This is a genomic window from Paraburkholderia sp. A1RI-2L, from assembly GCF_048957375.1.
Classification (GTDB): Bacteria; Pseudomonadota; Gammaproteobacteria; order Burkholderiales; family Burkholderiaceae; genus Paraburkholderia.
Genome location: NZ_JARBTA010000001.1, coordinates 1,237,085 through 1,294,031 on the forward strand (window position 1 = coordinate 1,237,085; position 56,947 = coordinate 1,294,031).

The 56,947-nt window shown below is 65.3% G+C and carries 50 protein-coding genes and 1 pseudogene (2 of these 51 cut by a window edge); 17 read left to right on the forward strand and 34 right to left on the reverse strand.

Translation table 11 applies throughout. The features are described 5' to 3' along the window. The 11 genes and pseudogenes from PWP93_RS05860 to PWP93_RS05910 form a co-directional block, all read right to left on the reverse strand. Positions 1 to 676: the 5' portion of a YeaH/YhbH family protein gene (locus PWP93_RS05860; protein ID WP_421043794.1), read on the reverse strand. 593 nt of this gene lie to the left of the window's left edge; 676 of the gene's 1,269 nt are visible here — the first part of the coding sequence; the start codon lies at positions 674 to 676; its stop codon lies beyond the left edge, outside the window. Positions 677 to 834: 158 nt separating this feature from the next. Next, on the reverse strand, positions 835 to 2,757 hold the full coding sequence (locus PWP93_RS05865; protein WP_421023958.1) for a PrkA family serine protein kinase: 1,923 nt from the start codon (positions 2,755 to 2,757) through the stop codon (positions 835 to 837). 621 nt (positions 2,758 to 3,378) lie between these two features. Then, positions 3,379 to 4,140: a 2-keto-4-pentenoate hydratase gene (locus tag PWP93_RS05870; protein WP_421023957.1), complete on the reverse strand. Its 762-nt coding sequence runs from the start codon at positions 4,138 to 4,140 to the stop codon at positions 3,379 to 3,381. Positions 4,141 to 4,471: 331 nt separating this feature from the next. Continuing rightward, a pseudogene (locus PWP93_RS05875) lies at positions 4,472 to 5,121 on the reverse strand (methyl-accepting chemotaxis protein); the annotation flags it as partial. Positions 5,122 to 5,229: 108 nt separating this feature from the next. Beyond that, positions 5,230 to 6,162: a ribokinase gene (gene rbsK / locus PWP93_RS05880; RefSeq protein WP_421045016.1), complete on the reverse strand. Its 933-nt coding sequence runs from the start codon at positions 6,160 to 6,162 to the stop codon at positions 5,230 to 5,232. A 132-nt stretch (positions 6,163 to 6,294) separates the two neighbouring features. Then, positions 6,295 to 7,332, reverse strand: coding sequence for a LacI family DNA-binding transcriptional regulator (locus PWP93_RS05885; RefSeq protein WP_421043795.1), 1,038 nt, complete (start codon positions 7,330 to 7,332; stop codon positions 6,295 to 6,297). 104 nt (positions 7,333 to 7,436) lie between these two features. After that, entirely contained in the window at positions 7,437 to 8,474 is a 1,038-nt protein-coding gene (locus tag PWP93_RS05890) for an ABC transporter permease (RefSeq protein ID WP_421043796.1), read from the reverse strand. Continuing rightward, a complete protein-coding gene (locus PWP93_RS05895) occupies positions 8,471 to 10,207 on the reverse strand; it encodes a sugar ABC transporter ATP-binding protein (RefSeq protein ID WP_421043797.1) in 1,737 nt (578 codons plus the stop codon). The genes PWP93_RS05890 and PWP93_RS05895 overlap by 4 nt, the downstream gene beginning before the upstream one ends. A 285-nt stretch (positions 10,208 to 10,492) precedes the next feature. Further along, entirely contained in the window at positions 10,493 to 11,473 is a 981-nt protein-coding gene (locus PWP93_RS05900) for a sugar ABC transporter substrate-binding protein (RefSeq protein ID WP_421043798.1), read from the reverse strand. A 169-nt stretch (positions 11,474 to 11,642) separates the two neighbouring features. Beyond that, positions 11,643 to 12,620 (reverse strand): magnesium/cobalt transporter CorA, encoded by a 978-nt coding sequence (gene corA, locus PWP93_RS05905; RefSeq protein WP_421023952.1) that lies wholly within the window; start codon positions 12,618 to 12,620, stop codon positions 11,643 to 11,645. A 128-nt stretch (positions 12,621 to 12,748) separates the two neighbouring features. Further along, positions 12,749 to 13,195: a hypothetical protein gene (locus tag PWP93_RS05910; RefSeq protein ID WP_421043799.1), complete on the reverse strand. Its 447-nt coding sequence runs from the start codon at positions 13,193 to 13,195 to the stop codon at positions 12,749 to 12,751. A gap of 317 nt (positions 13,196 to 13,512) precedes the next feature. On the opposite strand from PWP93_RS05910, the gene PWP93_RS05915 reads away from it, so the two are divergent. After that, the gene (locus PWP93_RS05915) at positions 13,513 to 14,103 is read left to right on the forward strand and encodes an AAA family ATPase (RefSeq protein WP_421043800.1); all 591 of its coding nucleotides are present in this window, start codon (positions 13,513 to 13,515) and stop codon (positions 14,101 to 14,103) included. A gap of 66 nt (positions 14,104 to 14,169) precedes the next feature. Here PWP93_RS05915 and PWP93_RS05920 read toward each other — a convergent pair whose 3' ends face one another. Together PWP93_RS05920 and PWP93_RS05925 are read right to left on the reverse strand one after the other, a co-directional pair. After that, positions 14,170 to 15,276, reverse strand: a complete 1,107-nt coding sequence (locus PWP93_RS05920) for a saccharopine dehydrogenase C-terminal domain-containing protein (RefSeq protein WP_421043801.1) — start codon at positions 15,274 to 15,276, stop codon at positions 14,170 to 14,172. 191 nt (positions 15,277 to 15,467) lie between these two features. Further along, positions 15,468 to 15,932, reverse strand: a complete 465-nt coding sequence (locus tag PWP93_RS05925) for an Lrp/AsnC family transcriptional regulator (RefSeq protein WP_421023948.1) — start codon at positions 15,930 to 15,932, stop codon at positions 15,468 to 15,470. A gap of 289 nt (positions 15,933 to 16,221) precedes the next feature. Between PWP93_RS05925 and PWP93_RS05930 the strand changes: the two genes are divergently transcribed. Then, positions 16,222 to 16,758 (forward strand): Spy/CpxP family protein refolding chaperone, encoded by a 537-nt coding sequence (locus tag PWP93_RS05930; protein ID WP_421043802.1) that lies wholly within the window; start codon positions 16,222 to 16,224, stop codon positions 16,756 to 16,758. 130 nt (positions 16,759 to 16,888) lie between these two features. Beyond that, entirely contained in the window at positions 16,889 to 17,323 is a 435-nt protein-coding gene (locus tag PWP93_RS05935; RefSeq protein ID WP_421043803.1) for a PGDYG domain-containing protein, read from the forward strand. Positions 17,324 to 17,386: 63 nt separating this feature from the next. Here PWP93_RS05935 and PWP93_RS05940 read toward each other — a convergent pair whose 3' ends face one another. The 8 genes from PWP93_RS05940 to PWP93_RS05975 form a co-directional block, all read right to left on the reverse strand. Further along, on the reverse strand, positions 17,387 to 17,752 hold the full coding sequence (locus PWP93_RS05940) for a DUF3022 domain-containing protein (protein WP_421045017.1): 366 nt from the start codon (positions 17,750 to 17,752) through the stop codon (positions 17,387 to 17,389). Positions 17,753 to 17,822: 70 nt separating this feature from the next. Then, the gene (locus tag PWP93_RS05945) at positions 17,823 to 18,653 is read right to left on the reverse strand and encodes a YhfC family intramembrane metalloprotease (protein WP_421043804.1); all 831 of its coding nucleotides are present in this window, start codon (positions 18,651 to 18,653) and stop codon (positions 17,823 to 17,825) included. Between the two features lie 121 nt (positions 18,654 to 18,774). Further along, the gene (locus tag PWP93_RS05950; protein WP_421043805.1) at positions 18,775 to 19,875 is read right to left on the reverse strand and encodes a substrate-binding domain-containing protein; all 1,101 of its coding nucleotides are present in this window, start codon (positions 19,873 to 19,875) and stop codon (positions 18,775 to 18,777) included. Continuing rightward, positions 19,872 to 20,837, reverse strand: coding sequence for a 2-hydroxyacid dehydrogenase (locus PWP93_RS05955; RefSeq protein ID WP_421043806.1), 966 nt, complete (start codon positions 20,835 to 20,837; stop codon positions 19,872 to 19,874). The genes PWP93_RS05950 and PWP93_RS05955 overlap by 4 nt, the downstream gene beginning before the upstream one ends. A 61-nt stretch (positions 20,838 to 20,898) precedes the next feature. Then, entirely contained in the window at positions 20,899 to 22,185 is a 1,287-nt protein-coding gene (locus PWP93_RS05960) for an MFS transporter (protein WP_421043807.1), read from the reverse strand. A 119-nt stretch (positions 22,186 to 22,304) separates the two neighbouring features. Beyond that, a complete protein-coding gene (locus tag PWP93_RS05965; RefSeq protein WP_421043808.1) occupies positions 22,305 to 23,282 on the reverse strand; it encodes a sugar kinase in 978 nt (325 codons plus the stop codon). 76 nt (positions 23,283 to 23,358) lie between these two features. Beyond that, positions 23,359 to 24,156, reverse strand: coding sequence for a sugar phosphate isomerase/epimerase (locus tag PWP93_RS05970; RefSeq protein WP_421043809.1), 798 nt, complete (start codon positions 24,154 to 24,156; stop codon positions 23,359 to 23,361). 176 nt (positions 24,157 to 24,332) lie between these two features. Continuing rightward, positions 24,333 to 25,298, reverse strand: coding sequence for a LysR family transcriptional regulator (locus tag PWP93_RS05975; RefSeq protein WP_421043810.1), 966 nt, complete (start codon positions 25,296 to 25,298; stop codon positions 24,333 to 24,335). 117 nt (positions 25,299 to 25,415) lie between these two features. On the opposite strand from PWP93_RS05975, the gene PWP93_RS05980 reads away from it, so the two are divergent. Beyond that, positions 25,416 to 26,492, forward strand: coding sequence for a YeiH family protein (locus tag PWP93_RS05980; RefSeq protein WP_421043811.1), 1,077 nt, complete (start codon positions 25,416 to 25,418; stop codon positions 26,490 to 26,492). Here the strand turns inward: PWP93_RS05980 and PWP93_RS05985 are convergent, their stop codons facing one another. Continuing rightward, positions 26,493 to 26,771 (reverse strand): hypothetical protein, encoded by a 279-nt coding sequence (locus PWP93_RS05985; protein WP_421043812.1) that lies wholly within the window; start codon positions 26,769 to 26,771, stop codon positions 26,493 to 26,495. A gap of 56 nt (positions 26,772 to 26,827) precedes the next feature. On the opposite strand from PWP93_RS05985, the gene PWP93_RS05990 reads away from it, so the two are divergent. The 4 genes from PWP93_RS05990 to PWP93_RS06005 all read left to right on the forward strand — a co-directional run bounded on the left by PWP93_RS05990 (position 26,828) and on the right by PWP93_RS06005 (position 30,319). Beyond that, positions 26,828 to 27,562, forward strand: coding sequence for a glutathione S-transferase (locus PWP93_RS05990; RefSeq protein ID WP_421043813.1), 735 nt, complete (start codon positions 26,828 to 26,830; stop codon positions 27,560 to 27,562). A 39-nt stretch (positions 27,563 to 27,601) separates the two neighbouring features. After that, the gene (locus PWP93_RS05995; protein WP_421043814.1) at positions 27,602 to 29,347 is read left to right on the forward strand and encodes a ClcB-like voltage-gated chloride channel protein; all 1,746 of its coding nucleotides are present in this window, start codon (positions 27,602 to 27,604) and stop codon (positions 29,345 to 29,347) included. 270 nt (positions 29,348 to 29,617) lie between these two features. Next, positions 29,618 to 29,884: a hypothetical protein gene (locus tag PWP93_RS06000; RefSeq protein WP_421023934.1), complete on the forward strand. Its 267-nt coding sequence runs from the start codon at positions 29,618 to 29,620 to the stop codon at positions 29,882 to 29,884. Positions 29,885 to 30,088: 204 nt separating this feature from the next. Then, positions 30,089 to 30,319, forward strand: coding sequence for a DUF2795 domain-containing protein (locus PWP93_RS06005; protein ID WP_421023933.1), 231 nt, complete (start codon positions 30,089 to 30,091; stop codon positions 30,317 to 30,319). Between the two features lie 19 nt (positions 30,320 to 30,338). Here the strand turns inward: PWP93_RS06005 and PWP93_RS06010 are convergent, their stop codons facing one another. Further along, on the reverse strand, positions 30,339 to 30,971 hold the full coding sequence (locus tag PWP93_RS06010) for a TetR/AcrR family transcriptional regulator (RefSeq protein ID WP_421043815.1): 633 nt from the start codon (positions 30,969 to 30,971) through the stop codon (positions 30,339 to 30,341). 422 nt (positions 30,972 to 31,393) lie between these two features. On the opposite strand from PWP93_RS06010, the gene PWP93_RS06015 reads away from it, so the two are divergent. The 4 genes from PWP93_RS06015 to PWP93_RS06030 all read left to right on the forward strand — a co-directional run bounded on the left by PWP93_RS06015 (position 31,394) and on the right by PWP93_RS06030 (position 38,002). Further along, positions 31,394 to 32,545 carry an efflux RND transporter periplasmic adaptor subunit gene (locus PWP93_RS06015; protein ID WP_421045018.1) on the forward strand — a complete coding sequence of 384 codons (1,152 nt, stop codon included), beginning with the start codon at positions 31,394 to 31,396 and terminating at the stop codon, positions 32,543 to 32,545. After that, entirely contained in the window at positions 32,542 to 35,697 is a 3,156-nt protein-coding gene (locus PWP93_RS06020; RefSeq protein WP_421043816.1) for an efflux RND transporter permease subunit, read from the forward strand. The genes PWP93_RS06015 and PWP93_RS06020 overlap by 4 nt, the downstream gene beginning before the upstream one ends. After that, positions 35,694 to 37,286: an efflux transporter outer membrane subunit gene (locus PWP93_RS06025; RefSeq protein ID WP_421043817.1), complete on the forward strand. Its 1,593-nt coding sequence runs from the start codon at positions 35,694 to 35,696 to the stop codon at positions 37,284 to 37,286. Before PWP93_RS06020 ends, PWP93_RS06025 begins: the two co-directional genes overlap by 4 nt. A gap of 296 nt (positions 37,287 to 37,582) precedes the next feature. After that, complete coding sequence (locus PWP93_RS06030; protein WP_421043818.1) at positions 37,583 to 38,002, forward strand: hypothetical protein; 420 nt, start codon at positions 37,583 to 37,585, stop codon at positions 38,000 to 38,002. A gap of 291 nt (positions 38,003 to 38,293) precedes the next feature. On the opposite strand, the gene PWP93_RS06035 is transcribed toward PWP93_RS06030, so the two are convergent. Then, the gene (locus PWP93_RS06035) at positions 38,294 to 40,792 is read right to left on the reverse strand and encodes a penicillin-binding protein 1A (protein WP_421043819.1); all 2,499 of its coding nucleotides are present in this window, start codon (positions 40,790 to 40,792) and stop codon (positions 38,294 to 38,296) included. 509 nt (positions 40,793 to 41,301) lie between these two features. Here PWP93_RS06035 and PWP93_RS06040 point away from each other — a divergent pair. The 4 genes from PWP93_RS06040 to PWP93_RS06055 all read left to right on the forward strand — a co-directional run bounded on the left by PWP93_RS06040 (position 41,302) and on the right by PWP93_RS06055 (position 45,812). Then, positions 41,302 to 41,871, forward strand: a complete 570-nt coding sequence (locus tag PWP93_RS06040) for a hypothetical protein (protein ID WP_421043820.1) — start codon at positions 41,302 to 41,304, stop codon at positions 41,869 to 41,871. 362 nt (positions 41,872 to 42,233) lie between these two features. Next, a complete protein-coding gene (locus PWP93_RS06045) occupies positions 42,234 to 42,914 on the forward strand; it encodes a PspA/IM30 family protein (RefSeq protein WP_421023926.1) in 681 nt (226 codons plus the stop codon). 105 nt (positions 42,915 to 43,019) lie between these two features. Beyond that, positions 43,020 to 44,201: a tetratricopeptide repeat protein gene (locus tag PWP93_RS06050; protein WP_421043821.1), complete on the forward strand. Its 1,182-nt coding sequence runs from the start codon at positions 43,020 to 43,022 to the stop codon at positions 44,199 to 44,201. 108 nt (positions 44,202 to 44,309) lie between these two features. Next, a complete protein-coding gene (locus tag PWP93_RS06055) occupies positions 44,310 to 45,812 on the forward strand; it encodes a flavin-containing monooxygenase (protein ID WP_421043822.1) in 1,503 nt (500 codons plus the stop codon). Here PWP93_RS06055 and PWP93_RS06060 read toward each other — a convergent pair. From PWP93_RS06060 to PWP93_RS06085, 6 genes are all read right to left on the reverse strand, one after another. After that, complete coding sequence (locus PWP93_RS06060) at positions 45,794 to 46,588, reverse strand: class I SAM-dependent methyltransferase (RefSeq protein WP_421043823.1); 795 nt, start codon at positions 46,586 to 46,588, stop codon at positions 45,794 to 45,796. The two genes, PWP93_RS06055 and PWP93_RS06060, sit on opposite strands and share 19 nt — an antisense overlap. 45 nt (positions 46,589 to 46,633) lie before the next feature. Continuing rightward, the gene (locus PWP93_RS06065; protein ID WP_421043824.1) at positions 46,634 to 46,762 is read right to left on the reverse strand and encodes a hypothetical protein; all 129 of its coding nucleotides are present in this window, start codon (positions 46,760 to 46,762) and stop codon (positions 46,634 to 46,636) included. Positions 46,763 to 46,963: 201 nt separating this feature from the next. Beyond that, on the reverse strand, positions 46,964 to 47,782 hold the full coding sequence (locus tag PWP93_RS06070; protein ID WP_421043825.1) for an ABC transporter permease subunit: 819 nt from the start codon (positions 47,780 to 47,782) through the stop codon (positions 46,964 to 46,966). Beyond that, entirely contained in the window at positions 47,779 to 48,714 is a 936-nt protein-coding gene (locus PWP93_RS06075) for an ABC transporter permease subunit (protein WP_421023920.1), read from the reverse strand. Before PWP93_RS06075 ends, PWP93_RS06070 begins: the two co-directional genes overlap by 4 nt. Next, positions 48,711 to 49,871, reverse strand: a complete 1,161-nt coding sequence (locus tag PWP93_RS06080) for an ABC transporter ATP-binding protein (protein WP_421043826.1) — start codon at positions 49,869 to 49,871, stop codon at positions 48,711 to 48,713. Before PWP93_RS06080 ends, PWP93_RS06075 begins: the two co-directional genes overlap by 4 nt. Positions 49,872 to 50,017: 146 nt before the next feature. Then, a complete protein-coding gene (locus PWP93_RS06085) occupies positions 50,018 to 51,118 on the reverse strand; it encodes a polyamine ABC transporter substrate-binding protein (RefSeq protein WP_421023918.1) in 1,101 nt (366 codons plus the stop codon). Between the two features lie 466 nt (positions 51,119 to 51,584). Here PWP93_RS06085 and PWP93_RS06090 point away from each other — a divergent pair, with 466 nt between their 5' ends. After that, positions 51,585 to 51,788 carry a DUF1289 domain-containing protein gene (locus PWP93_RS06090; RefSeq protein WP_421043827.1) on the forward strand — a complete coding sequence of 68 codons (204 nt, stop codon included), beginning with the start codon at positions 51,585 to 51,587 and terminating at the stop codon, positions 51,786 to 51,788. Between the two features lie 73 nt (positions 51,789 to 51,861). On the opposite strand, the gene PWP93_RS06095 is transcribed toward PWP93_RS06090, so the two are convergent. The 4 genes from PWP93_RS06095 to PWP93_RS06110 form a co-directional block, all read right to left on the reverse strand. Next, positions 51,862 to 52,506, reverse strand: coding sequence for an OmpW/AlkL family protein (locus PWP93_RS06095; RefSeq protein WP_421043828.1), 645 nt, complete (start codon positions 52,504 to 52,506; stop codon positions 51,862 to 51,864). 85 nt (positions 52,507 to 52,591) lie between these two features. Continuing rightward, positions 52,592 to 53,782, reverse strand: a complete 1,191-nt coding sequence (locus tag PWP93_RS06100; RefSeq protein ID WP_421023915.1) for an NAD(P)H-dependent flavin oxidoreductase — start codon at positions 53,780 to 53,782, stop codon at positions 52,592 to 52,594. Positions 53,783 to 53,953: 171 nt separating this feature from the next. After that, positions 53,954 to 55,387, reverse strand: a complete 1,434-nt coding sequence (locus PWP93_RS06105; protein ID WP_421043829.1) for an aldehyde dehydrogenase family protein — start codon at positions 55,385 to 55,387, stop codon at positions 53,954 to 53,956. Positions 55,388 to 55,589: 202 nt separating this feature from the next. After that, positions 55,590 to 56,947 carry the 3' portion of an ABC-F family ATPase gene (locus tag PWP93_RS06110; protein ID WP_421043830.1) on the reverse strand. The gene runs 235 nt beyond the window's last position, so 1,358 of the gene's 1,593 nt are visible here — the last part of the coding sequence; its start codon lies beyond the right edge, outside the window; the stop codon is at positions 55,590 to 55,592.

Genomic DNA, 56,947 nt, shown 5'->3' on the forward strand with positions numbered 1-56,947 from the left:
ACGGAATGCGCCAGATGCGCCCGCGCAGATGATGAATCTGCTCTTCGAGCTGTTTGATGTCGTCGCGCCGGTCCGACGGATCGGCCATTAGCACCTCCAGCTGCTCTTCGAGATTGCGCAATTCGTTCACAAGCGGCGCGCCCAAAGCGATGCGCCGCCCGAGCGCGCTCCTCAGCGAGCGCACCACGTCGATGTTATTCGGCGTGCCCTCGGCGGCCCACCCGGCGCGGATGCTCTTCCACGTGGGCACGGCCATCAGATGGGTCTTGACGAGGCGCGGCAGTTCGAGGTCGTCGAAGAAGTACTGCATGAACTCCTCGCGCGAGAGTTCGAACACGAAGTCGTCCTGACCTTCGCCCTCGTTGCTCGCCTGGCTGCCGCCACCGCCCCCGCCGCCTTGCGGACGCGGAATGCGGTCGCCGCGCACGTAGTCCTCGTTGCCTGGATGCACCATTTCGCGCCGGCCGCCGGGGCCGTGCCGGAACGACGGCTCGGCAATGTCCTTGCGCGGAATGGTGATGCTCTGGTTGCTTTGAATGTCCTTGATGCTGCGGTCACGCACCGCTTCCGAGACGGCGTGACGAATATAGTTCTTCACGCGGCGCAAAAAGCGCTCGCGGTTTGCAATGCTCTTGTTCTTGCCGGCCAGCCTGCGGTCGATGATTTGATGAAGCACATCCAGTCTCCCGCTCACGTTTCGAATGGGCGAGGTGCGCAGTCTGGAATGCCACGTTCAGTTGCTCATGGCTACGTGGCCTGCGCCCCGCCGGATCTCCTTTTTGCGCCGCCGCATGAAATGTGCGGCGGCGCAACAGGAAGGTATTGCCTCTGCGCTCATGACGACTTGCGCACACGCAGATACCAGTCGCAGAGCAACCGGACCTGCTTGGGCGTATAGCCCTTCGCCACCATGCGATTGACGAAGTCTTCATGCTTGCGCTGTTCTTCCGCCGATCCCTTTGCATTGAACGAGACGACCGGCAAAAGTTCTTCCGTATTCGAGAACATTTTCTTCTCGATCACCACGCGCAGTTTCTCGTAGCTGATCCACGCCGGGTTCTTGCCGGCGTTGCCCGCGCGCGCGCGCAGCACGAAGTTCACGATCTCGTTGCGGAAGTCCTTCGGGTTGCTGATGCCCGCGGGCTTTTCGATCTTCTCCAGTTCCGCGTTCAGCGCCGCGCGGTCGAAACTCTCGCCCGTGTCGTGGTCGCGGAACTCCTGATCCTGAATCCAGAAGTCGGCGTACGTGACATAGCGATCGAAGATGTTCTGCCCGTATTCAGAATACGATTCGAGGTAAGCGGTCTGGATCTCCTTGCCGATGAACTCGGCGTAACGCGAGGCCAACACGTCCTTCACGAACGACAGATACTTTTGCTCGGTCTCCGGCGGAAATTGCTCGCGTTCGATCTGCTGCTCGAGCACGTACATGAGGTGCACCGGATTCGCGGCTACTTCGGTCGAATCGAAGTTGAACACGCGCGAGAGGATCTTGAACGCGAAGCGCGTGGAGACCCCGGCCATGCCCTCGTCGACCCCGGCGAAGTCGCGGTATTCCTGATACGACTTGGCCTTCGGGTCGGTGTCCTTGAGGTTCTCGCCGTCGTACACCTGCATCTTCGAGAAGAGGCTCGAATTCTCGGGCTCCTGCAAGCGCGTGAGCACGGAGAACTGCGACATCATTTTGAGCGTGCCCGGCGCGCACACCGAATCCGCAAGCGACGAGTTGCGCAGCAGCTTCTCGTAGATCTTCATCTCTTCCGAATAGCGCAGGCAATAGGGCACCTTCACCACAAAAATGCGGTCGAGCAGTGCTTCATTATTGCGGTTATTGCGGAATGCCTTCCACTCCGACTCGTTCGAGTGCGCAAGGATGATGCCGTTGAACGGAATGGCGCCGAATCCTTCGGTACCCTTGAAGTTGCCTTCCTGGGTGGCCGTGAGCAGCGGGTGCAGCACCTTGATCGGCGCCTTGAACATTTCGACGAATTCGAGCAAGCCCTGATTCGCGAGGCACAGGCCGCCGGAATAGCTGTAGGCGTCCGCGTCGTCCTGCGCGTATTGCTCGAGCTTGCGGATGTCGACCTTGCCGACGAGCGAGGAAATATCCTGATTGTTCTCGTCACCCGGCTCGGTTTTCGCAATGCCGATCTGCCGCAGGATCGACGGATAGCGGCGCACCACGCGGAACTTGCGGATGTCGCCGTTATATTCGTGCAGGCGCTTGACGGCCCACGGGCTCAGGATGCTCTTCAGATAGCGGCGTGGAATGCCGTATTGCTCTTCGAGGATAGGGCCATCCTCGTCGTAGTCGAAGAGACCGAGCGGCGACTCGTTCACGGGCGAACCCTTGATCGAGTAAAACGGCACGCGCTCCATGAGCTGCTTGAGCCGCTCTGCAATGGAAGACTTGCCGCCGCCCACCGGGCCCAGCAAGTAGAGGATCTGCTTCTTCTCTTCGAGCCCCTGCGCCGCGTGACGGAAGTACGCGACCACCTGCTCGATCACCTCTTCCATGCCATAAAACTCGCGGAACGCTGGATAAACCTTGATGACCTTATTGGCAAAGATGCGCGACAGGCGCGGATCGTTGCGAGTGTCGATCTGTTCTGGTTCCCCGATTGCCGTCAGCATGCGTTCGCCAGCCGTGGCATACGCACTGGGATCTTCTTTGCAGAGCGCGAGATACTCCTCAAGCGAGAGCTCTTCCTCTCGCGTTTTTTCGAAGCGGGTCGCGAAGCTGCTGTAGATATCCATGCTACCTCCTCGCCGAGATCTGGACCGATGTCGTGCGCGGCGCGCTATTCGGAAACGACATCGCTCGAATTCATCCTAAACCTTTTCGAATTTTTTTTCACACAAAAATCGAGCCTGATTGAAAGTTCAGACTCGAGTGCTTGGACCCTGGCCTGCGACGCCGTACAATTTTCAGCCTACCCGCAAATTTCACGCCGCTAGCGCGCGCCATCGCACTGCGAATCGACGCTCGAGCATCAACCCCGCCGCTACGCCGCCCTCTGCCGCGCGCGTGTATCGCTTCTTCATAGAACGCACGGCGGCACAAGGCGTGTACAGATCACCACGCTAACTTGTAACGCCATTTTTGTAACAGTGCTGTCGTTGTTCATCTTGGCCATTATGCGTGAGCGATTTTTTTATTTGTTATACGCGGCACATGGGCCGGTGTCAGTGAGTTGGCGCGCATTCATTCATGGGACGATAGACGCGCGCTGCCCCTGCTGTCAGTAGTGGCTTTCGGGTGACTCGAATGCGCATTGCGCCGGCGCCGCAAAAAGCATGACCGCCTCTCTTTGCATCGTGCTCGCGTCGTGCTGATATGCACGGTGTTCGCAAGCAAGATCCTGCGGGCGCTTCGCGTCAGACGAACTCGATCTCGACCTCGCCGAGGCCGTCTATATGACCGTGCAGCAGGCCTGCGCCCTCGATGCGGTGCGCCCCTACGTATGAGCCCGTGGTGATGGTCCACTCGGGTTCGATGGTGATGCCCATCGCGGCGCAATGATTGACGAACCAGACCAGCAACTCGCGCGGATCGCCTGCGGGATTACCCGCCATTTCCGGCACGAGCGACACGCCGTCGAAGGTGAGTTCGAGCTCGGGCGCGACGAAGTCGAGCGCTCGCGCGAGCGCCCCGTAAGGCTGCGCATGCCCGGTCACGAGCGCGCCGTTGTTCTGTGCATCGGCAAGCTGCGCGAGCGGCGCGACGTTCGGCCATTCGGCAAAGCGGCTGTCGACGATTTCGATGGCGGGCAGGATTTGCCCCACGAGCGCGAGCACCTCGTCGCGCGCATAAGCGTCGGCGCGCGGCAAGACCCGTTCGGCAAAGCGGAAGGCGATCTCCAGCTCGACCAGCACGCGGAAGAACGCCTGGCGTTCGACGCGCGCCGGCGAGGCGTGCACGTGAGTCGCGGGCAACGGTGCGCCGGACCCCGCGCCTCCGGGCGCGCGCGCACCGATCTTCCAGCCGCCCGTGGCGGTGCCCAGCCCCGCGAGCACGGCCTGCTGGATCGCGTACGCAGTGGCCGCGTCGGGCGGCAGCCATTCGGGCGCCAGCGTCTCGATCATCTGATGGCGGCTGCGCGCCGCCACGAGGCGCTGCGCGAGATCGTCACGTGTCATGTCTGGATCCTTTCTTGTGCGTGCGTGTGCGTGCGCCGGCAGCGCGAGTCCTGCGTCGAGCCGGCATGATGGCGCGATGTCGCGCGTGTTGCAGTGCGCTTGCGGCGCCTGGCCCTTGCCGCGAAAGCGGCTGCGCAGTGTACCGTGCGTCCCCATCCGCGCGCGTGACAAGATCCACAATGTACCGTAACCGGCTTGGTGCGGCACTTGCGCATGCATGCGCATCGCAGGCATAAAAAACGCCGCTGCGATGCAGCGGCGTGGCTTCGTCAAGCGGGTTTGCGGCACAGCCCAGTCGCGGGAGCCGGGCGTCGGAAAGCCTCCCCGTCCCGATGCCGCCGGACTGCTCCTGCGAAGCCGCGAAATCTCCCCCATGATGTCGGTCACGCGCTGCACCGCGCCGATGATTTCCGTCATCGTGCGCCCCGCCTCGTCGACGAGTGCGGAACCTGCATGCACGCACTCGACCGAGGTATCGATCAGCCCCTTGATCTCCTTGGCCGCCGAGGAGCGCTGTGCGAGGCTGCGCACCTCGCCCGCCACGACCGCGAAGCCGCGCCCCTCCTCACCCGCGCGGGCGGCTTCCACAGCCGCATTGAGCGCCAGGATATTGGTCTGGAAAGCGATCCCCTCGATGATCGCGATGATGTCGGCAATCTTCGCCGAGCTTTGGTTGATCTCGCCCATCGTGCCCACTACCTCGCTCACGACGCGGCTGCCCTTGTTGGCGATATCCGATGCGCTGGCGGCCAGCGCGCTCGCCTGGCGGGCGTTTTCGGCGTTCTGCTTCACCGTGCCGGTGAGCTCCTCCATGCTCGCGGCAGTTTCCTGCAAGGCCGAAGCCTGCTCTTCCGTGCGCGAAGAAAGGTCGATGTTGCCGGCTGCGATCTGGTGTGTGGCCGTGGCGATCGCTTCGGTGCCGCCGCGCACCGAGCGCACGGTATCGCTGAGGCTGCGCTGCATGCGCGCCACGCCGCCCAGTTTGCGGCAAGCGTCCGGGAGGCTTGAAATAGTGATCAGATATGACGAAATGAGAAGAATTGGCTGACGAATAAGTTACAGGGGTTGCGGGACGCGTTCCCCCTGGTTTCAGCGCGCCATGTCTTCGAGCGAAGGAATGGACGGTTGCGCCCCTGCGCGCGTCACGGAGATCGACGCCGCGCGCAGCGCGAACTGGATCGCCTGCACGGGCGCCTCGCCAGCGGCGAGGCGCACCGCCAGAGCGCCGATGAAGGTGTCGCCGGCCGCCGTCGTATCGACTGCGGCCACCTTGGGCGCGGGCCAATGCACGGGCGCCGGCCCGCCCGCCGGGTCAGCGGCACTCGATGCTTCATCGCCGAGCAAGGCGCAGACGCCCTGCTCGCCGAGCGTCACCAGCACGTTGCGCGCCCCCGCGCGGTGCAGGGCCTTGGCGGCACGCGCGGCGTCCTCGGGCGTGGCGAGTGGCAGGCCCGTGAGCGTCGCGGCTTCGAGTTCGTTGGGAACGAGATAGTCGATGAGCGGCAGCCAGTCCACGGGTAGCGGACCGGTGGCCGGTGCGGGATTGAGGATGGTGATCTTGCCGAGCCGGCGCGCGGCGCAAAGCGCCGCGTGCACCGCGTCGAGCGGCGATTCGAGCTGGCAGACGACGACGTCGGCAGCCGCGAGCGCCGCCTCGTGGCGCGCCAGACTTGCCGGCGTCACTTTGGCGTTGCTGCCCGCGACGATCACGATGGCGTTCTGGCTCGCCTCGTCGACGACGATGAGCGCCACGCCGGTCGGCGCTTCCGGCGCGGTGTCGAGCGCGCCGCAATCGATGCCTTCGGCAAGGAGCCCGGCGCGCAGCAGCTCGCCATTGGCGTCCGCGCCCACGCAGCCGACCATCGCCACCTGCGCGCCGAGCCGCGCCGCCGCGACCGCCTGGTTGCCGCCCTTGCCGCCCGCGACCTGCGCGAAGGCGCTGCCCGCGAGCGTCTCGCCAGGGCGCGGCAGGCGCGGCGCGCGCGCAACCAGGTCCATGTTCAGGCTGCCGACCACCGCCACGCGGCCACGCTGCCGGCCTGCGTCTTGCGTACCCGATTGCGCATGCGTGCGCGGAGCTTCGTCAATCGCCACTTCGTGTGCCTCCGGTGCTCCACTGTCCAGTCGGCAGATTATGCACGCGTCGCACGCACATCAGGCCGCGAGCGACGCCCGGGCGCCGCACCACGGCGCGGTCGATTCGCGCTCCATGAGCTGAGGCGCCATCACGCGCCGGAGCACCGTCGCGCCGCTGCGTGTCTCGCCTGCAGTGCCGATGCGCTCGATCAGCGTGAGCGCCGCCATCTCGCCCAGCTCGCGTACGGGCTGGCCGACCGTGGACAGCGCGGGCCAGGTGAACTGGCCCAGCTCGATGTCGTCGAAGCCGATGATCGAGCACTCGGCCGGCACGCGCAGGCCGCGCTCGGCTGCCGCGCGCAGCGCGCCGATGCCCATCATGTCGTTACACGCGAAGATCGCGCTGGGCCGCACGGTGTCGAACAGCTGCCCCGCGGCGCGATAGCCGCCCGCACCCGAGAAGTCGGCCTCGACGATCGCGCCCGGCGCGATCTCGATGCCGCACTCGGCCATCGCGCGCAAAAAGCCGTGCATGCGCATCGCGCTCACCGCCGCGCTGACCGGCCCCGTGATGCAGCCGATCCGCGAATGCCCGAGCTCGATCAGATGGCGCGTCGCGAGCCATGCGCCGCGCTCGTGGTCGATCTGCACGAGATCGGTGTCGAGGCCTTCGATGTTGCGGTCCACCACGACGATCGGCTCGCGCGTCTCGCCCAGCGTCGCCGCGAGCACGGCATCGTCACCCGCCGACGCCACGATCAGCCCGTCGATGCGCTTTTCCTGCAGCACGCGCAGGTAGTTGCGCTGCTTGACCGGGTCGTCATCGGAATTGCAGAAGAACACGCAGTAGCCCTTTTGCGCGCAGCCGTCCTCGACGCCGCGCGCAAGCTCCGCGAAGTACGGATTCGTGCCGTTGGGCACCACGAGCCCGATCGTCGCCGTCGAGCGCGCCTTGAGCGAGCGCGCGACCGCCGACGGCACATAGTTGAGGTCGCGAATCGCCTGCTCGACCTTGGCCCGCACGTTCGCCGAAACCGGCCGCGAATTGTTCACCACATGCGACACCGTCGTGAAAGACACCCCCGCCACGGCGGCCACATCCTTGATCGTCGCCATTTTTGCTGTTGCTCCTGCTTCGTCCTGCCCGTTTTCTACTGCTGCCGCCGCGCGGCTGCGCTTTCGTCACGTTCTTGTTGTTGCTTCGCCCTTCATCTGCCGCATCACTTGCTTTTGCGGCGGCTTCGATACGTGTCGAGCACCACCGCGATCACGATCACGGCGCCGGTGATGATGCGCTTGGTGGGCTCGTTCGCGCCGATCTGCGCAAGTCCCGCCGCAAGCACCGAAATGATCAGCACACCAAAAAACGTGCTGATGACCGAACCGCGCCCGCCCATCAGGCTCGTGCCGCCGATCACCACGGCGGCGATCACCTGTAGTTCGAGGCCGACGCCCGCGTTGGGATCGGCGGCTTCGAGGCGCGAAATCTGGAACAGCGCCGCAAGCCCCGCAAGCGCGCCCATCAGCGCGAACACGATGACCTTGTACGGGCGCGGATCGACGCCCGCGAGGCGCACCGCCTCCTCGTTGGTGCCGATGCCGATCAAATAGCGGCCGAACACGGTGCGCGTGAGCACCAGTTGCGCGATCACCATCACCGCGACGGCGATCAGGAACGCCGGGGAAATGCCGAACGCGATCGGATTCGAGAGGAAATCGAACGCATCGCCGATATAGGCGGTGCGCGAATGCGTCAACTGGTACGCAAAGCCGCGCGCGGCCTCCAGCACGCCGAGCGAAACGATGAAAGACGGAATGCGCCACCCCACCGTGACCGCGCCCGTGAGCGTGCCGGTGGCCGCCGCGGCCAGCACGCCGAGCAGTGCGGCGGGCAGCGCGGAGAGGCCCCACTTGAGCGACGCCACGCTCACCACCGACGCCCCGAGCGCCAGCACCGATCCCACCGAGAGGTCGATGCCCGCGATGATCAGCACGAACGTCATGCCCACTGACATCACGACGAGATCGGGAATCTGGTTCGCGATCGTGCTGAACGTGTCGTAGGTGAGGAAGTGCGAGCTTAGCAGCGAGAACAGCACGATCATCGCGACCAGCGCGAGCGCGAGGCCCAGATAGTTCGAAAAGCCAAAGCGCGTGCCGACGGGCCGCGCGCTCGCGGCAACTGTCCCATGCGGCGATGATTGCGCCGGCGGCCCCGGCGGTTCTCCTGGTGGTTCGCGCAACGGTCGGTTCGTCATGAAGCGCTTCCTCCTCGCTCATCGGGCGGCGGCGATTGATTGCGGCGTTCGGGCTGCTTCGCGGCCAGGGGCGTTGTCGGCTCGGGAAGGTCGGCGGCATCGGCGAGCAGCGCATCTTCGGCGCGATAGCCCGCGAAGGCGGCGCCGAGCAGCGCGTCCTGCGTCCATTCCCCGCGCGCGAAGATCGCCGTCATCTTCCCCGCCGACATCACGCCGATGCGGTCGCAGATCAGCATCAGCTCGCGCAGGTCGCTCGACACCACGACGAGTGCGCAGCCTTCGCGCGCGAGCGCGCCCATCAGCGCGTAGATGTCGAACTTGGCGCCCACGTCGATGCCACGCGTGGGCTCGTCGAACAGCAGCACGCGCACGCCTTGCGCACCCTGCTCGTCCGTGATGCGCCGCGCGAGCCAGCGGCCGATCACCACCTTCTGCTGGTTGCCGCCCGACAGCTCGCCCACGCGCTGTCCAGGACCGCTCGTGCGGATGCGCAGGGCATCGATTTGCGTTTCGGCAAGCGTGTTCTCGCGCCCGGCATCCACCACGCCATACCGCGCGACCGCACTCACGTTGCCGAGCGACACGTTCGCGGCCACCGGTTGCGTCAGCAACAACCCCTCGCCCTTGCGGTCCTCGGTGATCAGCGCGATGCCGTGCCGCACGGCGTCCGCCGGCGAGTCGATGCGCACCGGCATGGGCGGCTCGCCCGCTGCGCCCGCGAGCGCCACCGTGCCGCGATCCTTCGCGTCAGCGCCGTAGATGAGCCGCATGAGCTCGGTGCGCCCCGCGCCGATCAGCCCCGAGACGCCGAAAATTTCTCCCGCGCGAACCTCGAACGAAACGTCACGCACGACGCCGGCGCGGCCGATCCCGTCCACCCTGAGCAGCGGTGCGCCGATGCGCCGCTCGCCCAGCTCGATGCGCTCGCCGAGTTCGCGCCCCACCATCAGCGCGACGATGCGCTCGGGCGTGAAGTTGGCCATCTCGTCGACGCGCACGAGCCGGCCGTCGCGCAGCACCGCCACGCGCTGCGCGATGCGCTCCAGCTCCTCGAGCCGGTGCGAAATGTAGACGAGCGCCACACCGCGCGCCTTGAGTCGCGCGATCTGCTCGAACAGCAGCTCGACCTCGCGGCCCGTGAGCATCGCAGTGGGTTCGTCCAGGATCAGCACGCGCAGCGGCGCGGCGCCTGGCGCCTCGTCGCCGATCAGATTGCGCGCGATCTCCACCAGCTGCTGGTGGCCGATGCCGAGCGCACCCACTGGCGTATCGGGATCGATCGCCTCGAGCCCGACTTGCGCCATCGCCGCGCGGGCGTCCTCGCGCAACCGCGCGCGGTCGATCCAGCCCGCCCAGCCGAGCGGCCCGAAGCTGCGCGGCAAGCGGTCCAGGTACAGGTTTTCGGCAACCGAAAGCGTGGGCAGCAGGTTGAGCTCCTGCATCACCATGCGCACGCCGAGCGCTTCGGCCTGTGCGCGGCTCGCCGGCGCATAAGGCTGGCCCATCAGCGTCATGGTGCCCGTGGTGGGCGCGGTGAGCCCGCCCACGATCTTCGAGAGCGTACTCTTGCCAGCGCCGTTCTCGCCCGTGAGCGCAAGCACTTCCCCCGCGTGCAGCGCGAGGCTGACGTCGGCGAGCACCGGCTGCTCGTAGGTCTTGCCGGCGCCCGTCACCGTGAGCACCGCGCCTCGCGCGGATGCCGGTGTTTGGGCGTCGGGGGCAATTGCTTCCATCACGATCCTGTTATCGCGATCCGCACCGCGCGGCAAGGGGAGCGCGGGATTGCGGAGCGGGCGGCCGCCGTTCAGGCGGCGCGTTCGAGCGATGCCGCCACGGCGGCCCGCTTTTGCTTGCTGCTTGCGCGGCCATCACGATACGAATAACGGCTGCGCGGCGGCTTTCTTGAGCGTTTATTACACGCGCGGATGCATGAGCGGACGAGCCATGCGAACGAGGCGCGCGCCGCATGCCATCAGCGCGCCTCGCCCGCTTACATTTACATTTCACTGGTTCTGCGGCTATTTCGCGGAGTCCTTGGTGACGAGCACGACGGGGGTTTCGACTACGCCCGAGAGTTCGGACTGCTTCTTGTGCTCCTTGAGCGCCTTGAGCGCGGTGTCGATGCCGAACACGGCCTGCTTCGCGGCGTACTGGTCGGCGGTGGCCAGCACGCGGCCGTCCTTGAGCATCGGCTTGATGGCGTCGATGTTGTCGTAGCCCACCACGTAGACCTTGCCCTGCTTGCCGGCCGCGCGCACGGCGGACACGGCGCCGATCGCCATGTTGTCGTTGCCGCAAAGCAGCGCCTTCATGCCGGGATATTCGTTGAGCATGGCCGAGGCAACCGCGTTGCCCTTGTCGATTTCCCATTCGCCCGACTGCACCGAGACGATCTTCGCGCCCACGGCCTGCATCGCGTCCTTGAAGCCCGCGGTGCGCTGCTGCGCGTTGGTGGTGGTCGAGACGCCTTCCACGATGCCCACCTGATCGCCCGCCTTGAGCTTCTTCGCGAGGTAGTCGCCGACCTGGCGCGCGCCCTTGCGGTTGTCCGGGCCTACGAACGGCACGTTCAGGTCCTTGGACTTGAGCACGTCCGGATCGAGCCGGTTGTCGATGTTCACGACGATGATGCCCGCGTCCACGGCTTTCTTCACCACCGGCACGAGCGCCTTGGAGTCGGCGGGCGCAAGCACGATGGCGTCCACCTTGGAGACGATCATCTGCTCGACGATCTGGATCTGCGCGGCCGTGTCGGTTTCGTTCTTGATGCCGTTGGTCACGAGGTCGAAGGTGGACGCGTTGTGCTTCTGGTAGTCCTTCGCGCCGGTTTCCATGGTCAGGAAGAACTCGTTGGCGAGCGACTTCATGACCAGCGCGACTTTCGGCTTCTGCCCGGCCGCCGTCTGGGCGTGGGCGGCAAGCGGCATGGCGGCCGCGAACGTGACGGTGGCAAGTGCGGCTGCGGCGCCAAGAACGCGCCGGCGAATGCGGGAGTTCATCGTTTGTGTCTCCGGTTGTCTGGCCCGGCCGGGCCGTATTTCTGGTTATGCGCAATCGTTTTTCAGGCGGCCCATTCCCGGCGCGCGCGATCGGCGATTCAATCACGCGCACCATGCAGCACGACGCTGCGGCGCAGCAACCGGCAGGGCATCGGCGTCAAAATCGGCCTCAGAGCCAGCCGCCACGGCGGAACAGGATGTACAGCACGATATCGATAATCGCCATCACGGCGAGGCAAACCTGGTAACCATACTTGAAATGCAATTCGGGGATATTGGAGAAGTTCATTCCGTAGATCCCCGCGATCATGGTCGGCACCGCAAAGAGCGCGGCGAACGAGCCGAGCCGCTTGGTCACTTCGTTCTCGGCGAGCGAGATCATGCCGAGATTCACCTGGATCGCCGTGACGATCATTTCGCGGCGCGCATCGACCAGGTTGGACACGCGCACGAGATGGTCGTAAACATCGCGATAGTACGCCTGCATGCCCGCGCAGATCTGCGGAATGCGCCCGCCCGCGAGCTTGCCCACGGCGTCCACGAGCGGCGTGACGTGGTGCTGCACGATCACGAGGCGCCGCTTGAGCGAATAGAGATCCTCGATGATGGCGCGCGACTGCGCGAGCGAGTGCTTTTCGAAGATGCGGTCCTCGAGATCCTCGATTTCGCCCGAGAGCTTCTCCAGCACGGGCGCATAGCGGTCAACCACGCTGTCCATCAGCGCGTAGAGCACGAAACCCGCGCCCTCCTTGAGCAGTTCCGGCTCGCGCTCGCAGCGCGCGCGCACGTCCCGGAAACCCTGCTGCGCGCGATGGCGCACCGAAAGCACGAAATTCGGGCCGGCGAACACGTTCACCTGGCCGGTGACGATTTCATCCTCCTCGTCGATCTCGATCGTATGGAACACCGCGAAAATCGTATTGCCGTATTCCTCGATCTTCGGCCGCTGGTTGCCGTTCATCACGTCTTCGATGGCGAGCGCGTGCAGACCGAACTCTTCCTTCATCGCGGCCATCTCGCCCGCTTCGGGGTCCTTGAGCGCAACCCAGACGAAACACCCGGGTTTCTGGAGATAGTCGCTGATTGCCTCGATGCCGATATCGGCCAGTTTCTTGCCGCCCTGGTACGCGGCGCAATTGATAAGCATGGGTCGTGAGCGTCCCGGTGGCGCGGGTGGCGAAAACGGGCGCGCCGCCTGTCCTGAAGTTGATCGATTCGCCAAGTTTAAGCGTTGAGCGGGATGGGCGGCGAAACACGCGCCATCCGCCCGCGCCATCACTGCGCAACCCGGTGGATGCCGATGCGATGATCCTTGTCGAAGGTTACGCTGGCACGGTTCGTGTAGCGCGGATCGACGATGAAGCGCAACTCCACGACCGGATCGAACTGCGTGGTCACGCCGACGCGATGAACGCCGGGCTTCAGGTAGAAGGTGACGTGCTCGCCGTCCATGAGGTCGGTGACCTGCTCGCCGTCGATATACACGGGGGCGTCGCGGAACTTGACGATGACGTTGCGGGTGCGCTCGCGCCGCACGTCCACGGCCACGAGCCCCTCGCCCGGCTGCGTATACCCCGGCTTGACGATGCGCTCCGCCGGCACCGGCTTGAAGGGCACCGGCGCAGCCGGCTCCTCGGCGCAGCCGCCCAGCGATAGCGGCAATGCGACTGCCAATGCCACGAGCGCCGCCGCTAGCGCGGCGCGCTGCGAACCAAGGCTCATTCCGAACACGCGCAATGGCATGGGCGCTATCCCCTCGTCGGTTTTCCGGTGCTGGCGCAGCGCGCGGGGCGCGGGGCATATCGATCCTCGACGCAACAGCGTCCGGGTGCGCCCATCATATACGCACGCACCGCCCGGCCCACGCGCGACGCCGCACATTGCGCGCCGCGAGCCGCCGTGGGCGATGCAGTGCCGGGTGACCGCTGGTATAAGCTTCGCAATCGGGCGCTGTCCCGCCCAATCAGGTCATCACATCACACGAGGAGAATGCAGGCGATGGCATACGCACAGGCCACCCAAGCCCGGAGCCACGGTTCGTGACGCGGCTGATTTTCTTCTGCGGCCACGCCGGCACCGGCAAGACCTCGCTCGCAAAGCACCTGATCGGCCCGCTGGCCCGCGCGACGGGCGAACCGTTCTGTCTGCTCGACAAGGACACGCTCTACGGACGCACCGGCGCCGCGATGCTCGCCGCTCTCGGCCAGGACCCGCACGACCGCGACAGCCCGCTCTTTCTCCAGCATCTGCGAGATCCCGAATATCAGGGCATGCTCGACACCGCGCGCGAAAATCTCGCGCTGGGCGTGAGCGTGATTGCGGTCGGGCCGCTTTCGGGGGAAGTGCGCGAGCGGCGCCTGCTCGATCGCGCGTGGCTGGGGGTGGCGGCGGACGTGGGGCTCGCCGCCGTCTGGGTGCGCACCGACGAAGCCACGGCGCGCCAGCGCATCGTGGCCCGCAACCATCCCGACGACGCCTACAAGCTCGCGCACTGGAACAGCTATCGCAAGCGGCGCTTCGAGCCGGCGGGCGCGCAGCTCGACGACCTCATCGTGTTCGACACGACCGCGCCCGGGCCCGCCGACTACGACGCATTGCTGCAGCGCATCGTGACGGCGTCCGCAGCCTGATCGAGGTTCGATCGCAGCCGCGGCGCCCTGCTTCTACTGCTACTGCCGGCTTGTGCTTCGCGTGCGTCAGTCGACGTGCGCCGGCGCCAGCGCTTCGAGCGTCGCGCCTTCGTACACCTTGCCGAAGCGGTTCGAGAGGAACTGCTCGAGCGACACCTGCTCCTGACGCACGAAGCCCTTTTGCGGCAGCTTCTTCTCGCGGAACAGGTCGAGCACGGCGCACATCGCGCCGGCCGTGGTGATTTCGATGGCGCTCATCGGCACGCCGCACACCGTCTTCGCGAAGATCTTGCGCGTGAAGACTTCCTGCACGAGCTGGCCGTTACGCATGCCGGTCACGGTAATGAAGATCAGCACGACGTCCTGCTCGGTGGACGGAATCGCGCGGCGCATGATCGACTTGAGCGTGTCGCGGTCGCCCGAGAGGCGCAGGTCTTCGAGCAGGAACTGCATGAGCGCGCGGTGGCCCGGATAGCGCACCGACTTGTAGTCGAGCGATTCGACGCGTCCGCCCAGCGTCTCGCATAGCGTGCCGAGGCCGCCCGACGTGTTGAATGCCTCGTACTCCACGCCGTCGAGCGAGAAGTGCTCGTGGCCTTCGAGCGGCTGCACCATCTGCGTGCGACCCTCGTGGATCGCCTCGCACGGCTGGCAGTACTCGTTGATGAGGCCGTCCACGCTCCAGGTGAGGTTGTACTTGAGCGCGTTGGTGGGGAACTGCGGCAGCGCGCCCACGCGCATTTTCACTTCGCGGATCTCGGTGAAGCGGCTCGCGAGCGCGTGCGCCGCGAGGCCGATGAAGCCAGGCGCCAGGCCGCATTGCGGCATGAACGCGTGATCGGCGCCTTCGGCCAGCGCGCGGATCGCGTGCGTTGCGCGCACGTCCTCGGTGAGGTCGAAGTAGTGAACGCCCGCGCTCTTGGCCGCCGACGCGACATTCACCGCAAGGTAATACGGCAGCGCGTTGATGAGCACGTCGAAGCCTTCGAGCGCCCCGCGCAGCGCGGCGGCGTCGCCGGAGTCGACGCGCAGGGTGGGAATGCCCTGCGCGGTTAGCTTTTCGAGCGCCTTGGCATCGCGGTCGAGCGCCGTAACTTCGTAGTCCCCGGTTGCGCGCAGCATGTGTGCAATGGTGTGGCCAATCAGGCCGGCGCCTGCAATCGCGACTTTCATTCGTTATCTCCTTGGGTTTTCTGTGGTTCGGGTCATGCTGTACCCGGTACACACAGTCTAAGGAGGGGCGAAATCAGATCCTAGACACAAAATGATGCGCTTCGACGGATGGTTTGGTCGTTTTGACGATGAATTTCGTCAAAACGACGAAACTCCCTAAAAACAGCCTTAACGAGAGTGGCGCGCTGCTCTCAACCCATCACCGTGCCGCGGTCGATCTTGCGCGCGAGCACGATCGACGTGGTCGTGCGCTCGACGCCCTGCATGCCGCCGATCTGGTCGAGCAAATCGTTCAGGCGATCGGGGGAATCCGCGCGCAGCCAGGCCACGTAGTCGTACTCGCCGCTCACCGCGCAGAGCAGTTGCACTTCCGGCATTTTGGAAAGCCGCCGTTGCACCTCGGGGCCATTGCGCGGCGCGATGATGAGCCCGACCCACGCCTGCAGGCTCGCGTCGAGTACGTCCTGCCCCAGCCGCACGCCGTACCCGGCGATGACCTGGGAGCGTTCGAGCCGCGCGATGCGCGCGAGCACCGTGGTGCGCGCCACGCCTAGCTGGCGCGCGAGATTCGCCACGCTCTCGCGGGCGTTCTCCTGCAGCAGCGCAACGAGGTTGCGGTCGAGGTCGTCGAGTTGGTCGAGGCGCGGCGGTCTCATCGTGATGCGGGCTCCTGAGTTGGTGAATGAGGTGGCGAATGGTCGAATGCACGGCTTCGATGCCGGATCATTATCGCGCGCGGCCAGCCGTGCACAAACCTGCGCAGGCGCCCGGCATTCCCCGTATTGCGGCGTATTTCGGCGCGTTTCTCCTGCGTTTCGTTTGTAAGCAGTTGTCGCATAGCAGCCGTGCTCAAACGATAACGTGGTACTAATACCGCCTGTAGGCGATGGATCTCTCGTCGCCCCGCTACGTAACCTCCACGAATTGAAGTTCCAGGGAGCAAAAATGAAGAAAGTTTTCGTGATCCTTGCTGCCACGCTCTCCATGAGCGGCGCGTTCGCACAGACCGCCGCTTCGTCCGCCGCGCCCGCGACTGCCGCAGCGGCGTCGAACGCCGACGCACGCGCCGCACAGCATCAGCAACGCGTGGAGGAGCGCGTTGCCTACCTGCACTCCGCGCTGAAGATCACGGGCGCTCAGGAGTCGCAATGGAAGACGTTCGCCGACGTCATGCGCAGCAACAGCCAGACCATGGCGGGCCTCTACAAGCAGCGCATGGAAGGCGAAGCGCAGCGTAACGCGCTCGACGACATGAAGCAGTACGCGCAAATCACCCAGGCGCACGCGGAGGACATGCAAAAGCTCGTCACGGCGTTCGAGCCGCTTTACAACAGCCTCTCGCCGGAGCAGAAGAAGCTGGCCGACGTCACCTTCCGCCACGGCCAGGAAACGGGCCATGCGAAGTACAAGGGCAAGCCGCACGCGAAGAAGGCGCCAGCCACCGAGGCGGCAAGCGGCACAGAAGCAACGCCGGCACAGTAAGCAGGCGCATCAGTTAGCCCCGCATTCGGGTAATATCACGGCGCAGCGCGCGAACCGTTCGAGCAATCGGCCGGTCCGCGCGCTGCGCCGTTTTCGTTTTCGTAACAGGTAACAAACCCGCAGCCGCACCATGATCGAACTGACCCAACTCGACCTCGCCGCCGATCCCGCCGCGCAACGCGTGGTCAAGGAAGAAACCGTCACCGTGGAATTCGCCGCCGCATCCGGCGAATTGATGAGCCTTGAAGGCCCGAACCGTTACGCACCGGGAGACGCGATCATCACGGGAGCGACGGGCGAGCGCTGGGTCGTTTCGCGCGAACGCTTCGACCCGAAGTACCGGCCGGCCGACGCCGCGCTCGCACATGGCGCGCCCGGCGCCTATCGCAATCTGCCGACTGTCGTGCTGGCCAAACGCATGGATGAACCGTTCACGATCGTGCGCTCGGCAGGCGGCGACCGCCTCGCTGGCGCGGCTGGCGACTGGGTCATGCAATATGCGCCCGGCGACTACGGCGTGGTGAAAGCCGAGCGCTACGCGAAGGTGTACCGGCTAGCCGATTGAGACGATCGAGACGATTGAGTGTCGCTCCCGCGTTCGCGCACCGCTCATGCGGTGCCGGGTGCTTCAGGCAAATTCTTCGTCGAGATCGAGCGTGACGTCGCGAGGCGTCTCCTCGCCCTTCGCGTGCTGGTCCTCCAGCGAGCCGATCGTGGCTTCCACATACGCGCGCAAGACGGCGAAGCTGCGGCCGCGCAAGCGTGGCGGCAGCGCCCGATAGCGCGCGAGCGCGGCCGGCGCGATGGCCACCGTGAGCGTCATGCGGCGCGCGGCGGAGCCCATGCGCATCGCCACCCAATGCACGACGAGCAGCGGCGCGCCGGTTTCGGCGGGCTGCTCGCTAAAGCGCGTTTGCTCGGGGAACAGATCGGCGATCACGCGCGCAAGCTCCTCGAAATCGGGGCTTGCGCATTCAAACAGATAGTCTTCCATTGCTGGCAAAGAGAAATTGATCGAGCGTTGCGTACGCAACGAAATAGCGTTAAACGACAGGCGCGTCGAGTCAGGCCGGGCGCGGCGCACGCCGGTTTCGCACGCATGTTCTGAAGAGGACGACGGCCACCGCGATCGCCACGACCGCATAGAGCGCATCCACCGCAACGAGCGGCAGGAGGCGTGCCTGGAACATCGCAGCGGGCACATCGATCAACGCGTGCAGCGCGATCGCGATCGGCAGGATTGACTTGCGCCCCGCGCGCACGCCGCGCCACATCAGCACCGAAAGTCCGATCTGGAACACGAACGCGGCCACGCGCTCGAGCGCGAACACGCCGGCCACCAGCGGCGAAAGCGTGCCGAGAATCAGATGCACGCGCAGCACGGCATCCATCGAGAGATTGCTCAGATGTTCCTCGAGCTCGCCCCGGTTGGCGAGCACCGCGAAGACAATCCACTGCAACTGCACGAGCACGCCGACGAACCACGCTTCCGCGCCGCCATGGCCAATGCCATAAGCGAGCCCCGTGCTGTCGACCGATGGCGTGGCCAACACGCGGGGCGAGCCCGGTTGTCCCGCCGCGCGCCGTGCGATCAGGCGCATCGCGATGTAGCGCCCTGCTTCTTCGCACACGCCCGCTGTGAGCGCGCCATAGAGCACGAATGCGAGCGGATTGGCGAGCAGCTGCGCCGTAACGGGATTTCCATGCAGCACGTAGCCGTTGAGCACGCGCTCGATCACCGTCGCGAACAGGGCGAAGACCGCGATGCCGGCGATGGTGTCGCGCCAGTCGAATGCGAACGGGCCACGCAGCCGGCGGTACAGCGAGATGGGCAGAACGGCGACGAATAGCGTCGCTAGCGACAGACAGACCAGCGTGACGGGATCGACGTGCATGGGGCTCCTTGTGACGTCCGGCGCGCGAGGCGCGCGCCGCAGCCCGAATCATCGCAGATATCGGCGCGCTCGCGGAACCCCGGGGGCGCAGGCCCTGGCCGGCGCGCCTGGCCGGGGGCGCCTAGCCCGGCGTCGAGGCCCGCACGATCAGCTCGCCCGGGAACGCAGCCGCGCGCGTGGCCAGCGCCACGCCCTCGATGCGATCGTGCAGGAATTCGACGGCCCGGTAGCCGATCGCGCGCGTGGGCTGGCGGATCGTGGTGATGCCGGCCAGCTCGGCCCATTCGGGATCGTCGATGGCGATCAGCGCCGCATGCTGTTGCCATTGGGCGCCGAAACGCGCCTTCAGATGCAGCGCGAGCCGCAAGGCGACCGGCGCATTGGCCGCGAACAACGCACAGCGCGCGCCACGCCGCACGGCGTCGGCGATATGCGCGTCGAGCGCAGCGAGCGCGGCGTCGACGCTTGCCTCCTCGCGCAGGTCGAGTACGTGCGTGGTCGCGCGCACCTCGCGTGCGCCTTGCTTGCCGTGCGCGCATGCCTGAAACGCCGCTTCGCGCTCGCGCCGCGAGCTTACGTGCTCGAAGGGCTGCACGACGAACACGAGGTCGTCGTAGCCGTGCGCGAGCAGATGCTCGACGCCCAGACGCGCGGCGGCCGCATTGTCGAGCCCGACCATGTCGGCGTCGAGACCGTCCACGGTGCGGTCGACCAGCACGGCGGGAATGCCACCGCTCGCCATCGGCTTGAGCATCGGTTCGGGCAGGCCTAGCGCGTTGACGATCACGCCTTCCACGCGATACGTCGTGAGCAGTTGCAGATAGCGCCGCTCCATCTCGACTTCGTTCGCCGCGTGGCAGATCAGCGGCATGTAGCCGAGCGCGTGGCACGCGGCCTCCACGCCTTGCAGCACTTCGACGGAGTACGGGTTCGCCAGGTCCGCGAGCAACAGGCCGAGCAGCCGGTTGCGCCCGCGCTTGAGCCCGCGCGCCATCTGGTTGGGCCGATAGTCGAGCCGCGCGATGGCGGCTTCGATGCGCGCGCGCAGGTCCGGCGAAAGCGCCGCAAGCTCGCCGTTCAGATAGCGCGAGATACTGGTCTTGCCGGTGCCGGCCTCACGGGCGACATCGCTGATGGTCGCGCGGCGCGGCAGCGCGGCCTCGCCTGCGCTGCTGTCTGTGGTGCGGCCTGTGCTGTTGTCTGCGCTGCTGCCGCTGCTCATCGCGCGAGCACCTCGCGATTGACGATGTTGCGATCGAGCGTGCCGGCGAGCGCCGCGACGAGGTTCTCGGCGGCGCAGCGCGCCATCGCGTGGCGCGTCTCGTGCGTGGCGGAGCCGATGTGCGGCAGCGCCACCACATTGGGCATGCGCAGCAGCGGCGAGGCCGGATCGATCGGCTCCTGCTCGAACACGTCGAGGCCCGCGCCGTGGATCGTGCCCGCTTCGAGCGCTGCAATCAGCGCCTTCTCGTCGACGGTCGCGCCGCGCGAGGCGTTGATCAAGATCGCGCTCTTCTTCATCTTTTGCAGTTGCTTCGCGCCGATCATGTGACGCGTAGCGTCGGTGAGCGGCACCTGCAGGCAGACGAAATCGGCCGTGGCGAGCAGTTCGTCGAACTCGACGCGGCGCGCGCCGTAGTCGCGCTCGGCGGCTTCATTTGCGCTGCGATTCGTATAGAGCACCTTCATGTTGAAGCCGAGCGCCGCGCGCCGCGCGAGCGCGCCGCCAATGCGCCCGAGCCCGACGATGCCGATGGTCTTGCCCTGCACGTCCACGCCGAATTGCGCGGGGCCGATGCTCGCCTTCCAGTGGCCCGCCTTGACCCAGTCGGCCAGTTCGACCACGCGGCGCGCGCTCGCGAGGATCAGCGAAAACACCGTGTCGGCCGTCGATTCGGTCAGCACGTCGGGGGTGTGTGCGAGCACGATGCCACGCTTCGTGAGATCGGGCACGTCGAACTGGTCGTAGCCGACCGAGATGGTCGAAAGCGCCTTGATGCGCGAGCCTTCGAGCAGTGCGGGCGCAATCTTGACGCTTGCGCCGATCGCGCCGTCGGCGTCCTTGAGCGCGGCCGCGAACGCCTGCGGATCTTTCGCGTCGACGAACATCACCTCGAAATGCTCGCGCAGATACCCGGTCACATCCTCTGGCAAAGTTTTGTAGGCAACGATTTTTTGCTTCATGAGTGGGCTATTGCTGTCTGCGATGTTCTGTGAAATTTTCTCGAGCGTGATGTTCCGCCCATTACTTGCCGTGCGCCGGCGCGGCGTAGGCAGGGGTCCCGTCGCGACGCGGCTTCACCGCGCGCAGCGTGAGGATCACCGAGACCACGAGCGCCGCGCTCATGAACGCATAAGATGCCGTGGGCGAACCGGTCGCGCCGTTCAGGTAACCGACTACGTAGGAGCCCACGAACGAACCGAGCGCGCCCATGCTGTTGATGAGCGCCATCGCGCCGCCCGCGACGTTCTTCGGCAGCAGCTCGGGCACGATCGCGAAGAACGGGCCGTACGGCGCGTACATTGCGGCGCCCGCCACGACCAGCAGCGCGTAAGAGGCCCAGAAGTGCGTCGTGCCGAGCACGTACGAAGCCGCGAACGCGAGCGCGCCGACCAGCAGGAACGGCCAGACGAACGCGCGCCGGTTGTCGAGCTTGTCCGAGGCCCACGAAGCGGCCAGCATCGCAATGGTAGCAGCCAGATACGGCAGCGCCGAGAGCCAGCCGGTTTCGACCATGCCGAGCGCCGAGCCGTTCTTCACGATCGAGGGCAGCCACAGCACGAAGCCGTACACGCCGATGCTCCAGCAGAAGTACTGCGCCGAGAGCAGCATCACGGCAGGCGAGCGGAACGCTTCGGCGTAGTTCTTGACCGGCTTGATGCCGGCCTGCTCGGCGCGCAGGGCCGCGTCGATCGCACGCTTGTCCTCGTTCGAAAGCCAGCTCACCTGGTCCGGCTTGTCGCGCACGAGCAGCCACCAGCACACGGCCCACAACACGGCGGGCACGCCCTCGGCGACGAACATGTGACGCCAGCCGTACGCATGCACGAGATAGCCCGAGACGATCGACATCCACAGCACCGTGACCGGATTACCGAGAATCAGGAAGGTGTTGGCGCGCGAGCGCTCGCGCTTCGTGAACCAGTTGCTGATGTAAATCAGCATCGCTGGCATCACTGCGGCTTCGACGATGCCGAGCACGAAGCGGATCGCCATCAACGAAGGAATGTTCGTGACGACGCCGGTGAGCGCCGCGCATCCGCCCCAAAGAATGAGACTCACGAACACGAGCTTGCGCACGCTGCGGCGTTCGGCATAGACCGCGCCCGGCAACTGGAAAAAGAAGTAGCCGAGGAAGAACAGCGCGCCGATCAGCGACGAAAGCCCGGGGCTGATGCCCAGATCGTGATTGATGCCGGCTGCCGAAGCGAAGCCGTAGTTGGCGCGGTCGAGGTAGGCCAGGCTGTACGTGATGAACACGATCGGCATGATTGCCCACCAGCGGCGCGGGGCGAGCGAAGTTGAGGTCATCTGTGTCTCCAGTCTCAAGGTGCCTTATGCGGGTCGCAGGCAAGGCTGTTGGTATCGGGTATCTGTGTCGGGCGCCGGCGTGGACCGGCGCCTTGTTGCTCGATTGTTCGATTGCTTGTTTATGCGATTGCAGGCGCCGGGGCGGCGTCCCGGGCTTCGATTGCATCGAGCTGCGCGCGCGTGGGCAGCCCTTCCGAGTCGCCGCTCACCTGCACGGCGAGCGCGCCGATGCGGTTGCCTCGCGTCACGGCCTCGCGCAGCGTGCGGCCTTCGAGCAGCGCGCTCACCACGCCCACCGCGAAGCCGTCGCCTGCGCCAACCGTGTCGACCACGTTCGCCACCGGCTGCGCCCTCACCGGGCCGCGCTCGCCTTCACGCGTCTCGTAGTACGCGCCCTCGGCGCCGAGCTTGACGATCACGCCGCGCGCGCCGCGCTCGAGATAGAAGCGCGCGATCGTCGCGGGATCGTCGGAGCCCGTGAGAATGCGCCCCTCGTTCAGGCCGGGCAGCACCCAGTCGGCGTAGCTCGCGAGTGCGTTGAGCGTCGTGACCATCTCGGCTTCGGAGCCCCACAGCGTCGGGCGCAGATTCGGATCGAAGCTGATCGTGCGCCCCGCCTCGCGCATCGCGCGGGCGAGCGTGAACGCGAGTTCGCGCGAGCTAGCCGAGATCGCGGGCGCCACGCCGCTCAAATGCAGATGGCGCGCGCCGAGCACATAGTCCCGCTTGAAATCGTCGATCGACAGGTGGCTCGCCGCCGAGCCGCGACGGAAGTATTCGACGGTGGGATCGCTGCCGTCGTTGTTCTTCGACTTGAGCTGGAAGCCCGTGGGATAGCGCGCATCGGTTTGCACGCCCTGCGCGTCGATGCCTTCTTGCGCGAGCACGCCGCGCACGAACCGGCCGAACGAATCGTCGCCCACGCGGCTCATCCAGCCCACCTTGAAGCCCAGGCGCGCAAGGCCCGTCGCCACGTTGAGCTCCGCGCCCGCCGCGCGCTTCGTGAAGTGCGCGACGTCGCTGAGCGGGCCGGTCTCGGCGGCCACGAACATCGCCATGGCCTCGCCGTAGGTGATGACATCGAGTGCGTGCGTCATGGAGTGCAGTCCTCAAAAAAACAGATTCTCGGGTGGCCGGGCTGTCAGAGAGTCGGAGCGCCCGGCAGGTGACACGTCAGGCGTTGCCGAGCCACGCCACGTAGCGCGCAGCGTCCTCGTTCAAGCGCGCGGCGTCGAACGGAAACTCGATGCCGCGCGGCACGTCTGCCGGCAGACACGCGAGCGCTGCGCGGCACAGCGCGTCGTCGGTGGCCGGCGCGCAGGCGAACCGGCGCGCACCCGCGCCTTCCACGGCCTTGCAATGGATGTACTCGACGTGCGGCGCGAGCGCGGCGGCAGCCGTCAGCGGTGCTTCGCCAGCCCATTGCCAGTTGCCGATATCGAAGGTCATGCCGATCAGCTTGTCGTGCCCGGCGCCGCGCAACGCATCAAAGAGGCCGACGAACTGGGCAAGCCTGCCGCCCTGCTCGAGCTGGCCGTTTTCGACGACAACGCGCGGCGCCGGAGTGGCCTCACCTGCCTGCAAGGTCGCGAGGCCAAGCGCTTCGAGCACCCCCGCAAGTCGTGCGACCTGCGCATCGCCCGCGAAACCGCCGAGCTGCAGCTTGACGATGCGCGCGCCCAGCGCGCGACCGCAGGCAACGGCGGCGCGCAGCGCGGCCTCGTCGAGCGTGCCGTTCTCGCAATACAGCGTGTCGGGCGTCGACCACACGGGCCACAGTCCCTCGCGCTCCAACGCCATGCCGAGCGCGCGCAGCGCCTGCGGCTGGGCGTCGGCGTCGTCCATCAGTTCGCGCCGCACCTCGAATGCCCTTGCGCCCGCCTGCCGGGTTGCGCCGCACCACGCCGCATGTCCGTCGCGCCGGATCGATCCGGCGCCGAATGCGCTCGCCACTATCGCTACTTCCGCCATCGTTTTCTTCCCATTGCTTGTCCGGTTGCCCTGCCGCCGGGTCTCTCTCCCTGAGGCCTTTGGAACCGGTTCCAAAACAGTACCGAAAAAAAGCGCCTGGGCGCCTGATTGCTACTGATCGATGGGCGGATAGTGCGCTGCCGTAGCGCACCGCGCCATTATGGAAATCCCCTAAATCACGGCGGAAACCTGGCGCCGCCTGCCTCCGCGAGCGGCGCGTCGAGCAGGCATAGCTCGAGAAAGCGCTGGGTAACGCGAGAGGCCGCGCCCGCGTGCGGCACGATGATCGAAAAGCGCCGCGCCAGCGGCTCGGGCTGGATGCGGATCTGCTGGAGCGCGCCGTCCTCATGCCGCATCGACATGGCCGAGACGAAACCGATGCCCATGCCGGCCCGCACCGCTTCCTTGACGCCCTCCACACCGGCGATTTCCAGCGCGACGCGCATCGGCACGGCGGCGCGCGCGAACGCGCGCTCCACTACCTGACGCACGCCCGAGCCGTCCTCGCGCAACACGAGCGGCAGGTCCGCGAAGGCGCCCAGCTCACAGCGCAGCGGCGCCGTACCCGCGCTTTCGCGCGCCGGCTCCTCGCCCGCCGTCTGGGCGTGCGCGGCAAGCGCGTGGCCGCGCGGCGCGATCGCGACGATTTCATCCTCGAGCCATGGGTGCACGGCGCAATCGGCGGGCAACTGCTCGCCCACCGGCCCTTCGATCAGCGCGATATCGAGCTCGCCAAGCATCGCGACGATGTCGGTCGTGTTGCCGCTCGCCGTATCGAGCTTCACTTCCGGGTAGCGCCGATGAAACGCCGCCACCAGATACGGCAGCCGATAGCTCGCGGGCGTCGTGCTCGCGCCGATGCGCAGCGTGCCGCGCTCGAGTCCGCGCAGTGCGTCGCGAAACGCCAGCGCGTCGCGCCAGGTGTCGCGCAGGCGAGCCGCATAGGCCGCGAGCTGCTCACCGGTGGGCGTGAGGCGCACGCCGCGCCCATCGCGCAAATAGAGCGGCTCGCCGAACTCCTCCTGCAGCAGCCGCAATTGCCCCGACACCGCGGGCTGCGACAAATGCAGCGCGAGCGCAGCACGGCTGATGTTCAGGTGCTCGGCAACGGCGGCGAAAGTTATCAGTTGTTCCGGGGTCATTGCAGTTAACTATCTGTTTGACTTATATTTTACGTCGCAAATGACGATTTTTCATATCCTTATATCTAATTTAGGATTGGCGCATTCGTTAGTCAGTCACATTTGCTGCCAAACACCATGTCCACACCCTCGACTTCCCTTGCCTCTGCGTCGTCCGCCGCGCGCGGCCAACTCTATGGCCAACTCAACGGCGTGCTGTTCGTTGCGCTGTTCGCCGCCGCCGTCACGCGCATCGCGGCGCTGCCCGCCATCGCGGGTCTTGGCCTGAGCCCGCTGATCGTCGGCATCGTCGGCGGGGCGCTCTATGGCAACGCGCTGCGCCACGGCATGCCCGAAAGCTGGGCCGCCGGCGTCAACTTCTCGGCGCGCAAGCTGCTGCGCATCGCGGTGGCGTTCTTCGGGCTGCGCGTGAGCCTTCAGGAAATCGCCCAGGTGGGCCTGCCGGGCCTCGTGGAATCGGCGGTGATCGTCTTGAGCACGCTCGCGATCGGCACCTGGGCCGGCATGAAGCTCATGAAGCTCGACCGCGACACGGCTATCCTCACCGCGGCCGGCAGCGCGATCTGCGGCGCAGCCGCGGTGCTCGCCTTCGAATCCACGCTGCAGTCGAAGCCGCACAAGAGCGCCATGGCCGTGGGCAGCGTCGTGCTGTTCGGCACGCTTTCGATGTTCCTCTACCCTCTGCTCTATCGCGCCGGCTGGCTGCATCTCGATACCATGGGCGCCGGGCTCTTCTTCGGCGGCACGATCCATGAGGTCGCGCAGGTCGTGGGCGCGGCGAGCAACGTGAGCCCCGAGGCCACGCATATCGCCACCATCGTGAAGATGACCCGCGTGATGCTGCTCGTGCCGGTGCTGCTTGCGCTCGGCGTCTGGCTGAACCGTTCGGCGCGCGGCGCGGCGGTTGGCAAGCAAAGCGGGCGCAAGCTCGCGGTGCCATGGTTCGCGCTCGGTTTTCTCGCACTCGTGGTGGTGAACTCGCTCCACGTGCTGCCGGATTCGGCAACCCAGACGCTCAACCTGCTCGACACCTTCGCGCTCACCATGGCCATGACGGCGCTTGGCATCGAGACGCGCTTCTCGCAGATCCGCCAGGCCGGCCCGCGCGCCCTGACCACCGGCTTGATCATCTATGTCTGGCTGGTCGGCGGCGGCCTCGCGATTACCTGGGCTGTGGAGCGGCTATTCGGATGATCATCGGCGATGGGCCTTTCCACCGTTTGAGAGACTGCGCACCGGCTTGCCGGGGCGCTTGCCCCGCCCCTGGCGGGGCTTTTTGCGTTTTTCGCGCCGGGAAATTGCATGGCGCCCGTACGCAACGAAGTGCACAAAGAACCACGCAAAAAGCCACACCAAGAAGCGAACAACGAAGCGAACGAAGAAGCGCACGACGAAGTGCGCGAAGCGCAGCACAACGGGAAGTCGCAGCCCGCGCGCCGCAACGTGCCATTGCGCGCGATACTGTCGTCCCATGCCGCTCGCCGTTCGGGCGGCCGTCGAGGCAATCCTTGTCCGGATGGAGACGACCGATGGCATACGAACTGTATTACTGGGACGGCCTGCAAGGCCGGGGCGAATTCGTGCGACTCGCGCTCGAGGAAGCGCGCGCGCCCTACGTCGATGTGGTACGCGGCGCGAAAGAGGACGGCCAGGGTATGGGTGCGATGATGGCCCACCTCGACAGCGACGGTCCGTATCCGCCCTTTGCGCCACCGTTTCTCAAGGACGGCGATCTGATCGTGCCACACGTTGCGAATATCCTGTTCTATCTCGGCCCGAAGCTGAAGCTCGCGCCGCGCGACGAGGCGCTGCGCCTGGTCGCGAACGGTTTGCAGCTTACGATCGCCGATCTCTTGACCGAGGTGCACGACACGCATCATCCCATCGCGAGCGGCCTGTATTACGAAGACCAGAAGGACGAGGCGAAGGCGCGCGCGAAAGACTTCATCGCGCATCGCATGCCGAAATTCCTGGGCTACTTCGAGCGCGTGCTCGCGCAAAACCCGGACGGGCCGCAGCATATGGTCGGCAAGGCGCTCAGCTATGTGGACCTGTCGATGTTCCAGATCGTCGCCGGACTGCGCTATGCGTTTCCGAAAGCCACGAAGCATCTGGCCGACCACTATCGGCACGTGAGCGCGCTGCACGACGCCGTGGCCGCGCGCCCCAACATCGCGGCCTATCTCGCCTCGCAACGGCGGCTGCCGTTCAACGAGACCGGTATTTTCCGTCACTATCCTGAACTCGACCGCGCCGCGCGCTGAATGCGCGGCATCCACTAACCAGAAAAATACCGAACCGCCGTGCTGTCATTCCTGCTGAAACTGCGCACCCGCGCTCGCGATCTCTTTCGCCTCTCCGACGCCCACACGATGCTGATCTGGTCGGTCATCGTCGGTATAGCGGGTGCGTTCGCAACCGTGCTCTTTCGCGAAGGCATCGCACATCTGCAGATCCTCTTCACGGGCAGCGAAGGCAGCTTCGTGGCGATGGCGCGCCGCCTGCCCTGGCACACGCGCATCTGGCTGCCGGCCGCCGGCGGTTTCGTGGCGGGTTGCTGCCTGCTGATCGCGAGGCGCAGCAGCGCGCCCGGCGGCGGCAAGCCGATGCACACCGACTACATAGAGGCCGTGGCGATCGGCGACGGCGTGATGCCGGTCGGCAAGAGCATCTGGCGCAGCGTCTCGTCGCTTTTCACCATTGCGAGCGGCGGCTCGATCGGCCGCGAAGGCTCGATGGTGCAACTCGCCGCGCTCGCGGCCTCGCTGATCGGCCGCTGGGTCCACTTCGATCCGCAGCGTCTGCGCCTGCTCGTGGCGTGCGGCGCGGCCGCCGGTATCACCTCGGCCTATAACGCGCCGATCGCGGGCGCTTTTTTCGTCACCGAGATCGTGCTTGGTGCAATCGTGATGGAAAGTTTCGGGCCGATCGTCGTCGCCTCGGTGGTGGCAAACATCACGATGCGCGAGTTCGCCGGCTACAAGCCGCCGTATGAGATGCCCGTGTTTCCGCCCGTCACGGGCGTCGAGGTGCTGCTGTTCGTCGCTCTCGGCTTGCTGTGCGGGGCGCTCGCGCCGCGCTTCCTGTCGCTGCTCGACCTGACGAAGGTCGGCTTCGGCCGGCTGAAGCTGCCGCTGCCCGCGAAGCTCGCGCTGGGCGGCCTTGTGTGCGGCGTGCTGTCGATCTGGACGCCCGAGGTCTGGGGCAACGGCTATAGCGTCGTGAACTCGCTCCTGCATTCGCCGTGGACATGGACCGCGCTCGCTACGGTGCTCGTGTTCAAGCTCGTCGCGACCGCCGCGACCGTGGGCTCGGGCGCGGTGGGCGGCGTGTTCACACCGACTCTCTTTATGGGCGCCGTGATCGGCTGCCTGTTCGGTCAGGGGATGCAGGCGGTCTGGCCGCATGGCATCTCGGCGCCCTACGCATACGCGATGGTCGGCATGGGCGCATTCCTCGCGGGCGCGACCCAGGCGCCGCTCATGGCGATCCTGATGATCTTCGAAATGACGCTCAGCTATCAGGTGGTGTTGCCGCTGATGCTTTCGTGCGTGGTCGCGTACTTCGTCGCGCGCGCGACGGGCAAGAAGTCGATGTACGAGATCACGCTGCACCGCAATCGCGAAGAAGCCGAGCGCCTGCGCCTGCGCGCCACGCAGATGCGCGAGCTGATCCGCCCCGCCGACACTGTGGTGCGCGCCGACGCCACCGTGCAGGACATGACGCGCGTATTCCTCGAATACCCGGTGAAGTATCTCTACGTAACCGACGACGATAGCCGCTTCCTCGGCGCGGTCGCGCTCGCCGACATCACCGACGACCTCCTGCAAAAGCACGACACCTCGAACAAGCGGGCGCGCGACTACCTGCGGGCCTCGTTCGACGTGCTCACGCCCGACATGCCGCTCGCAGTGGCATTGCAGCACTTCATGTCCTTCCAGGGCGAGCGTCTGCCCGTGATCGAAAGCGCGCAGCATCCTGCGCTGGCCGGGGTGGTCTACAAGACCTCGCTGCTCGACGCGTACCAGCGCATGACGCCTGAACGCTGACGGCCCCGCAAAAAAGCACGCACGTTCGAGACGCGCTGGCACATTTGCTGCCATTATGGGACCGTCGCTTGCGCGTGCGCCCTGGCGGGCATCATTTCCCGCCCGCCGTCTCCGCCTCATTGCACGCGCTGCGGCGCGCCCCGCTCTTCCCGGGTCAGCCGCGAGGCCATGCCCCCGAACCGTGGCCGCCCTGCCGCCCCGGTCAGCCGGATCGTCGCGGCACGGTACTTGCTGCGACCCTTGGGCCGCATGAGGAAAGGAGGTCGAGCGATGAAAACCTCGACACTGATGACCACCGTGCTGTTGTCTGCCTCGTGTTTTGCCGCACCTGTGCACACCCAGGACGCCCAGGTCGACCGGGCAAGCGCCCCGGTCCAGGCCCCCTTCGTGCGCTCGCCGATGAACGACGCCCCCGTGGCGCCGCCCGCGCCCGATATCCCGGTCGCTATCGGCATTCAGCACTGGAAATACCTGACCCTGCCGAAATCCCACCGCCTGGATCAGTCGGTGATCCCGGTCTTGCATCAGCAAACCTGAACACCAGCGCCCGCGCGGGCGGCGGTTCACCGTGACGTGTGAGCGTGACCATGCTGTTGGCCAGGGTGGCCGGCGGCCGGCTGCGCCGGCGCCTCGCACCGTGCACATCCAGTAGCGGCGCCCGGCAAGGATTCGGTATGCTTGATCCGCTACGCCACCCGTCTTTCCCGCCTCGACCCACCTGCCCCACAAAGGATCCGCCAGATGTCCGCCACACCCATCCCCGAAGAGCCGATCGATCTCCAGTTCACCGACGTGCTGCGCGAAGTGCGCTGGCCCTCCAACAAGGACGAACTCGTGGAAGCCGCCCGCGCCGCCGGCGCGAGCAACGAGGTGCTGGCAATCCTCGATGGCCTGCCCGAACAGGATTATCGCGACGTGGCTTCGGTCACGCGCCTGATCGGCAGCAACTACGGTCCTGGCCTCGGCATCTGAGGCTCGGTGCGCGCACGGCTCAGGCGTCGCGCCCGAACACCACGCGCGCAAAGAAGCGGCCAAGCACCTCCGTGACAACCGGCGGCGTGACGTGCTGCGGATCGGCGGCGGCAAGAAATTGCACGCCGTCGCACAAGCCGATCAGCCCGATCACGAGCAACTCGGGCGCAAGCGTGACCGGCGTGCCCGCGCGCGCCGAAAATTCCTCGATATAGGCGGCCAGCTGATCGCGCTTGTCCTTCATGAAGGCGTTAAAGCGCGTACGAAAGCGTGCATCGCGCGCCGCGAGCAACTTGGCCTCGACCCACAGCAAGAACGCCTTGTTGTCCTGCGGCAGGCGGCTGTAGTACTGGATCACGCGCGCTTCCATGTCGTCGCGCGACATGTTTCCGGCAAAAATCGCGCGCAGGTCAGCCTGCATCGCCTCGTGATCGCGCCGCAGCAATTCCACCAGCAGCTCCGACTTGCTGCGGAAGTTCGAATAGAACGCGCCGCGCGTATAGCCTGCCGTCTGAGCGATGTCCTCCACGCTCGCACCCACGAAACCCTTGCGCATGAACATGGCCTGGGCGGCATCGAGCAGGCGTGCGCGCGTCTGATCGCGGCTTTGCTCGCGGGTGAGTCGAGTGCGCTTGGCGGGTTGGCGCGTCATGGCGTGGAGAAATCGGACAGAAATTGAGACGGCGCGATAGTAGCGCGAGTCTAGCACTGAACGATTCCTGTGATTCAGATGAGTATTCAGATACACCGTTGTATTAGAATTCATTGGATTATCTGAGGCCGGCCGCCCGGCGAGGCACGAGACATCGAAGCGCACCACGCGCGACTGGACTCAGCAATGGCGCATATCCCGCCAACTCCGAGGTCATCCGGCCCGGTCAACCCGGCCCTCTCAGCCAGCACGGCGCACTGGGCCTGCGTCAGGGACTGTTCACGCTGATAACAGGCCCTGGTATCGAGGTCCAAGTGAATCATTGCGGTCGCGGCGCATCGAGCGGGATGCGCAATCAATCCGGTGGGTACGTCGAATCGATCCAGTTCCTCCGGCACGCGCTACAGGCGCTGCGGCATGGCCTGGCGCGCCTCGTTAGCCCGCTTGCCCGGGTTACCCTGCTAACCTCCTTAGTTGGGCTCTGCGCGCTCGCGAGCCTCGCGGCTTGCGGGAAAAAGCCGGAAACAGCGCCCTCGCCACGCGCGGTTGTCTCGATGATCGTCCATCGCGACGGCATCACCCCCTCGGCCACCTGGCCCGGCACCGTGCAGGCTCGCTACGCCACGCCGCTTTCGTTCCGCGTGAACGGCAAGATCGTCGAACGCAGCGCCCGTCTTGGCGACACCGTGAAGCCCGGCCAGGTGCTCGCGCGCCTCGACCCCGCCGACTACGAGAAGAATGCGGCAAGCGCGCAGGCACAATACGACGCCGCACAGCACCGCTTTGAATTCGCGAAGCAGCAACTCGATCGCGACACGGCCCAGGCTCAAGCCAACCTCATCGCACGCGCGCAGTTCGAACAAACGCAGGATGCCTACGCTTCGGCCACAGCCCAACGCGATCAGGCGAAGCAACAGCTCGCGCTCGCTCAGGACCAGCGCCGCTACACCCTGCTCACGGCCGATCACGCGGGCGTCATCACTGCCGAAAACGCCGATACCGGCCAGAACGTGCAGGCGGGCCAGCCGGTCTACCAACTCGCGTGGGCGGGCAATGTGGACGTGGTGAGCGATCTTCCCGAGAACGCCATCGCCGCCCTGCACACCGGCGACGCCGCCCAAGTCACGCTGCCCGCATTGCCGGGCCGAAACTACACGGCCAAAGTGCGCGAGCTGGCCGCCGCCGCCGACCCGCAAAGCCGCACCTGGCGCGTGAAGCTGACGCTCGATCAACCGGACGCCGAAGTGCGGCTCGGCATGACCGCGAATGTCGCGCTCGCGGTCAACGCCAGCAATGCCGCCACCGCCGCGCAGCCTGACGGCGGCGCCTTCACGATACCGGCCACCGCGCTCTTTCACGACGGCAACGCGCCCGCGCTGTGGATCGTGCACGGCGCGGACAATGTGCTGCAATTGCGCCGCGTGAGCGTCTCGCGCTACGACGCGCGCACGATCACGGTCACGCAGGGCCTGAAGGACGGCGAGCGCATCGTGCTGCAAGGCGTGCACACGGTCACCGCCGGCGAAAAGGTGCGCCCGGTCGCGCCGCTGCACCCCGAGGATTTCGCGTCATGAGCCAGCGCAGTGACCAGCTCGGTGACCAGGCCCCGGGCTTCGATCACGACGAGGGGCGCTTCAATCTTTCGGCATGGGCGCTACGCCATCAGGCGCTGGTCATCTTCGTGATCGCGCTCGCCACGATCTTCGGCGCGCTCTCCTACTCGCGGCTCTCGCAATCGGAGGACCCGCCGTTCACGTTCCGCGTGATGGTGATCCAGACCGTCTGGCCCGGCGCCACCGCGCGCCAGGTCGAGGACGAAGTCACCGGCCGCATCGGTCGCAAGCTCCAGGAAACGCCCAATATCGACTACCTGCGCAGCTATTCGCGCCCCGGCGAATCGCTCGTGTTCTTCGTGATGAAGGACTCCGCGCCCGTGAGCGAGGTGCGCGAGACCTGGTACCAGGTGCGCAAGAAAGTGGGCGACATCGCGGCCATGCTGCCGCCGGGCGTGCAAGGCCCGTTCTTCAACGACGAGTTCGGCGACGTCTACACCAACATTTACGCGCTCGAAGGCGATGGCTTCTCACCCGCGCAACTGCACGACTATGCCGACAATCTGCGCGAGACGCTCTTGCGCGTGACGGATGTCGGCAAGGTCGACTATTTCGGCGATCCGAACCAGCGCATCTTCGTGGAGATTCCGAACGCGCAGCTCACGCGCCTCGGCCTTTCGCCCACGCAGATCGGCCAGGCGATCGGCGCGCAGAACGCCATCGCGGCGGCCGGCACGATCAACACCGCCGACGACCGCGTATTCGTGCGCCCGAGCGGGCAGTTCACTGACCTCAAGGCGCTCGCGGACACGCTCATCAGCGTGAATGGCCGCAGCTTCCGTCTCGGCGACATCGCCACGATCCGGCGCGGCTACGACGAGCCGCCCGCCACGCAGATGCGTTTCCAGGGCAAGGCGGTGCTTGGCATCGGCGTCACGATGCAGCCGGGCGGCGACGTGATCCAGCTCGGCCACGCGTTGGACAAGCGCATCGAGGCACTGCGCCGCGAACTGCCCGCGGGCCTGAAGCTCGTGGAAGTGTCGAGCATGCCCGACGCGGTCTCGCGTTCGGTCGACGACTTCATCGAGGCGGTGGCCGAGGCCGTGGGCATCGTGCTCGTGGTGAGCCTCGTGTCGCTCGGCGTGCGCACCGGCATGGTGGTCGTGATCACGATTCCGATCGTGCTCGCCGTCACCTCGCTCGTGATGTATCTGTTCGGCATCGGCCTGCACAAGGTTTCGCTCGGCACGCTCGTGCTCGCGCTGGGCCTGCTCGTGGACGACGCCATCATTTCCGTCGAAATGATGGCCGTGAAGCTCGCGCAGGGCTGGAACCGCATGCGCGCCGCCGCGTTCGCGTACACGAGCACGGCGTTCCCGATGCTCACCGGCACGCTCGTCACGGTCTCGGGCTTCCTGCCCATCGTGCTCGCGAAGTCGAGCACGGGCGAATACACGCGCTCGATCTTCCAGGTCTCGGCAATCGCACTGATCGCCTCGTGGTTCGCGGCGGTCGTGCTGATTCCGCTGCTCGGTTATCGGCTGCTGCCCGAGCGCAAACCCGGCGCCGGCGCGCAGGGCGACCATCACGAAGCGGACATCTACGACACGCGTTTCTACCACCGCCTGCGCCGCTGGGTCGGCTGGTGCATCGAGCGCCATCTCGTTGTGCTCGCACTGACTGGAGGGTTGTTCGTGCTCGCGCTCGCGGGCTTCGCGGTGATTCCGCAGCAGTTTTTCCCGAGCTCGGACCGCCCCGAGCTGCTCGTGGACGTGCGCCTGCCCGAAGGCGGCGCGTTCGACGCCACGCTGCGCGAGACGAGGCGCCTTGAAGCAGCGCTGCAGGGCCGGCCCGAGATCGACCACTCGATCGACTTCGTCGGCACCGGCGCGCCGCGCTTCTATCTGCCGCTCGATCAGCAATTGCAGAGCCCGAACTTTGCACAGTTCGTCATCACGACCAAGTCCGTGGAGGATCGCGAGAAGCTCGCGAACTGGCTCGAAACGAAGCTGCGCAACGACTTCCCGGCCGTGCGCACGCGTCTCTCGCGCCTCGAGAACGGGCCGCCCGTTGGCTATCCCGTGCAGTTCCGCGTGAGTGGCGACGACATCGCGACCGTGCGCAGCATCGCCGAGCGCGTGGCCGCGATCATGCGCGCCGACAAACGCGCCGACAACGTCCACTTCGACTGGGACGAGCCCGCCGAGCGCTCGCTGCACTTCGAGATCGACCAGCAAAAGGCGCGCGCGCTCAACATCTCCTCGCAGGACGTCGCGAACTTCCTGCAGATGACCTACTCCGGCTACACCGTCACGCAGTACCGCGAACGCGACAAGCTGATCGGCGTGGACCTGCGCTCGCCGCCGAAAGAACGCGTGGCTCCCGCACATATGCTCTCGCTCGCCATGCCCACGCCGAATGGCCCCGTGCCGCTCGGCGCGATCGGGCACCTCGAGAACACGCTCGAATACGGCGTAATCTGGTCGCGCGACCGGCAGCCCACGCTCACCGTGCAAGCCGACGTGCGCGCGGGCGCGCAAGGCATCGACGTCACCCATGCGCTGCAAAAGCAACTGGAGCCGATGCGCGCAACGCTGCCCTCCGGCTACCGCATCGAAGTCGGCGGCTCGGTCGAGGAAAGCGCGAAAGGCCAGGCGTCGATCTACGCGCAGTTGCCGGTCCTCGCGATTGCCGTGCTCACGCTGCTCATGATCCAGCTGCAAAGCCTCTCGCGCGTCATGATGGTCGTGCTCACCGCGCCGCTCGGGCTGATTGGCGTGGCGCTCGCGTTGATCATCTTCCGCGAGCCATTCGGCTTCGTCGCGATGCTGGGCGTGATTGCCATGTTCGGCATCATCATGCGCAACTCGGTGATTCTCGTGGACCAGATCGAGAGCGACATCCGCGCCGGGCACAAGCGCTTCGATGCCATCGTCGGCGCAACGGTGCGGCGCTTCCGTCCGATCATGCTGACCGCGGCGGCGGCCGTGCTCGCGCTGATTCCGCTCGTGCCCTCGAACTTCTTCGGTCCGATGGCGACCGCGCTGATGGGCGGCATCACGAGCGCGACCGTGCTCACGCTGTTCTTCCTGCCCGCGCTCTACGCCGCCGCGTTCCGCGTGCGCAGCAGCGAGACCGACACGCCACGTCCCCATGCGGAGAACGCATCATGAATCTGAACCGCATTCCGGGCCGCATTTCTGACGATGGCGTGGCGATCAACGCATGCCGGTCGTTCGCATCGAATCCCGCGAGCCTGCGCGCGTGCGCGGCAGCGCTGTGCGCGCTTTTCGCGAGCGCCTGCACCTGGGGTCCGGGCGGTGTGCCACCCGCGATGCCGGAGCCCGCGCACTATGGCGCGCAGGTGCAGCCCGCACAGACCGTCGCTGCTCAGGGCGTCGCCCAGCAATTCGTGACGGGCGCGCAACCGGTGCCGCAATGGTGGACGCTCTACGGCTCGCCCGAGCTCGACGCGCTCGTCGATGAGGGCCTCGCCAACAACCCGAATCTCGCCTCCGCCGATCACAGCCTGCAGGCCGCACGCGAGCAGTTGCGCGGCCAGGTGGGCAGCTCGATGCTGCCCACCGTCGATGCGCTCGGCATCGCACAGCGCAATCGCCTGCCGGGTGTTCCGCAGCTCGGCTTCGACAAGCTGCAATACGACATGTTCGCGGGCCTTGTCCGGGCGAGCTACTCGTTCGACATTTTCGGCGCGACGCGCCTGAACAACACGGCGCTCGCCGCGCGCGTGAACGTCCAGGCATTCCAGTACGAGGCCGCTCGCCGCTCGCTCGCGGCGAACATCGTCGCGAGCGCGCTGGGCTCGGCCACGCTGCACGCGCAGATCGACACGACCGAGCGGCTCGTCGCGCTCGCCAACGCGCAGGCCGACGACGTGCAAAAGCGCTACGCGCTAGGCGCTGCGTCGCACACCGATCTGCTCAACGCGCAGCAAAGCGCCGCTTCGCTCGCCGCCAATCTGCCGGGGCTACGCCAGCAACGCTCGGCGATGCGCCACGCGCTTGCCGTGCTGCTCGGGCGCACGCCCGACGCCGCACCGCCCGACCTCGACCTCGCGAGCCTGACTTTGCCCTCGCAGGTGCCCGTCGTCGTTCCATCGGAGCTGCTCAAGTCGCGGCCCGACATCCAGGCCGCAGGGGCGGCGCTAATCGCCGCATCCGCCGATGTGGGCGCCGCCACGGCGCAGATGTTTCCGAGCATCTCGCTTTCCGCCGGTCTCGGCCAAGGCGGCTTCAGCTGGCCCGTGGTGACCTCGGGCGCGGGTGCGCTCTGGATGATCGGCGCCTCGCTCACGCAGCCGCTGTTTCACGGCGGCGCACTCCTCGCACAGCGCCGCGCGGCCTTGCAGTCCTACGATGCGGCCAATGCGTCGTACAAGCAGACCGTGCTCGCGGCGTTCCAGGACGTCGCCACCCGGCTTGCCGCGCTCGAGCACGACGCTCAGGCGCTCGACGCAGCCAGCACGTCGGCGCAGACCGCACAGGGCGTCTTTGAAGAGACGAACGCACGCTACAAGCTGGGTGCGGTGCCCTACTACGCCGTGCGCCAGAGCGAACAGCAATGGCGCAATGCGCGGCTCGATGAAATCCGCTATCGCGGCACGCGTCTCTCCGATACGGCCGCGCTGTTCCAGGCCATGGGGCAGCCGCCAACGAGCGCCGATGCCTCGGCTTCGAACGCGCAATCTCGTGCCGCGGACGGCAACGGCCACCCTGCCGCGACGACCTCAACGCAGGACTAGAACGCCTGTCCTGCCCCCAAGCGCGCGCAAAAGCAAAAACAACCACTACGCCGCCTGCTTCGTCCAAAGCCTCTTCCATCCGCCTCGCCTCTGTCATCCATTTCCGTCAGAAAGATCTGAGCCCTAATTTCAGGATGCAACTGCTAAACTGCGTCGCAAATTGAGATAAGAGCAAGCAAATTATTTCGGAATGCTACTTAAATCATGAGCATTTCATCAAGCGACCTGCCATCGCCACGTGCGCTATCCAGGCAGCCTGTGTGCGACGGCGCATTTCAACCCCGACGACATTGATCATGGCACTCGTATCGAATCGCGGCCTCTGCGCCGCAGCGCTTCTCATGGCCAGCGTCGCTGCGCACGCCGAGCTCCAGTGCGCCACGGAGCGCAGTGGCTTCCGCGTGGAATCGGATAGCTGGGGCGGCACCGACAAACTCGAGCACTTTGCGGTTTCCGCGCCGTTCGGCGCGCTCGGCGGTTGGCTCACGCGCGACACCGATCATCCCGTGGTCTACGGCACGCTGATCGGCACGGCGCCCGGGCTCGCGCTGCAAGTCCTGAACGGCACCTGCCCCGGCGGCGGCTTCTCGTACAAGGACCTGTTCGCCGATGCGCTGGGCGCGCTCACTGGCGCGTGGCTCACACATTGGGCGCTCACCTATTCGCGCGAGCCGCACAGCCACACAATCGGTTTGCAGTACGACAACACCTTCTGATGCGCCACGCAGTGCTCCAATGTGCTCGTGTCTGCGGACAGCCTTGTGGATCAGTGAGTTAGCTTCGCTCTCCCAACGTTATCAACAGGGCCATCAACAAAAACTGTGGACAACGGAGCATCGGGACGAAGTCAGGCTTATCCCCAATTTTTGTTGAAGGCCCTGTGGAAAAGCCCTGGGCAACCCGCCCAAGTCCTTGATGCAAAAGCAAAACGGCGCGCCCAAACAAAACGCGGCACATCGTTGCCGATGTGCCGCGTTCAGAACAACTCGTCCATCAACGAGCGCCCATCAAGGCTTGTTCGTTTCGAACAGATCCATGATCTGCTTGCGCTCGCTCTGCGTGACCCTCGGCGTCGGCAGTCCGCCCGGCCCCATGCTGCCGGTCGCCCCGCTCGCATCGCTGGCCGCCCCCGCCGCGTTACCCGACTCCATGCCGACCGCCGAGACGAAGCCCGCGCCCGGCGTCGCGTCGGAGTAGTACAGCTCACCGCCGATCGTCGTGAGACCCGCCGGCATCGGCGGCTCTTCCTGCGGCATGCCGCGCAGTGCTTTGCTCATGTACTCGACCCAAATCGGCAGCGCGAGTTGCGCGCCGAACTCGCGGCTGCCGAGGCTCTTCGGCTGGTCGTAGCCCATCCACGCCACGGCCACGAGGTTGCGCTGATAGCCGGCGAACCAGCCATCGTGCGCGTCGTTGGTCGTACCGGTCTTGCCCTGCAGGTCGTCGCGGTGGAGAACGTTGGTGCCCGCGCCCGTGCCCGCCGTCGCCACCGAATGCAACAGGCTGTTCATCACGAAAGCGTTGCGCGGCGAGAGCGTTTGCGGCGCGTTCTGGCCCGCCACGAGCGGCTGTGCGCGCAGGATCGGCTGACCGTGCGCATCGTCGACTTCGGCGATCAGGTACGGGTTGATGCGATAGCCGCCGTTCGCGAACACGGAGTACGCGCCCGCCGACTGCAACGGCGTGACGAGACCCGCGCCCAGCGCCATCGGCAGGTACGGCGGCGTCTTGTCCGCGTCGAAGCCGAAGCGCTGCGTGACATAGTCCTGCGCGTACTTCGTGCCGATGTACGAGAGGATGCGGATCGACACTAGGTTCTTCGACTTCTGCAGCGCGAGGCGCATCGACATCGGCCCTTCGGGATAGTCGTCGTCCTTCGGCTCCCACGCGTCGCCGCCCGGCGTGCTGGGCGGGAAGTACAGCGGCGCGTCGTTGATCATGGTGGCCGGCCCGAGACCCTTCTCGAGCGAAGCCGAATAGATGAACGGCTTGAAGCTCGAGCCCGGCTGGCGCCACGCCTGCGTGACGTGGTTGAACTTGTTCTTGTTGAAGTCGAAGCCGCCAATCAGCGCGCGAATCGCGCCGTCCTGCGGCGTGAGCGAAACCAGCGCGCCCTCCACCTGCGGCAGTTGCGTGATTTGCCAGTTGTTCTTGCTGTCCGCCATCAGGCGCACGATCGAGCCTGGCCGAATCTTCAGCGCAGCCGACGCACGCGCCGAAAGCCCGCTCGCGACAAACCGCAGCCCGTCGCCCGTGACGGTGATCTGCGTGCCGTCGAGCAACTGCGCAGTGACCGACTTCGGGTTCGCATCGATGACCACCGCCGAGACGATGTCGCCGTTATCGGGGTGATCGGTGAGCGCGTCGTCGATCGCCTGATCGCGGTCATCGCCCGCAGCGGGCAGTTGCACGAAGCCTTCGGGACCGCGGTAGCCGTGGCGACGCTCGTAATCCATCACGCCCTTGCGCACGGCCGCGTAGGCCGCGTTCTGATCGGCGGAATCGATCGTCGTGGTGACCGTGAGGCCACGCGTGTAGGTTTCGTCCTTGTACTGCGCATACATCATCTGGCGGACCATTTCCGCAATGTACTCCGCATGTACGCTGTACTCGGTGCCCGCGGTGCGCGTATGCAGCGGCTCCTTGATCGCCTCGTCGTACTGCGCCTGGGTAATGTAGTTCAGGTCGAGCATGCGCTTGAGGATGTACTCCTGACGAATCTTCGCGCGCTTCGGATTGACAATCGGGTTATAGGCGGACGGCGCCTTCGGCAGGCCCGCGAGCATCGCGGCCTCGGCAAGCGTGATGTCCTTGAGGTCCTTGCCGAAGTACACGCGCGCCGCTGCCGAGAAGCCATAGGCGCGCTGCCCCAGATAGATCTGGTTCATGTACAGCTCGAGGATCTGGTCCTTCGTGAGCGCGCGCTCGATCTTGTAGGCGAGCAGCATTTCGTAGATCTTGCGCGTGTAGGTCTTCTCGCTCGACAGGAAGAAGTTGCGCGCCACCTGCATCGTGATCGTGCTCGCGCCCTGCGACGCTCCGCCGTGCATCAGGTCGGCGACGCCCGCGCGCAGGATGCCCACGAAATCCACGCCGCCGTGCTCGTAGAAGCGGTAGTCCTCGATGGCGAGCACCGCTTTCTTCTGCACGTCGGGGATGTCCTGGAAGCGCACGAGCTGGCGCCGCTCCTCGCCGAACTCGCCGATCAGCACGTGATCGGCGGTATAGATGCGCAGCGGCACCTTGGGCTGATAGTTGGTGAGCGCATCGAGCGAAGGCAGTTGCGGGCCCATCACGACAAGCGCGTAGCCGACGATCAGCGCGCCGATCACGCACAGCGTGGCGACCAGGCCGGCGAACCAGAGCGCGATCGTCGCGACGAACGAGCGACGGCGCACTCGCTCGTTGCGCGAGTCCTCGCGGCGCTGCGGCTGACGTCCATTGTTGAAGGAGGGTTCCCGATCGTTCGGGTACTGCGCGGAAGGCGGTCGTTTGATGATAGGCATGACTGGAATGATTGGCGCGTGGGTTCGCGCCCCCGGCTGCGCGCGGCTTGCGCGCATAGATCTCGATCCTGGCGTCATGGCGCCAATGCGGCGTGTGACAGCGCCGCCTGCTTGAGCGCGGCGCTCTGGCGTGACCGGCAACGCCCCCGTTCGGCCACGCGGCGTGCCTGGCCGGCGCGCCGTCGCAAGGTTACTCTTTCAATACCCTTTCGCAGGGGAGCCTCTACGGAAGCACCCGTGCGAAATGTAACAGCGCATTCTAAATAATTCGTGCGCGGGCAGTCGCGCTTTTTTTGTAAGAGTTTTTTGGAAACGGGCCTGCGACCCTCATTTTGCGGGCGCATCTTTGCGTTGCGCATCGCCTGTCACGTCATATGATGGAAAGGCTACTGCACGCTCTGCCCGTTTTGCTTGCCGGCCAATACGCGGGCCAATACGCCCCGCAACACCGGCGTCGTGCGCATGCGGGACCCCGGTTCACTCGAAGCCGATCCAACGGCCAGCCGATCATGAACAAGCCCAGCGAACGCATCGTCGTTTTCGTCACGTCCGCGCAAAAGCGCGCGATCTCCGCCACGGCCGATGAACTCGGCATCAGCATCAGCGAGTTGATGCGCCGCGCCGTGCTCGCTTTTGGCGCGACGAGCGACCCGGTGAAGGCAGCGAGCATCGTCGACCGGCTGAGCGCGACGCGCCAGCCCGACGCGCTCGCGCAAGTGCTGCGCAAAGCCGCGAAGCCGCTGCGCACGGGACGCTCGGCGGCACCGCGGCCGGCTGCCGTGGAGCCCGCAGACGAAGCACAAGCAAACGCTGATGACGCCGCTGCGCTTGCGGCGGGACCTGACGAACGCGCCGACGCGGTGCCTGAGGCCGGACTCGAACCGGACTCCGAACGCGCCGAGCGCGCCTTGGCCCAGGCCGTTGCCCGCCTGTCCGGCGAAGCCGCCGAGGCGGCCGCTGGCCAGCCCGACGCCGAACCGCTGCAGCCGCTGAGCGGCGCCCCGTTCGCGCGCGCGGCACACGATGACGACGACATGCACAGCAGCGACGCCGCCCCCAACGCGGGCAAATTCGCCTGAGCGCCGGACTGCTTTAGTGTTTGAACACGCGGTTTGAACGCGCGCGAATCGCACCAGGGCCGACGGCCCTTTAAGTCCCTTTTAAGAGACCCCGTGGTGTAATATCCGCGAGCGATGCGCCTGGGCAGGATCGATGGCGCAACGGATAATTTAACCGCTTTGGCCTGTTGCAATTGGCCAAAGCGCCCCGAATTTCGCGCTGCATGCGCGGCTTGCACAAAGCGGCGTAAGCTAAATGCGAGATTGCCGGGCGCAACGATCGGATCCGCCGCAATACCTCGCGACGCAACGCGAATGCCGCATGCGTGCAGCGCGGCCCGCTGGAGCATGGTGGGGCCAATCTCATTTCACCGGAGGAATACATGTCGCTTTTCGACTCCATCTCTCGCACGGTCAAGGGTCTCCTGAACGACGCCGCCGACTCCGTGCAAGACCCGTCGCGCGACGCGCGCCAGATCGTGCGCGAACTCGACGACAGCATCGCGAAAGCCGAGAACTCGCTCGTCGAGATCCAGGCGCAGGTCGCGATGCAACAAAGCAAGCGCGACGTGGCCGCCGACAAGGCAAAGAAGTACGAGGACGGCGCGAAGCGGGCGCTGCAATCGGGCGACGAAGCCCTCGCGCGCGAAGCGCTCGGCGCCCAGAGCACCGCTGAAGCCGAACGCGATGCGCTCGCGGCCGAACTCGCCAAGCTCGAACCGTCGGTCGATCAACTGAAGCAGCAGATCGACGACATGCGCTCGCGGCGCAACGACCTCAACGCGCGCTCGAACATCCTGCAGGCGAAGCAGCAGATCGCCCAGGCGAAGGATGTCGCGGCCACGGCGCTCGGCGGCATTGGTGGCAAGAATCTGTCCGAGGACTTCCAGAAGCTCGAAGACAAGGTGAATCTCTCGAACGCACGCTCGGACGCCCGCCTGAACTCGGCGGATACGTCAAGTGGCAAGGCGCTCGACGACAAGCTCGCCGCGCTGAACAAGGGCCCGTCGGTGGACGACCGCCTCGAAGCCCTCAAGAAGCAGCTCAATACGCCGGCACAGTAAATGCGCCGGACGTAACGGATGCGGCGCGGCTGGCCAGTTCCAGTACGCGCCGCATCCACGTTTCGTATGTCATGGAGACGGGTGGCAAACCGCCCGGCCTGCAACATGAAAAAGTTTCTCGTCGCCGTTCTCGCATCGCTCGCACTCGTGAGCGGCCTGGCGTTCGCCGTGCCGAGCGCGCAGCAGATCGAATCCGCGATGTCGCAAGGCGACTGGCAACGTGCGGACGCGGGCCTCACCGAAGTCCTGCAGGCGCACCCCGACAATGCCCGCGCGCATTACCTCTATGCGCAGGTGCTCAATCGCGAAGGCCGCTACGCCGACGCGCTCAAACAAATCCAGCAGGCGAAGTCGCTCGATCCGCAGGTCCGCTTCACGCAGCCGCAGCGTTTCGCGCAGGTCGAAGCGAAGATCCGTTCGGACGCGACGCGCGCCGGCGCTGTCACGACGAACCGCGCGAATAACCCGTTCGCCCAGCAGACCCAAGTGGCCGCGCCGTCGGCGCTCGCCGCAGCCGCGCCGCAAAAACACGGTCCCGGCATGGGCATGTGGATCGGCATTGTCGTCGTGCTGGTGGGCGTGGCGCTCGTGCTGCGCTGGACGCTGCGCCGCGCGAAATCCACGGAAGACGCGAAAGCCGGCGACGACCGCCGCGACCAACTCAAGCGTGCCACCGACCTGCTCAACGCCGTGCGCTCGCTCAAGCTCGACCTGAAGCTGTCGACTGCGGCGGGCCATGAAGCGCTCGAAAAAGAAGTCGAAGGCTTCGAGGCGCAATTGCGCAGCGTGGTCGAAACGCTCTCGGGCAGCACGAATCCAGTGGCGCCGTATCAGATCGAGGCTCTCGAGCGCCAGTTCGCGAGCCTCAAGGCGCGCGCCGAAGGCCGGCCCGATCCGAACGCCCAGGCCGCCGCCGCGCAGCCTTATGGCGAAGGTTCGGCCTATGCGCGCGAGGCGGATGCCGCGTTCGGACACAACCCGCAATATCCTCCGCAGCCCCCCCCTCAGCAGCAGCAACCGCCAGTCATCGTCCAGCAAGGCGGCGGTGGCATGGGCGGCATGGGGGGCCTGATGACCGGCGTGCTGCTGGGCCAGGTGCTCAATCAAGGCCGCGATCGGGTGATCGAGCGCGATGTCCTTGTCGACGACGAAGGCCGGCGCATTGTGCGCGATGGCGGCAATGGCGGCGGTGTCGACTTTGGCCAGGGCTCGAACGACTGGAACGACGGCTCGGGCGGCGGCGTCGATCTGGGCAGCAGCGACAGCTCGGATGACTGGAATACCTGAGCCGCTCCCGGCCGATGGCGCGCCATGACGGGCTCCCTCGCGGAGCCCGTTTTGCATCTTTCGCCTTTTGCCATTGATCTTTTGCGCGGCAACGCCCTCCATTCAGATATGACCACTCACGCGTCCTCGTCGCGGCAAGACACGCAAACCTCACCGCGCATCGCGATCGTCGGCAGCGGCTTTGCCGGCATCGGCATGGCGATCCGTCTGCGGCGCATGGACATCGAGACCTTTACGCTCTACGAGGCGGCAGAGAGTCTCGGCGGCACGTGGCGCGACAACGCTTATCCCGGCGCGGCTTGCGATGTTCCTTCGCACCTCTATTCATTTTCGTTCGAGCCGAATCCGAACTGGACGCGCACCTATGCGCCGCAGGGCGAGATTCTCGATTACCTGCGCCATTGCGCGCACAAATACGGCGTCGAGCGCCACATCCGCTATCGCTCGCGCGTGAACGCCGCGCGCTTCGACGTCGGGCGCAGCGTGTGGATGATCGAGATCGAGCGCGACGGGGTCTTGCATACTGTCGAGGCCGATTTGCTGATCGCCGCGAACGGCCCGCTTTCGCGCCCCGCCCTGCCCGCCATCGACGGGCTCGAGCGCTTCGAAGGCGCGCTCTTTCATTCGGCGCGCTGGAACCACGATTACGCGCTCGATGGCAAGCGCGTCGCCGTGATCGGCACCGGCGCAAGCGCCATCCAGTTCGTGCCGATGATTCAACCGCGCGTCGCACAGCTCACGGTGTTCCAGCGCACGGCGCCATGGATCATGCCGCGCCGCGATCGCCCCATCGGTACGCGTACGCGCTGGGTGTATCGCCATGTGCCGCTTGCACGGCGCCTGGCACGCGCGGCGATCTACTGGCAACTCGAATCGCGCGCACTGGGTTTCGTCGTCGATCGGCGCCTGCTCAATGCACCGATGAAGTTCGCGCGCAACTATCTCGCGCACAAGGTCAAGGACCCGGCGCTGCGCGCAAAGCTCACGCCCGACCATGTGCTGGGCTGCAAGCGCGTGCTGCTGTCGAGCCACTATTTCCCGGCAATCTCGCAGCCGAACGTGAACCTGGTAACCGAACCGATTCGCGAAGTGGTCGCCGACGGGATCATCACCGCGGATGGCGTGCATCGGGCATTCGATGCGATTGTCTGCGGCACCGGCTTTCAGGTAAATGACGTGGACGCGCCGTTTGGCGTGACCGGCTTGAACGGCGCGGATCTGGGCACAGCGTGGCGGCGCGACGGCCCCGAGGCGTATCTGGGCACCACCGTTGCGGGTTTTCCGAATTTCTTCATCGTCGTCGGGCCGAACACAGGCCTCGGGCACAACTCGATGATCTACATGATCGAGTCCCAAGTGCGCTATATCGCTGGCTGCATCGAAGCTCTGCGCAACCGCCGTGCGCGCACGATGACCGTGCGGCCCGAGGTCCAGCGCGCCTTCAACACGCAGTTGCAGGCGCAACTCGCGCACACGGTGTGGACATCGGGCTGCCACAGCTATTACCAGACCATGAGCGGCAAAGTCACGTCGCTATGGCCAGGCTTCACGTTCACGTTCCGGCACCGTACGCGCCGCGTGCGCGAGCGCGACTACGAGTTCGGGCGTTGAGCGCCCATCGGCCTGCCGGCATACACACGCGTTTCATAGGCGAAATTCACGCGCCCGTCACGCTGCGTCGCGTCGAACAGTTCGCGCAGCGCGGCGAGCATCGGCTCGTGGCGCGCATCGCCAGGCTTCGGCGCATACGACGAAGACGCGAGACGCCCGCGCAGTCCGTCGTAGTCGAGCAGTTGCGCATTCGGAAACACGGTCTTGTGCTCGAAGCCGTCGCCGAACCAGTCGGCCATGGCGTCGTCGTCGGGGTACGTCTCGGCCACGCTCGCGTAGTCGGTGCTGAATTCGCGCAGCAGCACTTCATAGCCCTCGAGAAACGCCGAGCCCTTCAAGAGCCGGCTGTTCCAGAACAGCACGATCTTGCCGCGCGGCTTGAGAATGCGCGCGAACTCGCGCCGGGCGTCCGCCTTCTCGAACCAGTGAAACGCCTGCGCTGCTGTCACGAGATCGATGCTCGCGGCTTCGAGCGCCGTGTTCTCCGCAGAGCCGGCCACGCTGCGATAGCCGGGGTTGTCGGCATAGTTCGCGAGATAGCGGTCCGCGGCCTCGCGCATCGCCGCGTTCGGTTCGACGGCCACGACCGGGTGGCCCGCATCGAGAAAGAGTTTCGCCGAAATGCCGGTGCCCGCGCCAACGTCGGCTACCGTGGCGCCTGGCGCAATGCCGCATTCGACATGAGCGAAGGTCGCCACTTCGCGTGGATAAGTCGGCCGGTACTTCACGTAGTCCGCGACCCGATCGGTGAAACGCCGGGTGGAATCGTCGATCATCGTGTGCCCTCGTGTCGTGTGCGCCGCGTTCCGGCCGCCTCGCACTCAGGCGCCGCTCAAGAGCTTGAGCAACCCCCAAAGGAAGCGGCAGACCATGACAATCAGCTCCCAGAGCTGAATCAGTTGTTGCCAGAGCGCTACGATCGCGCCCTCCTTCACTATTGCTTCGATCATCGTGTTTCCGCTGCAGGCCGCACAGGACGCCGTGCTACATGGCGCTGGCAGTCCACCTGTATTTCTCGATCATAGCCCCATAGCCGCCTGGCACGCTAAAGCCCCCGGGAACGCGAACGCGCTGAAAAAAAGAAAACGGCGCGTGAGCCGATGCTCACGCGCCGCCATTTGCAGGGTAACGCCCGCTTGCCCGCGAGTGCGTCAGACCGCCATCGCCATGCGTTTGCGCTCGGCGCGCTGCATGAAGTAGTTGCCGATGATCACGCCCGCCGTCACCACGAGAATGAAGAGCGTCGCGAGCGCGTTCATCTCCGGGTTCAAGCCGAGGCGCACACGCGAGAACACGACGAGCGGCAGCGTCGTCGAACCGGGGCCGGAGAGGAAGGCCGAGAGCACGAGGTCGTCGATCGACAGCGTGAACGACAGCAGCCAGCCTGCCGCAAGCGCCTGCGAGATCAGCGGCAGCGTGATCTGGAAGAACACCTTGAAGGGCGTCGCGCCCAGGTCGAGCGCGGCTTCTTCCAGCGACGGATTGAGCTCGCGCACGCGCGATTGCACGATGATGGCCACATAGGAAATGCACAGCATTACGTGGCCGATCCAGATCGTGAACACGCCACGCCCCGCCGGCCAGCCGAACAGCTTGCCCATTTCCACGAACAGCAGCAGCAGCGAGATGCCCTGAATCACTTCGGGAATCACGAGCGGCGCGTTGATCATTCCCGAAAAGAGCGTGAAGCCGCGAAAGCGCCCCATGCGCGCGAGCACGAAGCCCGCCCACGTGCCGATGATCACCGAGACGAACGCCGTCATCAGCGCGACGCGCAGCGACAGCCACGCGGCGGTGATGAGCTCGTCGTCGGTCGCGAGCGCCTGATACCAGCGCGTCGAGAAATGCGTCCACACCGTCACGAGCTGCGAGTCGTTGAACGAGTAGACGATCAGGCTCAGGATCGGAATATAGAGGAACGCAAAGCCGATTCCGAGCGCGATGAACTGCAGAACACGATTCGGCTTCATTTGCCGCGGCCCTCCAGTTCCTTCGCCTGGAAGTGCTGGAACAGTGCCATCGGCACGAGCAGCAGCAGGACCATTGCGCAGGTAACGGCGGAAGCCATCGGCCAGTCGGCATTGTCGAAGAACTCGTTCCACATGACGCGGCCGATCATCAGCGTGTTCGCACCGCCGAGCAATTCGGGAATCACGTACTCGCCCACCGCCGGAATGAACACCAGCAGGCAGCCCGCAATAATGCCGTTCTTCGAGAGCGGCAGCGTGATCTCCACGAACGCGCGCCACGGTTTCGCGCCGAGGTCATAGGCGGCTTCGAGCAGCGTGAGATCCATCTTCACGAGGTGCGCGTAGAGCGGCATCACGAGAAACGGCAGATACGAATACACCATGCCGATATAAACCGCCGTGTTCGTATGATAGAGCTCGATGGGCGAATGGATGATGCCGAGCGACATCAGGAAATTGTTCAGAAGTCCGTTGTTCTTCAGGATGCCGATCCACGCGTACACGCGAATCAGGAACGACGTCCAGAACGGCAGCATCACCGCCATCATGAGAACGTTGCGCGTGGCCGGATTCGAGCGCGCGATGTAGTACGCCATCGGATAGCCGATCAGCAGACACAGCAGCGTCGAGATGGCTGCCACCACGACCGAATTCACGTAGGTCGCGAAATACAGGCTGTCCTGAAGCAGGAACGCGTAGTGCGAAAGATCCAGCGCGATGTGCCAGACGCCATTCGCGTACGACGTGAGCTCGGTGTATGGCGGGATGCCGAGCTGCTGGTCGGCGAAGCTGATCTTCACCACCAGCACGAACGGCACGAGGAAGAACAGCAGCAGCCAGAAGAACGGGCCCGCCACGACGGCCGTGCGGCCGGTCAGGTTGAAACGCTTCGCCGGCCAGTGCAGCAGATTCTTGAAGCTCAGCGCGCTCATGACGTCAGCACCACCCCGGCCGATGCGCTCCAGCGCACGTAGACCTCGTCGTCCCAGGTGGGCGAGTCGATCTCGGAGAGCGCGAGGCTCGACATGTTCGCGATCACCGTCTTGCCCGATTCGAGCTGGACGTGATAAAGCGAGTAGCCGCCCATGTACGCGACGTTCTTGACGACGCCCTTGCCCCAGTTGAACGCGCCCTCGGGCGGCTTGCGCGTGAGCGCGATGCGCTCGGGCCGCACCGAGATCGTCACGGGCATGCCGAGCGGACCGGTGATGCCGTGGTTCACGTAAAGGCGCACCGTCAGGTCCGGCGACTCGACGAATACGTGATCGGGCTCGTCCTCGACCACGTTGCCCTCGAACAAATTGGTCGAGCCGATGAATTCCGCCGAGAAACGGCTGTTCGGAAACTCATAGACCTCATTGGGCGCACCCAGCTGCACGATCTGCCCTTCGCTCATGACTGCGAGACGGTCGGCCATCGTCATTGCCTCTTCCTGATCGTGCGTGACCATGATGCAGGTGACGCCCACGTTCTCGAGAATGTTGACGAGCTCGATCTGCGTGCGCTGGCGAATCTGCTTGTCGAGCGCCGACATCGGTTCGTCGAGCAGCAACAGCTTGGGACGCTTGACGAGCGAGCGCGCGAGCGCGACGCGCTGCTGCTGGCCACCCGAGAGCTGATGCGGCTTGCGTTTAGCGAAACGCGACATCTGCACGAGTTCGAGCGCGGCGGCCACGCGGTCCTTGAGTTCGGACTTCTTCACGCCCTCCTGGCGCAGCCCGAAGCCGACATTCGACTCCACGGTCATATGCGGAAAGAGCGCATACGACTGGAACATCATGTTGACCGGACGACGGTACGGCGGCAGCATCGCGAGATCCTCGCCGTCGATCAGGATCTTGCCCGAGGTCACTGTCTCCAGACCGGCAAGCATGCGCAGCAAGGTGGATTTGCCGCAGCCCGAGCTGCCGAGCAGCGCGAACAGTTCGCCCTTCTTCACCGACAGGTTGACTCCCTTGACGGCCGTCGTTTCGCCAAACTTCTTGACGACGTCGACGACCTGCACGAAGTTGTCCGCGGCGCTATCCGCCGTGGCGTTGCCCGAAGGCAGCACGCCGGGGGCTGCCGGCGCGCTCGACTGGTCACTCATGATTCTCTCTGCCCTGCCTGGTTCTGCCTTGATGCTGGACGGGGTTGACGAACAAAGCCCCCGGCATCATGCCGAGGGCTCGGGTAAAGCGATCAGAAGACGCTACGCGCACCGCCAACGCAATCTGTCAACGGCGCGCCAGCGCATCAGCGGCCCGACTTGAACTCGGTCCACAGACGCGTCTGCAGACGCTGGATCTCAGGCGGCAGCGGCTTGAGCAGGAACAGCGTCTTCAGGACTTCGGGCGACGGGTAAACGGCCGGGTCGTTGGCGATGTCCTTGTTCACGTACTTGCGTGCTTCGGCGTTCGCACTCGGGTAGTAGACCGCATTCGTGATGGCCGCGTGAACCTGCGGCGTCTCGATATAGTTGATCCACTCGTGAGCGGCTTCCTTGTGCTGCGCGTCCTTCGGGATGGTCATCACGTCAAACCAGATCGGCGCGCCGCCCTTCGGGATGTAGTACTCGATCTTGTACGGCTTCTTCGCGTCGATGGCGCGATGCTTGGCGATCACGACGTCCCCCGACCAGCCGTAGGCAAAGCAGATGTCGCCGCCCACGAGGTCGTTGATATAGCCCGACGAGTTGAACTGCGTGATGTACGGACGGATCTTCTTCATCATCGCGAGCGCGGCGCGATAGTCGTCCGGGTTCGTCGAAAGCGGGTCCTTGCCGATGTAGTGCAGCGCGGCCGCGAACATCTGGTCCGGTGCGTCGAGCACGGATACGCCACATGCCTTCAGCTTCGAGATGTTCTCGGGCTTGAAGAGGATGTCCCAGTTGTCGAGCGGCACGTTCTTGCCAAGGATCTGCTGCGCCTTGGTGACGTTATAGGCAAGTCCGGTCGTGCCGTAGGCCCAGGGCACCGCGTACTTGTTGCCCGGATCCGCGCCGGCGACCAGCGCCATGAGTTGCGGATCGAGATACTTGAGGTTGGGGATCTTCGATTTGTCGAGCGGCGAAAAAATGCCGGCGGCAATCTGCTTGCCCGCATAGTTGCTGGTCGGGACCACGATGTCGTAGCCCGAATTGCCTGCGAGCAGCTTGGCCTGGAGGGTATCGTCGCTATCGTAGTTGTCGTACTTGACCTGAACGCCGGTCTGCTTCGTGAAGTTCGGGATCGTGTCCTTGGCGATGTAATCGGACCAGTTATACACATTCAGTTGCGTATCCTTCGCCACCGACGTCACCCACGGCGCCGCGCACAGCGCGAGTACAGCCAGTTTCGCCAAAACCCGTTTCTTCATCCCGTTCTCCGCTTTTAGCCGATTGATAGCCCGATTGAAGGCCTGATTGTTAACCTGCCTGTTAGCTTGCGTGTTGCTTGTCCCTGCCGGTATTCAGCCTGGCGGCGCCCGCCTGAATATTTCATCGAACCTACCATCAAACCTGCCGGGCGACAAAGAAAGCGCACCGGCCTGTCGCACAAACGGAACAGGACCCGCCGTGCAGCCAGGCCAGCCGCAAGCTGCGCACGCCGCGGTTGGGCGCCACTGACAGTAAATCGCGCGCAATTTTAGCCGTTTATCGGCCCCTGTCCACCAAAAAAACGGCCCGCGCAACATTCGCGCGACGCCGCTCGCCACCAGGCCATCGCCCCTCCGCCAATTGGGCTAATCAGGCGGCGCCCGCAAATCGATTAACATAGCGGGGTTTTCCGCAAAGCCGGTGCGCATGTCCGCGTGCCGGTCATCCTGCCCCCAAGACATATCGATGGCCTCCAATCTCCACGACCTTCCCGACAGCCCCTGTATCGGCGTGTGCTCGACGCTGTTCGACGAAATCTGCAAAGGCTGCGGCCGCACTGCGACGGAAGTTTCGAACTGGGTGTTCCTGAGCAACGAGGAAAAGCGCGCCGTGTGGACGCGCATCGAGCGCGAAGGCACCGCCATGCGCTTCCAGCAAAACCGCGCCTGACCCAGCGGCCCACAGCACGAAAAAACGCCGGGCGAACCGGCGTTTTTTTCGTTTCGATAGCGGGCGGCAGCGGTCAGAACTTCATGCCGATCCCCACGCCCACCACGATCGGATCGATATAGAGCGTGCCGAGCGACGAGCCATTGAGCGACGCACCCGTACGCATCCAGATCTTCTTGACGTCCGCGTTCACGAAGACGTTTTTCGCGACCTGATAGTCGACGCCGAACTGCAGCGCCGGGCCGAAGCTATGGTTGTCGATCGACACGGGCTGGCCACCCGCGTGCAGCCCATTGTTGTAGAACAGCGTGTAGTTGATGCCGGCGCCCACGTATGGCCGGAATACCCCTGCATTGTTGAAGTGATACTGCAGCAGCAGCGTGGGCGGCAGCACGCCGACTCCACCCAGCGCGCCGAGGCTGGACGTGACCTGATTGCGCGACGTGCCGAGAATGAGCTCGGCGCCGATGTTGTTCGTCACCATGTAGGTGAAGTCGAGCTCAGGAACGATCGCGTTGTTGACGCCAGCCTTGAGCGTATTGAGCGCGCCGCTTGAACTCACCTGCGGCGTGATGGCGATCGCGCGCAGCCGCACGAGCCAGTCCCCCGCGTAGATACCCGTGGTGGGCGTATCGGCGGCATGAGCAGCCGATACGGCGAACGCGGCGCCCAGCGCCAATGCGGCAACGGCCGCGATGGTTTTCAATTGCCTCGTCATGATGGTTACCCCTTTTTTCCCCCGCGTAGATTCGCAGGTCCGCAGAGATTCTCTGCGGGAGATCCCATCACGAAATTGACAGCTGTCAGTTCATGGCCAATGCCGGCTGTTGTGCGACCTGAGGCCGCGTAACACCGGTCAAAAGCAGCTCCAGCAGGTCCCTGACGCTGCGAATGGCGTTGCCAAACGGCAACGCTTCACGGCCACGGAAGAACAGGCCGTTTGCCACATCGCCGCGCAACGCCGCCGCCAGGCGGGTGTCGATGCAGAAGTGGCCGAATTTTTCGATGCCGTCGCGCAGGCCGCAGATCGACAGGCATTCGAGCCCGGTCGGGCAGGCATTTTTCTTCGAGCCAATCTTGATGCGGATGCGCGACTCGTTGCGCAGGTAACGATCGAGCCATGGCGTTTTCACCGCGCGCGCGGGCAGGCCGGTCACGCTCACGAACTCGACGATGTCCTCGGGCTTGGCGTCGGCGAGAACGCGCTTGAAATTCGGGTGCGCGTCACCCTCCTCGGTCACGGCGAACGGCGTGCCCACCTGCACGCCGTTGGCGCCCGCCTCCAGCCACTTGCGCACGGCCTCGTGGCTGTTGACGCCGCCCGCCACGATGAGCGGCACCTCGCGGCGCGTGATGCCGAGCGACGCATAAACACCGTCGAGTTCCTCGAAAATGCGCTCGAACCCGAAGCGCTCGTTGTCCATGTCGGCGATGTCGGTCACGCCAAGGTGGCCGCCCGCATGTGCGGGGTGTTCGAGCACGATGGCGTCGGGCAGACGCCCCTTCTTCATCCACTTTTTGAGCACGAGCGAGACGCCGCGCGCATCCGAAAGAATCGGGATGAGCGCGATGTCCATGCCCTGCGTGAGATCCGGCAGATCGAGCGGCAGGCCCGCGCCCATGACGATGGCATCGGCGCCATGCTCGCAGGCCGCGCGCACGTAGTCGGCATGCGCACTGACCGCTTTCATCACGTTCACGGCGATCATGCCGTTGCCCTGCGCCAGCTTGCGCGCAGCCGCGATTTCACGGCCGAGCGCGACGAGATTGGCGCGCTCGAGCGTTTCGTGCCGAGGGTCGGCGCGGCACAGATCGACAAGGTCGGGGTGATGATGGCGCAGGTCGATGCTCGCGATGGTGCCAAGCGCGCCTTCGCGCGCGACGCTGCCCGCAAGCCGGTGCGCCGAGACGCCGACACCCATGCCGCCTTGCACGATGGGCAACAGTTGGCGGCCGCGAATATGGAGCGGCGCGAAAGAATAGTTAGGAAACATGGTGGACCGCTTTGCGTTATCGGTGGCAAAACGTTAATAGTCGCGCGCTGCCCACAGACGATATTGATACATGTCAATAAAAAACGCGGAGCCCCTTGGGAATCCCCGCGTCTTTGACGAAAATCAAAACGTCGCACCAAAACATTTGCAAGGCGCGAAAACGTCATCAGATCAAGGTTTTGGCAGCTTGAACTGCATCGACTTGTACTCGAGGTACTCTTCGAGACCGTATACGCCGTTCTCGCGGCCATGGCCGGATTGCTTGAAACCGCCGAACGGCGCGGCCATGTTCCAGGCGCCGCCGTTGATGTCGATCTGTCCTGTGCGGATACGTCGTGCCACGCGCGCCGCGCGCTCGTCGCTGCCGGCCCACACCGCACCGCCCAAGCCATAGAGCGAGTCGTTGGCGATGGCGACGGCGTCGTCCTCGTCTTTCGCCGTGAGGATCGTGAGCACCGGGCCGAAGATCTCCTCCTGCGCAATCGCAGCATCGCGCGGCACGCGGCCGAACACGGTCGGCTTCACGAAGAAGCCCTTCGTCACACCTTCTGGCATGCCTGCGCCGCCCGTCACGAGTTCGGCGCCGTCGGCAATGCCACGCTCGATGTACTGCTGCACACGTTCTTGCTGCACTTTCGAGGCAAGCGGCCCCAGCTTCGCCTTCTCGTCGCGCGGATCGCCTACCGTATAGGCTTCGACAGCCTCCTTCGCGAGTGCGCGCGCTTCTTCGTAACGGGCCTCGGGCACGATCATGCGCGTGTGCGCCGAGCAGGTCTGTCCCGAGTTCAGGAAGCAGGCGCCCACGGTGCCCTTCACGGCCGCGGCGAAATCGGCGTCGTCCAGCACGACCGAGGCCGACTTGCCGCCCAGCTCCAGCGCGACGCGCTTGACGGTGGCCGCCGCCACTTCCGAGACGCGCTTGCCCGCGCGCGTCGAGCCCGTGAACGAGACCATGTCGACCTGCGGATGACGCGCCAGCAGTTCGCCGACCACCGGCCCATAGCCGGTCACGAGATTGAAGACGCCGGCGGGCAGGCCGGCCTCGTGAATGGCCTCGGCGAGCACGAACGCATTAAGCGGCGCAACCTCGGACGGCTTGAGCACGACGGTGCAACCTGCAGCAAGCGCGGCAGCCACTTTGAGCGTGATCTGATTGAGCGGATAGTTCCACGGCGTGATAGCCGCCACCACGCCCACCGGCTCGCGCACGACGAGTGAATTGCCCACGCGCTCCTCGTACTGGAACTCGTTTGCGAGTTTCGCATAAGCGCCCCAATTGTAGACGGGACCGCCCACCTGAATCGCGCGCGCGAGTTTCAGCGGCATGCCCACTTCACCTGCGATCAGTTGCGCGAGCTCGTCGGTGCGGGCCTTGAGGTTATCGGCGATTTTCTGCAGATAAGCGCCACGTTCCTGCGGGCTCGTCGCGGCCCATTTGTCGAAGGCGGCGCGCGCGGCGGCGATGCCCGCCTCGGCGTCGGCTTCATTGCCTTCAGGGATGCGGCCCATGACGGCTTCAGTGCCCGAATCGATGACGTCGATCGTGCCCTTGCCATGCGGCGCGACCCACTGGCCGTTGATGTAGAGCTGGTCGTAGTTATGCATGCGCGTCTCTCCTGACTCCGTGTTCGTTTGCGGTCTCGTCGCGGCTTGCACCGCGGGAACAGTGCATTCTAGCGTGGTTGACGCAAACGTAAGGTCGGGCTTTCGTGCGCTCAGGCAATTGCGCCGCTCCAAAAACAAATCGGGCGACGCATGCGCGCCGCCCGATTTGTTTCCCTGCCTGCTCTACTCGCTCAACCAGCGCTTAGTGCAGGCCCTGGCTCGCGAGGAAGTCCTCGTAGTTGCCGCTGTAGTCGTTGATCTTGCCGTCGGTCTTCACCTCGATGATGCGGTTGGCGAGACCGTTCACGAACTCGCGGTCGTGCGACACGAAAATAAGCGTGCCTTCAAACTTCTCGAGCGCGATCTGCAGCGACTCGATCGATTCCATATCCATGTGGTTGGTCGGCTCGTCCATGAGCAGCACGTTGTGGCGGCCGAGCATCAGCTTGCCCCAGATCATGCGGCCCTTCTCGCCGCCCGACAGCACCTTCACCGACTTGCGGATGTCATCGGCGTTGAAAAGCAGACGGCCCAGCGTGCCGCGCACCGATTGCTCGTCGTCGCCTTCCTGGCGGTACTGGTCGATCCAGTCCATCAGCGTGACGTCGTTCGGGAACTCTTCGTATGTGTCCTGCGGCATGTAGCCGATGTTCGCGTTCTCGGCCCACTTCACCGTGCCGTTGTCGACGGCCAGGTTGCCCAGCAGCGAGCGCAGCAGCGTGGTCTTGCCCGCGCCGTTTTCGCCGATGATCGCGATGCGCTCGCCCGGCTGCACGCTGATGCTGAATTTATTGAAGATCTTGCGATCATAGGTCTTCGTGATTTCTTCCGCGACCACCACGATGTTATGCAGCTTCTTCTCGAACTCGAAGCGGATGAACGGGTTCTGGCGCGACGACGGCTTGAATTCCTCGATCTTGATCTTGTCGATCATCTTCAGACGGCTGGTCGCCTGGCGCGCCTTCGACTTGTTCGCCGAGAAGCGGCGCACGAAGTCCTGCAGGTCGGCCACGCGCTCCTTCGCCTTCTGGTTCGCGGCCTGCTGACGCTCACGCGCCTGCGCGGAAGCGAGCATGTAGTCGTCGTAGTTGCCCGGCCAGACCTTGAGCGTGCCGTAGTCCATGTCCGCCATGTGCGTGCAGACCTGGTTCAGGAAGTGTCGATCGTGGGAAATGATGATCATGGTCGAGTTGTACTCGTTCAGAACATCTTCCAGCCAGCGGATCGAGTTGATGTCGAGGTTGTTGGTCGGTTCGTCGAGCAGCAGCACGTCCGGCTTCGAGAACAGCGCCTGGGCGAGCAGCACGCGCAGCTTCCAGCCCGGCGCCACGGCGCTCATCGGGCCGTTGTGGAATTCCGTGCCGATGCCGATGCCAAGCAGCAACTCGCCCGCGCGCGCTTCGGCCGTGTAGCCGTCGTACTCGGCGAACTTCGCCTCCAGTTCGGCGGCGTGCATGTAGTCGTCGTCGGTGGCCTCGGGGTTCGCGTAGATCGCGTCGCGCTCGGTCATTGCGGCCCACATTTCGGTGTGGCCCATCATGACGACGTCGAGCACGCGCA

Bases quoted from the DNA above. Each gene is read 5' to 3' on its own strand.
- PWP93_RS06080 (WP_421043826.1), bottom strand. From the start codon at position 49,871: ATGAGTGACCAGTCGAGCGCGCCGGCAGCCCCCGGCGTGCTGCCTTCG.
- PWP93_RS06075 (WP_421023920.1), bottom strand. From the start codon at position 48,714: ATGAGCGCGCTGAGCTTCAAGAATCTGCTGCACTGGCCGGCGAAGCGT.
- PWP93_RS05940 (WP_421045017.1), bottom strand. From the start codon at position 17,752: ATGGAAGACTATCTGTTTGAATGCGCAAGCCCCGATTTCGAGGAGCTT.
- PWP93_RS05900 (WP_421043798.1), bottom strand. From the start codon at position 11,473: ATGAACTCCCGCATTCGCCGGCGCGTTCTTGGCGCCGCAGCCGCACTT.
- PWP93_RS05975 (WP_421043810.1), bottom strand. From the start codon at position 25,298: ATGACCCCGGAACAACTGATAACTTTCGCCGCCGTTGCCGAGCACCTG.
- PWP93_RS05970 (WP_421043809.1), bottom strand. From the start codon at position 24,156: ATGGCGGAAGTAGCGATAGTGGCGAGCGCATTCGGCGCCGGATCGATC.
- PWP93_RS06035 (WP_421043819.1), bottom strand. From the start codon at position 40,792: ATGCCTATCATCAAACGACCGCCTTCCGCGCAGTACCCGAACGATCGG.
- PWP93_RS05910 (WP_421043799.1), bottom strand. From the start codon at position 13,195: ATGAGCCTTGGTTCGCAGCGCGCCGCGCTAGCGGCGGCGCTCGTGGCA.
- PWP93_RS05950 (WP_421043805.1), bottom strand. From the start codon at position 19,875: ATGAGCAGCGGCAGCAGCGCAGACAACAGCACAGGCCGCACCACAGAC.
- PWP93_RS05890 (WP_421043796.1), bottom strand. From the start codon at position 8,474: ATGACGAACCGACCGTTGCGCGAACCACCAGGAGAACCGCCGGGGCCG.
- PWP93_RS06000 (WP_421023934.1), top strand. From the start codon at position 29,618: ATGAAAACCTCGACACTGATGACCACCGTGCTGTTGTCTGCCTCGTGT.
- PWP93_RS05965 (WP_421043808.1), bottom strand. From the start codon at position 23,282: ATGACGCACGCACTCGATGTCATCACCTACGGCGAGGCCATGGCGATG.
- PWP93_RS05985 (WP_421043812.1), bottom strand. From the start codon at position 26,771: ATGGGACGACAGTATCGCGCGCAATGGCACGTTGCGGCGCGCGGGCTG.
- PWP93_RS06045 (WP_421023926.1), top strand. From the start codon at position 42,234: ATGTCGCTTTTCGACTCCATCTCTCGCACGGTCAAGGGTCTCCTGAAC.
- PWP93_RS06020 (WP_421043816.1), top strand. From the start codon at position 32,542: ATGAGCCAGCGCAGTGACCAGCTCGGTGACCAGGCCCCGGGCTTCGAT.
- PWP93_RS05945 (WP_421043804.1), bottom strand. From the start codon at position 18,653: ATGCACGTCGATCCCGTCACGCTGGTCTGTCTGTCGCTAGCGACGCTA.
- PWP93_RS06070 (WP_421043825.1), bottom strand. From the start codon at position 47,782: ATGAAGCCGAATCGTGTTCTGCAGTTCATCGCGCTCGGAATCGGCTTT.
- PWP93_RS05930 (WP_421043802.1), top strand. From the start codon at position 16,222: ATGAAGAAAGTTTTCGTGATCCTTGCTGCCACGCTCTCCATGAGCGGC.
- PWP93_RS05920 (WP_421043801.1), bottom strand. From the start codon at position 15,276: ATGAAAGTCGCGATTGCAGGCGCCGGCCTGATTGGCCACACCATTGCA.
- PWP93_RS05925 (WP_421023948.1), bottom strand. From the start codon at position 15,932: ATGAGACCGCCGCGCCTCGACCAACTCGACGACCTCGACCGCAACCTC.
- PWP93_RS05895 (WP_421043797.1), bottom strand. From the start codon at position 10,207: ATGGAAGCAATTGCCCCCGACGCCCAAACACCGGCATCCGCGCGAGGC.
- PWP93_RS06030 (WP_421043818.1), top strand. From the start codon at position 37,583: ATGGCACTCGTATCGAATCGCGGCCTCTGCGCCGCAGCGCTTCTCATG.
- PWP93_RS06055 (WP_421043822.1), top strand. From the start codon at position 44,310: ATGACCACTCACGCGTCCTCGTCGCGGCAAGACACGCAAACCTCACCG.
- PWP93_RS06010 (WP_421043815.1), bottom strand. From the start codon at position 30,971: ATGACGCGCCAACCCGCCAAGCGCACTCGACTCACCCGCGAGCAAAGC.
- PWP93_RS06090 (WP_421043827.1), top strand. From the start codon at position 51,585: ATGGCCTCCAATCTCCACGACCTTCCCGACAGCCCCTGTATCGGCGTG.
- PWP93_RS06050 (WP_421043821.1), top strand. From the start codon at position 43,020: ATGAAAAAGTTTCTCGTCGCCGTTCTCGCATCGCTCGCACTCGTGAGC.
- PWP93_RS06100 (WP_421023915.1), bottom strand. From the start codon at position 53,782: ATGTTTCCTAACTATTCTTTCGCGCCGCTCCATATTCGCGGCCGCCAA.
- PWP93_RS05870 (WP_421023957.1), bottom strand. From the start codon at position 4,140: ATGACACGTGACGATCTCGCGCAGCGCCTCGTGGCGGCGCGCAGCCGC.
- PWP93_RS05935 (WP_421043803.1), top strand. From the start codon at position 16,889: ATGATCGAACTGACCCAACTCGACCTCGCCGCCGATCCCGCCGCGCAA.
- PWP93_RS05960 (WP_421043807.1), bottom strand. From the start codon at position 22,185: ATGACCTCAACTTCGCTCGCCCCGCGCCGCTGGTGGGCAATCATGCCG.
- PWP93_RS06005 (WP_421023933.1), top strand. From the start codon at position 30,089: ATGTCCGCCACACCCATCCCCGAAGAGCCGATCGATCTCCAGTTCACC.
- PWP93_RS06095 (WP_421043828.1), bottom strand. From the start codon at position 52,506: ATGACGAGGCAATTGAAAACCATCGCGGCCGTTGCCGCATTGGCGCTG.
- PWP93_RS06085 (WP_421023918.1), bottom strand. From the start codon at position 51,118: ATGAAGAAACGGGTTTTGGCGAAACTGGCTGTACTCGCGCTGTGCGCG.
- PWP93_RS05990 (WP_421043813.1), top strand. From the start codon at position 26,828: ATGGCATACGAACTGTATTACTGGGACGGCCTGCAAGGCCGGGGCGAA.
- PWP93_RS06025 (WP_421043817.1), top strand. From the start codon at position 35,694: ATGAATCTGAACCGCATTCCGGGCCGCATTTCTGACGATGGCGTGGCG.
- PWP93_RS06040 (WP_421043820.1), top strand. From the start codon at position 41,302: ATGAACAAGCCCAGCGAACGCATCGTCGTTTTCGTCACGTCCGCGCAA.
- PWP93_RS06065 (WP_421043824.1), bottom strand. From the start codon at position 46,762: ATGATCGAAGCAATAGTGAAGGAGGGCGCGATCGTAGCGCTCTGGCAA.
- PWP93_RS06105 (WP_421043829.1), bottom strand. From the start codon at position 55,387: ATGCATAACTACGACCAGCTCTACATCAACGGCCAGTGGGTCGCGCCG.
- PWP93_RS05980 (WP_421043811.1), top strand. From the start codon at position 25,416: ATGTCCACACCCTCGACTTCCCTTGCCTCTGCGTCGTCCGCCGCGCGC.
- PWP93_RS05885 (WP_421043795.1), bottom strand. From the start codon at position 7,332: ATGGCGACGATCAAGGATGTGGCCGCCGTGGCGGGGGTGTCTTTCACG.
- PWP93_RS05955 (WP_421043806.1), bottom strand. From the start codon at position 20,837: ATGAAGCAAAAAATCGTTGCCTACAAAACTTTGCCAGAGGATGTGACC.
- PWP93_RS05865 (WP_421023958.1), bottom strand. From the start codon at position 2,757: ATGGATATCTACAGCAGCTTCGCGACCCGCTTCGAAAAAACGCGAGAG.
- corA (WP_421023952.1), bottom strand. From the start codon at position 12,620: ATGCTTATCAATTGCGCCGCGTACCAGGGCGGCAAGAAACTGGCCGAT.
- PWP93_RS06060 (WP_421043823.1), bottom strand. From the start codon at position 46,588: ATGATCGACGATTCCACCCGGCGTTTCACCGATCGGGTCGCGGACTAC.